61 protein-coding genes, 6 tRNA genes, 3 rRNA genes and 3 pseudogenes (2 of these 73 cut by a window edge) are annotated in these 56928 nt (G+C 41.5%); 66 read left to right on the top strand and 7 right to left on the bottom strand.

The window, feature by feature from the left end; translation table 11 throughout:
* From gspC to GNP35_RS13570, 15 genes and pseudogenes are all read left to right on the top strand, one after another.
* Positions 1 to 900 carry the 3' portion of a type II secretion system protein GspC gene (gspC, locus tag GNP35_RS13640; RefSeq protein ID WP_155696707.1) on the top strand. It extends 126 nt beyond the left edge of the window, so only the last 900 of its 1026 coding nucleotides appear in the window; its start codon lies beyond the left edge, outside the window; it ends in the stop codon at positions 898 to 900.
* An 18-nt stretch (positions 901 to 918) separates the two neighbouring features.
* On the top strand, positions 919 to 3066 hold the full coding sequence (gene gspD / locus GNP35_RS13635; RefSeq protein WP_155696705.1) for a type II secretion system secretin GspD: 2148 nt from the start codon (positions 919 to 921) through the stop codon (positions 3064 to 3066).
* 4 nt (positions 3067 to 3070) lie between these two features.
* Complete coding sequence (gene gspE, locus GNP35_RS13630) at positions 3071 to 4603, top strand: type II secretion system ATPase GspE (protein WP_196492528.1); 1533 nt, start codon at positions 3071 to 3073, stop codon at positions 4601 to 4603.
* Positions 4603 to 5824: pseudogene (gene gspF / locus GNP35_RS13625) on the top strand (type II secretion system inner membrane protein GspF). Before gspE ends, gspF begins: the two are co-directional and overlap by 1 nt.
* A 63-nt stretch (positions 5825 to 5887) precedes the next feature.
* Positions 5888 to 6319, top strand: a complete 432-nt coding sequence (gspG, locus tag GNP35_RS13620; RefSeq protein ID WP_330997857.1) for a type II secretion system major pseudopilin GspG — start codon at positions 5888 to 5890, stop codon at positions 6317 to 6319.
* Between the two features lie 43 nt (positions 6320 to 6362).
* Complete coding sequence (gene gspH / locus GNP35_RS13615; RefSeq protein ID WP_155696702.1) at positions 6363 to 6959, top strand: type II secretion system minor pseudopilin GspH; 597 nt, start codon at positions 6363 to 6365, stop codon at positions 6957 to 6959.
* A complete protein-coding gene (gene gspI, locus GNP35_RS13610) occupies positions 6959 to 7414 on the top strand; it encodes a type II secretion system minor pseudopilin GspI (protein ID WP_155696700.1) in 456 nt (151 codons plus the stop codon). Before gspH ends, gspI begins: the two co-directional genes overlap by 1 nt.
* Positions 7407 to 8039: a type II secretion system minor pseudopilin GspJ gene (gspJ, locus tag GNP35_RS13605; RefSeq protein WP_196492527.1), complete on the top strand. Its 633-nt coding sequence runs from the start codon at positions 7407 to 7409 to the stop codon at positions 8037 to 8039. Before gspI ends, gspJ begins: the two co-directional genes overlap by 8 nt.
* Positions 8026 to 9048: a type II secretion system minor pseudopilin GspK gene (gspK, locus tag GNP35_RS13600; protein WP_155696696.1), complete on the top strand. Its 1023-nt coding sequence runs from the start codon at positions 8026 to 8028 to the stop codon at positions 9046 to 9048. The genes gspJ and gspK overlap by 14 nt, the downstream gene beginning before the upstream one ends.
* A complete protein-coding gene (gspL, locus tag GNP35_RS13595) occupies positions 9029 to 10252 on the top strand; it encodes a type II secretion system protein GspL (RefSeq protein WP_196492526.1) in 1224 nt (407 codons plus the stop codon). The genes gspK and gspL overlap by 20 nt, the downstream gene beginning before the upstream one ends.
* Entirely contained in the window at positions 10252 to 10752 is a 501-nt protein-coding gene (gene gspM, locus GNP35_RS13590; protein ID WP_155696692.1) for a type II secretion system protein GspM, read from the top strand. Before gspL ends, gspM begins: the two co-directional genes overlap by 1 nt.
* Positions 10752 to 11513: a type II secretion system protein N gene (locus tag GNP35_RS13585; protein ID WP_155696690.1), complete on the top strand. Its 762-nt coding sequence runs from the start codon at positions 10752 to 10754 to the stop codon at positions 11511 to 11513. The genes gspM and GNP35_RS13585 overlap by 1 nt, the downstream gene beginning before the upstream one ends.
* 109 nt (positions 11514 to 11622) lie before the next feature.
* Positions 11623 to 12183, top strand: coding sequence for a DUF2878 domain-containing protein (locus tag GNP35_RS13580; RefSeq protein ID WP_196492525.1), 561 nt, complete (start codon positions 11623 to 11625; stop codon positions 12181 to 12183).
* On the top strand, positions 12180 to 12800 hold the full coding sequence (locus tag GNP35_RS13575) for a chalcone isomerase family protein (protein ID WP_155696686.1): 621 nt from the start codon (positions 12180 to 12182) through the stop codon (positions 12798 to 12800). The genes GNP35_RS13580 and GNP35_RS13575 overlap by 4 nt, the downstream gene beginning before the upstream one ends.
* A 14-nt stretch (positions 12801 to 12814) precedes the next feature.
* On the top strand, positions 12815 to 13372 hold the full coding sequence (locus GNP35_RS13570; protein WP_155696684.1) for a DUF3833 domain-containing protein: 558 nt from the start codon (positions 12815 to 12817) through the stop codon (positions 13370 to 13372).
* Between the two features lie 58 nt (positions 13373 to 13430).
* On the opposite strand, the gene yrfG is transcribed toward GNP35_RS13570, so the two are convergent.
* Positions 13431 to 14090, bottom strand: coding sequence for a GMP/IMP nucleotidase (yrfG, locus tag GNP35_RS13565; RefSeq protein ID WP_155696682.1), 660 nt, complete (start codon positions 14088 to 14090; stop codon positions 13431 to 13433).
* Positions 14091 to 14150: 60 nt separating this feature from the next.
* Here yrfG and nudE point away from each other — a divergent pair, with 60 nt between their 5' ends.
* Both nudE and cysQ read left to right on the top strand, forming a co-directional pair.
* Positions 14151 to 14744 (top strand): ADP compounds hydrolase NudE, encoded by a 594-nt coding sequence (gene nudE, locus GNP35_RS13560; protein WP_155696680.1) that lies wholly within the window; start codon positions 14151 to 14153, stop codon positions 14742 to 14744.
* Between the two features lie 172 nt (positions 14745 to 14916).
* The gene (cysQ, locus tag GNP35_RS13555) at positions 14917 to 15750 is read left to right on the top strand and encodes a 3'(2'),5'-bisphosphate nucleotidase CysQ (RefSeq protein ID WP_155696678.1); all 834 of its coding nucleotides are present in this window, start codon (positions 14917 to 14919) and stop codon (positions 15748 to 15750) included.
* Here the strand turns inward: cysQ and GNP35_RS13550 are convergent.
* The 4 genes from GNP35_RS13550 to GNP35_RS13535 form a co-directional block, all read right to left on the bottom strand.
* Positions 15722 to 15958: a YheU family protein gene (locus GNP35_RS13550; protein WP_155696676.1), complete on the bottom strand. Its 237-nt coding sequence runs from the start codon at positions 15956 to 15958 to the stop codon at positions 15722 to 15724. The genes cysQ and GNP35_RS13550 overlap by 29 nt on opposite strands.
* Positions 15955 to 16968 (bottom strand): hydrolase, encoded by a 1014-nt coding sequence (locus tag GNP35_RS13545; protein ID WP_155696674.1) that lies wholly within the window; start codon positions 16966 to 16968, stop codon positions 15955 to 15957. The genes GNP35_RS13550 and GNP35_RS13545 overlap by 4 nt, the downstream gene beginning before the upstream one ends.
* A gap of 97 nt (positions 16969 to 17065) precedes the next feature.
* On the bottom strand, positions 17066 to 17974 hold the full coding sequence (ctlX, locus tag GNP35_RS13540; protein ID WP_155696672.1) for a citrulline utilization hydrolase CtlX: 909 nt from the start codon (positions 17972 to 17974) through the stop codon (positions 17066 to 17068).
* A 93-nt stretch (positions 17975 to 18067) separates the two neighbouring features.
* A complete protein-coding gene (locus GNP35_RS13535) occupies positions 18068 to 19048 on the bottom strand; it encodes a glutathione S-transferase family protein (RefSeq protein ID WP_155696670.1) in 981 nt (326 codons plus the stop codon).
* Positions 19049 to 19259: 211 nt separating this feature from the next.
* On the opposite strand from GNP35_RS13535, the gene GNP35_RS13530 reads away from it, so the two are divergent.
* Positions 19260 to 20579, top strand: a complete 1320-nt coding sequence (locus GNP35_RS13530; protein WP_155696668.1) for a DUF5610 domain-containing protein — start codon at positions 19260 to 19262, stop codon at positions 20577 to 20579.
* Between the two features lie 45 nt (positions 20580 to 20624).
* On the opposite strand, the gene rluF is transcribed toward GNP35_RS13530, so the two are convergent.
* Complete coding sequence (gene rluF, locus GNP35_RS13525) at positions 20625 to 21365, bottom strand: 23S rRNA pseudouridine(2604) synthase RluF (RefSeq protein ID WP_330997822.1); 741 nt, start codon at positions 21363 to 21365, stop codon at positions 20625 to 20627.
* 157 nt (positions 21366 to 21522) lie between these two features.
* Positions 21523 to 23610, bottom strand: coding sequence for an elongation factor G (gene fusA / locus GNP35_RS13520; RefSeq protein ID WP_155696666.1), 2088 nt, complete (start codon positions 23608 to 23610; stop codon positions 21523 to 21525).
* Between the two features lie 195 nt (positions 23611 to 23805).
* Between fusA and cobO the strand changes: the two genes are divergently transcribed.
* The 48 genes and pseudogenes from cobO to tuf all read left to right on the top strand — a co-directional run.
* Positions 23806 to 24417 (top strand): cob(I)yrinic acid a,c-diamide adenosyltransferase, encoded by a 612-nt coding sequence (cobO, locus tag GNP35_RS13515; protein WP_155697144.1) that lies wholly within the window; start codon positions 23806 to 23808, stop codon positions 24415 to 24417.
* A 165-nt stretch (positions 24418 to 24582) separates the two neighbouring features.
* A complete protein-coding gene (gene imuA, locus GNP35_RS13510; protein ID WP_155696664.1) occupies positions 24583 to 25299 on the top strand; it encodes a translesion DNA synthesis-associated protein ImuA in 717 nt (238 codons plus the stop codon).
* A 14-nt stretch (positions 25300 to 25313) separates the two neighbouring features.
* A pseudogene (locus GNP35_RS16405) lies at positions 25314 to 25733 on the top strand (Y-family DNA polymerase); the annotation flags it as partial.
* A gap of 984 nt (positions 25734 to 26717) precedes the next feature.
* A pseudogene (locus tag GNP35_RS13500) lies at positions 26718 to 29872 on the top strand (error-prone DNA polymerase).
* Between the two features lie 125 nt (positions 29873 to 29997).
* Positions 29998 to 31770, top strand: a complete 1773-nt coding sequence (locus GNP35_RS13495) for an acyl-CoA dehydrogenase C-terminal domain-containing protein (RefSeq protein WP_155696662.1) — start codon at positions 29998 to 30000, stop codon at positions 31768 to 31770.
* 322 nt (positions 31771 to 32092) lie between these two features.
* Entirely contained in the window at positions 32093 to 32404 is a 312-nt protein-coding gene (gene rpsJ, locus GNP35_RS13490; RefSeq protein ID WP_105051487.1) for a 30S ribosomal protein S10, read from the top strand.
* Positions 32405 to 32428: 24 nt separating this feature from the next.
* On the top strand, positions 32429 to 33067 hold the full coding sequence (gene rplC / locus GNP35_RS13485) for a 50S ribosomal protein L3 (protein ID WP_155696660.1): 639 nt from the start codon (positions 32429 to 32431) through the stop codon (positions 33065 to 33067).
* A gap of 14 nt (positions 33068 to 33081) precedes the next feature.
* Entirely contained in the window at positions 33082 to 33687 is a 606-nt protein-coding gene (rplD, locus tag GNP35_RS13480) for a 50S ribosomal protein L4 (protein WP_155696658.1), read from the top strand.
* Complete coding sequence (gene rplW / locus GNP35_RS13475; RefSeq protein WP_155696657.1) at positions 33684 to 33989, top strand: 50S ribosomal protein L23; 306 nt, start codon at positions 33684 to 33686, stop codon at positions 33987 to 33989. Before rplD ends, rplW begins: the two co-directional genes overlap by 4 nt.
* Positions 33990 to 34003: 14 nt before the next feature.
* Positions 34004 to 34828: a 50S ribosomal protein L2 gene (gene rplB, locus GNP35_RS13470; protein WP_155696655.1), complete on the top strand. Its 825-nt coding sequence runs from the start codon at positions 34004 to 34006 to the stop codon at positions 34826 to 34828.
* A gap of 16 nt (positions 34829 to 34844) precedes the next feature.
* Complete coding sequence (gene rpsS, locus GNP35_RS13465) at positions 34845 to 35123, top strand: 30S ribosomal protein S19 (RefSeq protein WP_155696653.1); 279 nt, start codon at positions 34845 to 34847, stop codon at positions 35121 to 35123.
* Between the two features lie 10 nt (positions 35124 to 35133).
* A complete protein-coding gene (gene rplV, locus GNP35_RS13460; protein WP_155696651.1) occupies positions 35134 to 35463 on the top strand; it encodes a 50S ribosomal protein L22 in 330 nt (109 codons plus the stop codon).
* 11 nt (positions 35464 to 35474) lie between these two features.
* A complete protein-coding gene (gene rpsC / locus GNP35_RS13455) occupies positions 35475 to 36179 on the top strand; it encodes a 30S ribosomal protein S3 (RefSeq protein ID WP_155696649.1) in 705 nt (234 codons plus the stop codon).
* A gap of 9 nt (positions 36180 to 36188) precedes the next feature.
* Positions 36189 to 36602: a 50S ribosomal protein L16 gene (gene rplP, locus GNP35_RS13450; RefSeq protein ID WP_155696648.1), complete on the top strand. Its 414-nt coding sequence runs from the start codon at positions 36189 to 36191 to the stop codon at positions 36600 to 36602.
* Positions 36602 to 36796, top strand: coding sequence for a 50S ribosomal protein L29 (rpmC, locus tag GNP35_RS13445; RefSeq protein ID WP_155696646.1), 195 nt, complete (start codon positions 36602 to 36604; stop codon positions 36794 to 36796). Before rplP ends, rpmC begins: the two co-directional genes overlap by 1 nt.
* Entirely contained in the window at positions 36796 to 37053 is a 258-nt protein-coding gene (rpsQ, locus tag GNP35_RS13440; RefSeq protein ID WP_155696644.1) for a 30S ribosomal protein S17, read from the top strand. Before rpmC ends, rpsQ begins: the two co-directional genes overlap by 1 nt.
* Positions 37054 to 37318: 265 nt before the next feature.
* A complete protein-coding gene (gene rplN, locus GNP35_RS13435; protein WP_155696642.1) occupies positions 37319 to 37687 on the top strand; it encodes a 50S ribosomal protein L14 in 369 nt (122 codons plus the stop codon).
* 10 nt (positions 37688 to 37697) lie between these two features.
* The gene (rplX, locus tag GNP35_RS13430) at positions 37698 to 38012 is read left to right on the top strand and encodes a 50S ribosomal protein L24 (protein ID WP_155696640.1); all 315 of its coding nucleotides are present in this window, start codon (positions 37698 to 37700) and stop codon (positions 38010 to 38012) included.
* Positions 38013 to 38026: 14 nt separating this feature from the next.
* Entirely contained in the window at positions 38027 to 38566 is a 540-nt protein-coding gene (gene rplE, locus GNP35_RS13425) for a 50S ribosomal protein L5 (protein ID WP_155696638.1), read from the top strand.
* 11 nt (positions 38567 to 38577) lie between these two features.
* Positions 38578 to 38883 (top strand): 30S ribosomal protein S14, encoded by a 306-nt coding sequence (rpsN, locus tag GNP35_RS13420; RefSeq protein WP_155696637.1) that lies wholly within the window; start codon positions 38578 to 38580, stop codon positions 38881 to 38883.
* A gap of 20 nt (positions 38884 to 38903) precedes the next feature.
* Positions 38904 to 39296: a 30S ribosomal protein S8 gene (gene rpsH / locus GNP35_RS13415; RefSeq protein WP_155696635.1), complete on the top strand. Its 393-nt coding sequence runs from the start codon at positions 38904 to 38906 to the stop codon at positions 39294 to 39296.
* A 13-nt stretch (positions 39297 to 39309) separates the two neighbouring features.
* Complete coding sequence (rplF, locus tag GNP35_RS13410; protein ID WP_155696633.1) at positions 39310 to 39843, top strand: 50S ribosomal protein L6; 534 nt, start codon at positions 39310 to 39312, stop codon at positions 39841 to 39843.
* A 9-nt stretch (positions 39844 to 39852) separates the two neighbouring features.
* Positions 39853 to 40203 carry a 50S ribosomal protein L18 gene (rplR, locus tag GNP35_RS13405; protein WP_155696631.1) on the top strand — a complete coding sequence of 117 codons (351 nt, stop codon included), beginning with the start codon at positions 39853 to 39855 and terminating at the stop codon, positions 40201 to 40203.
* A gap of 9 nt (positions 40204 to 40212) precedes the next feature.
* Positions 40213 to 40713: a 30S ribosomal protein S5 gene (gene rpsE / locus GNP35_RS13400; RefSeq protein WP_155696629.1), complete on the top strand. Its 501-nt coding sequence runs from the start codon at positions 40213 to 40215 to the stop codon at positions 40711 to 40713.
* 6 nt (positions 40714 to 40719) lie between these two features.
* On the top strand, positions 40720 to 40902 hold the full coding sequence (rpmD, locus tag GNP35_RS13395; RefSeq protein WP_155696627.1) for a 50S ribosomal protein L30: 183 nt from the start codon (positions 40720 to 40722) through the stop codon (positions 40900 to 40902).
* Positions 40903 to 40905: 3 nt separating this feature from the next.
* Positions 40906 to 41337 (top strand): 50S ribosomal protein L15, encoded by a 432-nt coding sequence (rplO, locus tag GNP35_RS13390; protein ID WP_155696625.1) that lies wholly within the window; start codon positions 40906 to 40908, stop codon positions 41335 to 41337.
* A 13-nt stretch (positions 41338 to 41350) separates the two neighbouring features.
* Complete coding sequence (gene secY, locus GNP35_RS13385) at positions 41351 to 42709, top strand: preprotein translocase subunit SecY (RefSeq protein ID WP_155696623.1); 1359 nt, start codon at positions 41351 to 41353, stop codon at positions 42707 to 42709.
* Positions 42710 to 42726: 17 nt separating this feature from the next.
* The gene (gene rpmJ, locus GNP35_RS13380; protein WP_105051509.1) at positions 42727 to 42840 is read left to right on the top strand and encodes a 50S ribosomal protein L36; all 114 of its coding nucleotides are present in this window, start codon (positions 42727 to 42729) and stop codon (positions 42838 to 42840) included.
* A 112-nt stretch (positions 42841 to 42952) separates the two neighbouring features.
* A complete protein-coding gene (gene rpsM, locus GNP35_RS13375; protein ID WP_330997821.1) occupies positions 42953 to 43309 on the top strand; it encodes a 30S ribosomal protein S13 in 357 nt (118 codons plus the stop codon).
* A gap of 16 nt (positions 43310 to 43325) precedes the next feature.
* Complete coding sequence (gene rpsK, locus GNP35_RS13370) at positions 43326 to 43715, top strand: 30S ribosomal protein S11 (protein WP_155696621.1); 390 nt, start codon at positions 43326 to 43328, stop codon at positions 43713 to 43715.
* A gap of 22 nt (positions 43716 to 43737) precedes the next feature.
* Positions 43738 to 44358: a 30S ribosomal protein S4 gene (rpsD, locus tag GNP35_RS13365; RefSeq protein ID WP_155696619.1), complete on the top strand. Its 621-nt coding sequence runs from the start codon at positions 43738 to 43740 to the stop codon at positions 44356 to 44358.
* Between the two features lie 24 nt (positions 44359 to 44382).
* Positions 44383 to 45375, top strand: a complete 993-nt coding sequence (locus GNP35_RS13360) for a DNA-directed RNA polymerase subunit alpha (protein WP_155696618.1) — start codon at positions 44383 to 44385, stop codon at positions 45373 to 45375.
* Positions 45376 to 45408: 33 nt separating this feature from the next.
* The gene (rplQ, locus tag GNP35_RS13355; protein WP_155696616.1) at positions 45409 to 45810 is read left to right on the top strand and encodes a 50S ribosomal protein L17; all 402 of its coding nucleotides are present in this window, start codon (positions 45409 to 45411) and stop codon (positions 45808 to 45810) included.
* 765 nt (positions 45811 to 46575) lie between these two features.
* A 16S ribosomal RNA gene (locus GNP35_RS13350) occupies positions 46576 to 48109 on the top strand.
* Positions 48110 to 48217: 108 nt separating this feature from the next.
* Positions 48218 to 48294, top strand: a tRNA-Ile gene (locus GNP35_RS13345).
* A gap of 113 nt (positions 48295 to 48407) precedes the next feature.
* A tRNA-Ala gene (locus GNP35_RS13340) sits at positions 48408 to 48483 on the top strand.
* A 299-nt stretch (positions 48484 to 48782) separates the two neighbouring features.
* A 23S ribosomal RNA gene (locus GNP35_RS13335) occupies positions 48783 to 51661 on the top strand.
* Between the two features lie 131 nt (positions 51662 to 51792).
* A 5S ribosomal RNA gene (gene rrf / locus GNP35_RS13330) occupies positions 51793 to 51907 on the top strand.
* The 16S, 23S and 5S rRNA genes sit together here with 2 tRNA genes alongside, the layout of an rRNA operon.
* A 503-nt stretch (positions 51908 to 52410) precedes the next feature.
* On the top strand, positions 52411 to 52917 hold the full coding sequence (locus tag GNP35_RS13325; protein WP_196492524.1) for an FAD-binding protein: 507 nt from the start codon (positions 52411 to 52413) through the stop codon (positions 52915 to 52917).
* Entirely contained in the window at positions 52899 to 53429 is a 531-nt protein-coding gene (locus GNP35_RS13320) for a UDP-N-acetylmuramate dehydrogenase (RefSeq protein ID WP_155696612.1), read from the top strand. Before GNP35_RS13325 ends, GNP35_RS13320 begins: the two co-directional genes overlap by 19 nt.
* Positions 53419 to 53712, top strand: a complete 294-nt coding sequence (locus GNP35_RS13315; RefSeq protein ID WP_155696610.1) for an HTH domain-containing protein — start codon at positions 53419 to 53421, stop codon at positions 53710 to 53712. Before GNP35_RS13320 ends, GNP35_RS13315 begins: the two co-directional genes overlap by 11 nt.
* A complete protein-coding gene (locus GNP35_RS13310; RefSeq protein ID WP_155696608.1) occupies positions 53672 to 54409 on the top strand; it encodes a biotin--[acetyl-CoA-carboxylase] ligase in 738 nt (245 codons plus the stop codon). The genes GNP35_RS13315 and GNP35_RS13310 overlap by 41 nt, the downstream gene beginning before the upstream one ends.
* Positions 54406 to 55107: a type III pantothenate kinase gene (locus GNP35_RS13305; protein WP_155696606.1), complete on the top strand. Its 702-nt coding sequence runs from the start codon at positions 54406 to 54408 to the stop codon at positions 55105 to 55107. Before GNP35_RS13310 ends, GNP35_RS13305 begins: the two co-directional genes overlap by 4 nt.
* Before the next feature lie 140 nt (positions 55108 to 55247).
* Positions 55248 to 55323, top strand: a tRNA-Thr gene (locus tag GNP35_RS13300).
* Positions 55324 to 55339: 16 nt separating this feature from the next.
* Positions 55340 to 55424 (top strand) — tRNA-Tyr (locus GNP35_RS13295).
* Between the two features lie 82 nt (positions 55425 to 55506).
* A tRNA-Gly gene (locus GNP35_RS13290) sits at positions 55507 to 55580 on the top strand.
* Positions 55581 to 55590: 10 nt separating this feature from the next.
* Positions 55591 to 55666 (top strand) — tRNA-Thr (locus tag GNP35_RS13285).
* An 85-nt stretch (positions 55667 to 55751) separates the two neighbouring features.
* Positions 55752 to 56928, top strand: the 5' portion of a protein-coding gene (gene tuf / locus GNP35_RS13280) for an elongation factor Tu (RefSeq protein ID WP_155696579.1). It continues 8 nt past the right edge of the window; 1177 of the gene's 1185 nt are visible here — the first part of the coding sequence; the start codon lies at positions 55752 to 55754; its stop codon lies beyond the right edge, outside the window.

Below are 56928 nucleotides of genomic sequence, written 5' to 3'. Positions count from 1 at the left end.
TGGAAATTCATTGATGAACCTGCCAGTTCAGGTCGCATTTCTGCTGCTCAGCCATTAACTACATCCTCTTCATCAAACACTTCAAGTATAAATATTAGCCAGTTAGTAAGCCTTAACTTATTTGGTAAGGAAGAAGCTAAAAAAGCACCAACAAAGCCTAAGCCAACAACCTCAGTGGCTCCTAAAACGCGATTGAATTTAACTTTAACGGGAATTGTTGCTGACAGCTCCAGTGAAGTATCTGAAACATCCGTTGCCATTATTGAGTCATCAGGTAGTCAAGATACTTATGGAATTGGGCAAAAAATTGAGGGTACCTCAGCGTCAGTGAGTCAAATCTTATTAGACAGAGTTATATTGTCCGTTGGCGTTGGTTACGAGACGTTAATGTTAGAGGGAATTGAATATTCCACATCAATTCCTGGTTCTGCCTCTGAACTTAATGACAATATTGATGTCGATGCTGTGGACGTTGGTCCAACGAGACCACCGCGTAATACAAAAGCAAGAAAGCCAAACAACAAGTTTGGAAAGCCAGCGGCTTACGATAGAGAGCCAGAAAGAATTGATAATCGTGATGATACTGAATTAGCAGATTCATTACGTGAACAACGAGAGCAACTGTTTGAAGATCCTAAACAGTTGATGGATATTATAAAAATTACACCGCATAGAGAAAAAGGTGAATTATTGGGGTATAAATTGTCTCCTGGTAATGACCCAACGCTTTTTAACCAAGCCGGTTTAAAGCAAAACGACTTAGCGGTGAATATTAACGGTTATGACTTAACGGACATGCAACAAGCATTGTCGTTGATGAGTGAATTAAAAGAACTAACGGAAGCAGATATTACTGTTTTACGCGATGATTCACCGGTTCAAATAATTTTGGCATTATAAGCCCTGGAGTTTATTTAAATGGGATTTTTCAGTAAATCTAAGAACATACAAGCAAAAGTTACTCGTTCGGCCAAGGTGTCGGCTTTTTCCGCTATTCTGACTTTAGGTTTGTTATCGACAGCGTGGGTTTCCCCGGTTGCTAATGCAACGCAATATTCACCTAATTTTAAAGGCACTGATATTAATGAATTTATTAATATTGTGGGCAAGATATTACAGAAAACCATCATTATTGATCCCGCCGTACGAGGCAAAGTTAACGTTCGTTCTTACGATCTATTAACTAAAGAGCAGTATTATCACTTTTTCTTAAATGTACTTCAGGTTTACGGTTATGGCGTTATTGATATGGGCAATGGCATATTAAAAGTCATTCGTGCCAAAGACGTAAAAAGCTCGCCTACTCCTGTCGTGGGTGAAGGCTATTTAGGCGAAGGTGACGAAATGGTCACTCGTGTTGTTGAAGTTAAAAATGTATCAGTAAGAGAACTATCTCCACTATTGCGTCAACTTAGCGATCAATCAGGCAGCGGACATGTGGTGCATTACGAGCCTTCAAATGTAGTAATGGTTGTAGGCTCTGTCGCTATGGTTAATCGAATGGTTGAAATCATTAACCGCGTCGACCGCGCTGGCGATCAAAAAGTGGTTATTGTTAAGCTAGAATATGCGTCAGCGAGTGAAATGGTGCGCATTGTTGAAAGTATTAATAAGTCTTCAGCTGGAAATAAAGGGCAACCTGACTTTTTGGTGCCAAAAATTGTGGCTGATGACCGAACAAATAGCGTGATTGTTACAGGTGAGCAAGAAGCGCGTGACAAAGTCATTGAGTTAATAAAGCGTCTAGATTCTGAGCTTGAAAGCACAGGTAATACAAAAGTTTACTTCTTAAATTATGCAAACTCTGAAGAAGTCGTAAAAGTTTTAACGGGCGTATCGGATTCTATTGCAGCCGATGCTCAAGGTGGAACGCCAACAACAAATAAACGCGCAAGAACGTCATCTACACGAGACTATTCTATTCAAGCTCACACTGACTCTAATTCATTAGTTATTAACGCAGAGCCAGACATGATGCGTTCACTAGAGCAAATTATTCGTCAGTTAGATGTCCGACGTCAGCAGGTTTTGGTTGAAGCAATTATTGTTGAAGTATTTGAAAGCGATGGTATTAACCTTGGCATTCAGTGGGGCAGCACGGACATTGGGTTTACTCAATATAATAATGGCGTGACGCCAATTTCTACCATTGCGGGTGCTGCATATCAGGCTCGTGACCAGGAAACAGAAAGCATAGTTAATGGCTTTGATGAAAATGGGAATACTACTCAAAACAAGGTAACCACTAAAGAACGTGGTGACTATTCAGGTTTAGCGCAAGTACTTGGCGGTATCTCTGGTTTCGCAACGGGCGTGGTAAATGGCGGCTGGGGTGCAGTTTTACAAGCGGTTCGCAACGACACCAATACCAACATTCTTGCTACGCCATCCATAACAACTATTGATAACGAAGAAGCTTCAATATTGGTGGGCTCAGAAATTGCTATTCTTACTGGCTCTACAGCAAGCTCTGCAAATTCAAACCCATTCCAAAAAGTTGACCGCAAAGAAGTGGGTATTAAGTTAAAAGTAACGCCACAAATTAACGAAGGTTCAGCAGTACAATTATTAATTGAGCAAGAAGTATCAAGTGTTAGTGGTGCGGTAGGTGTGGACGTTGGCATTAACAAACGTTCAATTAAAACCAATGTATTAGCCGAAGATGGCGGCACGATTGTTATCGGCGGCCTGATTGACGAAGACGTTCAAGAGAGTATTTCTAAAGTACCATTACTTGGCGACTTACCTATTTTAGGGCATTTATTCCGTTCTACAGGTACAACAAAACGTAAACGTAATTTGATGGTCTTTATTCGCCCGAGAATTTTACGTGACGGTGCTTCAGCGCTTGATGTGAGTAAGCAAAAATATAACTACATTCGTGCCGAGCAAATTAAGAAAGACCAAGACGGTATTTCATTAATGCCACTAACGGACCAACCTGTTTTAAAAGAGTGGGATGACAGCCTAGCGTTGCCGCCTCGTTTTGAAGACTATCTTGAAAGCCAAGAAAAAGGTGTAAAACCACCAACCGTATCTAAAGATAGCCCTAAAAAAGATGGGTAAGATAATGGAACTTGAACCAGAGATAGAACAAGAGCTTGAGAGCGAAGCAATACCAGCGAATCAACGTTTGCCTTTTGGTTTTGCGCAGCGCTTTGGCGTGATGATTTCTTACAACAACGACGAAAAAGAGTTGTTAATTAAGTCTGACACGCCGATGTCAGCATTGTTAGAAACACGTCGTTTGATTGGGCATCCACTGCCATACAGAGTAATTACAAATAACGAATTTGAAATTGCGATTGAGCAGGCTTACCAGCGTAATGCCTCTGAAACTCAGCAGCTGATGGAAGATATTGGTAACGAAGTGGACTTGTTTTCTATTGCCGATGAGTTACCAGGCACTGAAGATTTATTAGAAAGCGAAGACGACGCACCAATTATCAAATTAATTAACGCTACCTTATCCGAAGCGATTAAAGAAGGCGCGTCCGATATCCACATTGAAACCTTTGAAAAAGAATTAGTTATTCGTTTCAGAGTCGATGGTGTTTTACGTGAAGTATTAAGCCCGAACCGCAAACTAGCCTCACTTTTAGTTTCAAGAATTAAAGTAATGGCGCAGTTAGACATTGCTGAAAAGCGTATTCCTCAAGATGGTCGTATTTCTTTGCGTATTGCTGGTCGAGCAATTGATGTTCGTGTGTCTACTATGCCTTCGTCATACGGCGAGCGAGTAGTAATGCGACTATTAGATAAAAACAATGCTCGTTTAAACCTTGCCGACTTAGGTATGGCATCAGCCAACGAATTACAGTTTGGTCAATTGTTACGTAAACCGCATGGAATTATATTGGTTACCGGACCTACAGGTTCAGGTAAAAGTACCACCTTGTATGCGGGTTTATCTGATATTAATAGTAAAGATCGCAATATTCTTACGGTGGAAGATCCCGTGGAATATGAATTACCAGGTATTGGTCAAACGCAAGTTAACCCAAAAGTAGACATGACGTTTGCACGTGGTTTACGAGCAATACTACGTCAAGATCCAGATGTGGTCATGATAGGTGAAATACGAGACTTAGAAACCGCTGAAATAGCCGTGCAAGCCAGTTTAACCGGTCACATGGTAATTTCCACGTTACACACAAATACTGCTGCTGGCGCAATTACGCGTATGGAAGACATGGGCATTGAGCCATTCTTGTTGTCATCGAGTTTGTTAGCTGTGTTATCTCAACGACTTGTAAGAACCTTGTGTAAAGAATGTAAAGTTGAGGTGCAACCTGACAACTCTGAGTTGGAACTGTTAGGACTTACTGCAGAACAAGCGAGCGCTAAAAACGTCACGATTTACCATCCAAAAGGGTGCGATAAATGTAACTTTAGTGGTTACCGTGGTCGAGTTGGTATACATGAGTTATTAGTGGTTGATGAGCAGGTGCGTGAATTAATTCACAATGGCCACGGTGAACAAGCAATTGAAAAGTACGTTCGCCAAAATATCCCAGGCATTCGTGACGATGGAATGAGTAAAGTATTACAAGGTGTCACTACATTAGAAGAAGTTCTAAGAGTGACACGCGAGGATACATAATGGCGGCTTTTGAATATAAAGCGCTTGATGCGAAGGGAAAATCTAAAAAAGGCATACTTGAAGCGGACACATCAAAACAAATTCGCCAACAGCTTCGAGACAAAGGTCTTATTCCGCTTGAGATAAACAAAGCAAGCCAAAAAGAACAGCAAGAAAGTACAGGTTTTACTTTGTTTCAACCTACGGTTTCTGCCTCTGACTTAGCATTAATTACGCGTCAGTTAGCGACGCTAGTTGGTTCAGCATTAACTATTGAAGCGGCGCTGTTAGCCGTTGCTGAACAGTGTGAAAAACCGCGTTTAAAAAGAACCATCATGTCTATCCGTTCAAAGGTGGTTGAAGGTTATACTCTTGCCGACGGCATGAAAGAGTTTCCAACAATATTCGATCATTTGTTTCGTTCAATGGTGGCCGCAGGCGAAAAGTCTGGCCATTTGGATGAAGTATTAAATCGCTTGGCCGATTACACAGAAAAACGTCAAGCCACCAAAAGTCAGCTTACTCAAGCTATGATTTACCCAATTATGCTGACGCTATTTGCCATTGGTATCGTTGCGTTTCTGTTGGCATCGGTGGTGCCACAAATAGTAGGTCAGTTTGTTGAGTCCGGCGCGACACTGCCTGGTACCACACAGTTTTTATTAACGCTCAGTGATTTCATTATTGATTATGGTGTGTTTGTGTTGATTGGTATTTTAGGCATTAGCGTGATCATGCAACGAATGCTTAAGCAGCCAGCTATTCGACTTAAGTTTGATCGCTGGTTGTTAAGTCTACCTTTGATAGGTCGAGTTATATTGGGCGCAAATACGGCTCGTTTTGCGAGAAACCTTGAGCATTCTAGCATCAAGTGCAGTGCCGATATTAGACGGAATGAAAATAGCGGGACAAGTATTAACCAACAAATATATTCAGAAGTGTGTAAAAGACGCCTCAGATGCAGTTCGTGAAGGTAGTTCTTTAAAAAACTCGTTACAGCAAAGTAAAACGTTTCCTCCCATGATGATCCATATGATTGGCAGTGGTGAGAAGTCAGGTGAACTAGAACAAATGTTAGGCCGCGCTGCTGATAACCAAGACAATGAAATGGATGCAACGTTAAAAATAAGCTTAGGCTTGTTAACGCCTTTAATTGTATTGGTGATGGCCGGTATGGTGATGTTTATATTAATGGCAATTTTGCAGCCCATAATGCAAATGAACACTTTAGTAGGAATGTAACCTGAATCGGTTACTATAAAAAAAAGAAAACGATTGGAGTATCCAGTGAAAAAGTTTCAAACAATAAAAACAAATAAACAAACAGGTTTCACTTTATTAGAAGTGATGATCGTTATTGCTATTTTAGGCATGATTGCTGGTTTGGTTGTGCCAAACTTAATGGGCCAATCTGACGAAGCAAAATTGCAGAGTACAGCGATAGAAATTCGTAACTTAGAATCTACGTTAGACATGTATAAGTTAAAGGGTGGAATGTACCCAACAACAGAACAAGGTTTAGAAGCCTTGGTTAACATGCCTGAAATGGAGCCAGTACCGCGTAATTATCCACAAAAAGGCTATTTGAAAAAGGTGCCTGTGGATAAGTGGGGCAATGAATATCAATTAGTAAGCCCAGGTGAAATGGCACAATACGACTTATTTTCAATGGGCCCTGATGGTGTTGCCGGTACTGATGATGATATTGGTAACTGGAACGCAGACGAATATTTATAAGCGTTAAGGTATTCAATAGAAGTACACAAAAGTGAAAGCGACGATGGCACGATGTTCAAAACATCAAGGCTTTACGCTAATAGAGTTGATGTTGGTGATTGTCATCATCGGCTACTTAGTGTCGCTTGTACGCTTTCCTAGCTTTGCGCCTAATGCCTATGACTTAGTTGAAGAAGAATCGCAAAAGCTAACGGCGCTAATTAACCTAGCGTCGGAATATGCCACAGTAAAAAACAAACAGCTTGGTTTGTCGGTATCGGAACAACAGTATGTTTTTTTGATACTCGAGGACGAAGAATGGGTTCGTTTTACAGACCGTCCTTTTGAAACAGAGCCTTTAAACGAAAACTTAACGTTAACACTCAAGCTTGATGGTTTGCCTTGGCAAGAACAGAGTTTGTTAAGTGCGGTACAGTTTATTGATGATGAAACAATGGAAGATCAGTCAGGACTTTCTAATGAAGAAAAACTGTTAGCTTTCCCACAGGTGTTTTTATTATCTTCTGGTGAAATATCCCCTTTTGAAATTGAGTTAGAGTTCCAAGACTTTGATGATGTTGTCATGTTTGTGATCCAAGGTTTGTTTACTGCGCCCGTAAAACATTACAACCCAGCTGAACAAGAGGAGCTTGATAGATAATGAAGCTTCTTACTCCACCTAATACTGTTCCTACAGCTCCACTTAATAGGCTACCTATTACAACACGTAAAAAAGTTAACGGTTTTACATTGGTAGAAATGCTATTGGCGTTAGCTATTTTTGCTTATGCCAGCGCCTCAATTTTAAATGTTGTTAGTCAAAGTGCGAGTAATATTGGTTTGCTGCAACAAATGACCTTTGCATCTTGGGTAGCTCAAAACCGTTTAACGGAGCTTCAAGTCGAAACAACCTGGCCGCCAAAACAAAATCACAAAGGTGAAGCTGAAATGGCAGGTTTAAAATGGTTTTGGCGACAGCAAGTTGTGGAAACTGCTGATCCTAGAATGCGCGCCGTGACAGTTTCCGTTTATGAATTTGAAGACAGCAAAAGCAGTATTTACGATTTAGAAACCTACGTTGTTCAATATGAGCCGCGAGGCAAAAGTGATGATTAACCAGCGCTCACAAAGTTCACAGCAAGGTTTCACACTTATAGAAATGCTTTTGTCTTTGGCGATTTTTGCCATGTTAGGCGTTGCTACTTATTCAGTACTCAATAATACAATATCAAACAAAGAACAGATTGAAGCTCAATCAGCGCAGTTAACACACTTGCAACGGGCCATGATGTTTATCGAGAATGACTTTCAGCAGGTGGTACAGCGCAAAATAAGACTTAATGGTGAACCGCCAATTGATAAATACTTTGTTGCCGAACCTTATTTATTAGACTCCGAAGACATAGGTTTTGCCTTTATCCGTGATGGTTGGATTAACCCGGTTATGATATTGCCTAGAAGCGAATTGCAAGCCGTTGGTTATCGTGTGGTAGAAGGTGTTTTACAAAGGCTTTATTTTAATTATGTTGACTCTGACCGAGGTGAAGAGCCTAGAATTCAAGATTTAATCGAAGGTGTATCTGAGCTAAAACTACAGTATTTTTATGATAACGAATGGCAAGAGGATTTGCCTGACGATGGTTTACCATTATTGGTGAGACTAACGTTTTTAACAGAGGCATTTGGAGAAATTGAGCGGGTATTTGCGTTCATAGAGGAAACCGAAGTTGATCAAGGTTAAACAACAGCGAGGTATCGCCTTAATTTCAGTAATGCTTATTGTCGCACTTTGTGTTGTATTGGCCTCGCAGTTATTAAAAACGCAACGTTTAGGTATAAGCCGAGCACATAATATGTTTGAGCGGCAACAAGCGTTTCAGTACGCAAAAGGCTCAGAGTCGTTTGTAAAAATGTTATTAACAGAAACGTTAAAAGAAGATAATGGCGTAACACATTTAGAGCAAACCTGGGCAGCAGAGGGCATGGCGTTTCCGGTTAGCAATGGCTTAATTGAAGGTCGTATTATTGATTTACATAGCTGTTTTAATCTTAATGGCTTGTGGAAACCTAATCTTGATAAAGCCAAACAAAAAGCGCTTCGTGATATGTTTGTGCGTTTATTAGAATCTTTGGAAGTGGAGTCTGAAGTAAGCCTAGAAGACCTTGCCAATAACGTTTACGATTGGATTGACCCAGATGATTACGCTACTGAAGCGGGCGGCTACGATGGCGATATGTACTCATCAATGGAGTTTCCGTACTTAAGTGGTAATAGTGCGTTGGCTCATGAAAACGAACTTCGAGTAATATACGGGTTTGACCCACTGACACTGAATAAAATTAAAAAGTTTGTGTGTGTTATTCCGCAATATCACGAACTTATGATTAACGTAAATACTGTTAAAGAGAATGAGCCTGAAGTGCTAATGGCCGTGCTTAATATTGATGAGTCCACCGCACAAAAAGTGATTGGTGACCGTCCTGAAAAAGGTTTTCAAGACATTAATGAATTCTGGGACTTACCGTCAGTAAAAGCAATTAGCGGAATCGCCAATGTCGACAGAAAGGCTTTTACGGTATCGAGTAAATTTTTTAAACTAATTACAAATGCAACTTATAACGACGCCAAATTTGCATTAACCAGCTTGATTCAGTTAGATGAACAGTATCGAGCTTGGATTATTGGGCGTCGATTTGGAGGGGAAGTTGAGCGAAAAGCTAATCCTGAGGATGAGCAGCCAAAAAGCTAGTCCAGTATCTTGGCTAGTATGGTCTGATGTAACGAACGAAGTCATTGTTTCTGGTGAACTGCAAGATCAGTCTGAACTGTCTTCGTTAAGCCGTTATGCACAAGGCCGTCCAGTGACTGTACTGGCAAATAGTGGTGATGTTCGACTTATCAAGCACATGAGTGCAATAAAACCGACGCGTCAGGTGCTTAAGGCCTTGCCGTATATGCTCGAAGATGAATTAGCCGATGATATTGAGAAGTTGCACTTCGCGATTCAAGACGTAGGTTTTGACAAAGAGTTAGAACAGCACTTTATTAATATTGCAGTGGTCAATAAAGTCAGTTTAGCTGGCTGGGTTAGTTTATTGGCGGATCACGATATTCGGGTGAATCATATTCTTCCTGAAGTATTGTGTATACCGCTGGACGAAAAACCAGAACACATAAGCTTAATTGAAATAGCCAATGGCTATCTTATACGTGAAGGTGAGTGGCAAGGCTGCTTTATTGAAAAAGACTGGCTGCCTTTGTATGCCCAGCAGATGTCTAACAAAACCATTAATTTTTATAGTCCTTTGCCAAAAGAAGTCATTGATGCGGCGGAAGATGAAGAAAAATCGATCACCTTAATAGCAGAAGATCCTGAGCTACCAATGTTGTTATTAGCGCAACAAGCGGCTAAGCAAAAGTGGAACTTACTTCAAGGTGAATTCGCTCCTAAAAAGCCTGTCAGCAAAGCATGGCAAACATGGCGACCGGTAGCAATATTAGGCGGATTATTACTTGTTATACAGTTTGTGATGATGACAGCGCAGTGGCAACAACAGAAGTCTCGTTTAGCGTCAGCACAGCAAGAGCTCGCGAATACTTATCAGCAAGCATTCCCTAAAGAAAAGCTGCGTATAAACCTATTAAAAAGACAGTTACAGTCAAAAGTGAAAGCCATTTCTGGTGGCGGGACCACAACATCATCGTTTGATTACTTATCAGTAATGCAGCAGCTAAGTTCGGTATTCAAAAGCTTTTCAGCGGTGAAAATTGAAAACTTAAGATTTGATGGCAAACGAAATGAACTCCGAATAAGTGCAGTGGCACCGTCTTTTCAAGAGTTTGAGAAGTTCCGCGTGGCCATTGTCGACTTAGGGTTAGAAGTGAATCCGGGTGCTGTAAACAATGACGGCTCTGTGGTTACAGGCTCACTAAGTATTAAGGAGTCTAGATAATGTCAGCAATAGCTAACTTTAAACAAAAGACGATAGCGTTATATCAGTCAAAAACAGAGAGTGAGCAAAAATTAATACTTATATTAGGTGTTTGTTTTAGCCTGTTTATTCTTATTTCAGTGTATAGCTCTGTGGCCAATGGTTTATCAGAGACATCAAAGAAACTGATACAACAACAAGAGTTAAATACTTGGGCTGAACAGCAAATCGCTTTGATCAAGCGTTCAGGTAAAACTTCTAGTGCTTCAGGTAGTAATAGCTCTATGGCACAGGTAATTAATACAACGGCCAGAAGAAATGGTATTACGTTAGCTAGGTTGCAACCGCAAACAGCGGACTTAGTAAAGGTTGGACTTGAAGACATGAACTTCAATCAATTAACAAAGTGGTTAGCAGACTTACGTAACCAACATGGTATTTATGTGAGCAACTTAGACTTATCTAAGACTGACGAGACAGGTATTGTACGAGTTCGACGTTTAGACTTGGAGCGTAATTAATGTCTTTTAAAAAACTCTTTTCTCTATTTATTGTCATGCTCATTGTTTTTAGTGTGCTGTTAACGCCTGTAAGCTTTATTGCAAAGTATGTAGATACACCTAAAAATGTCGCTTATCAGTCGTTATCGGGCACACTTTGGTCTGGACGAGCGAATGTTATTCAAGTTGATAAGTGGCAGTTCAATAGCTTAACTTGGGATATGAATATCGCTGCTTTGTTTACAGGAAAACTGTCGTTCGACATTAAATTTGGACAGGCAAGGGACGCAAATCAATTAAGCGGAAAGGGAACAATTGGATTAGGTTTCAATACTTTGTCATTATCGGAATTCACTTTTAGAGCACCAGCAAGTGCAATCCGTTCGGAACTACCTATTCCGACTAGTGAGCTTAATGGTCGTGTCATTTTAGACATAGATGAGTTTCATATGACTTCCGTTACTGACCCAAATGAGCAAATGCAAATGTGTGATGTTTTACAGGGTGAGCTTTTATGGACAAAAGCGGAAGTCGTTTTTGGTCAAGCAATGGAGTTAGGGACAATTGCCTCAAAGTTGTCTTGTAATGAAGGTGATGTTGTTGCCACATTTGACGGTTCAAACAAGTTAGGCTTAGAAGGTAATGCTCGCATTGAATCACCGGATTCGTTTGGCTTTCAAGGGTTTGTGAAACCAGATCCAAGTTTGCCTAGAGATATTCACAACGGTATTAAAATGTTTTCTCAGCTAGATGGGCAAGGTCGTTACCCAATAAAGCTCTAGTAATTCAAAAGCACATTCTGTTGTAAATAAAGGCTACCTCTGCGGTGGCCTTTTTTATGAACTAAACTAACGTTCGTTTCGTATAAAAAGCAAACAGGGGATGTTACCTATGCTTATTAATTTTATACTTTTTCAATCCATTTGGTTTGGGTGCATTTTACTTGGCAATACATTTTTGCCAGTTGCGATAGCCCTAGTGGCGTTTCATTTATATTACACAAAGTGCAGTAAACCTGACGTCGTTATTATTACCGCGAGTGTAGTCATTGGCCTGTTCGTTGACTCGATGCTGATGGCGTTTGGGGTGTTTGAATTTAACCACGGTTTAGTCGTTCCTTTTTTAATTCCTCCTTGGCTAGTATTAATTTGGGCTGGTTTTGCCATGACGTTAAATCATAGCTTAAGGTATTTTCAGCAAAAACCTTGGTTAGCGTTTGTTGGTGGCAGTATTAGTGGGCCATTGTCTTACCTGGCAGGAGCGAGGCTTGGCGCGATTGAGATACCACTTGGACTATGGCAAACCGCTATTATATTTGCGGTCATCTGGGGGCCTTTATTTTTATTATTAACTCAATGGGCAAAACGAATGAATCAATCAATCTACATTCAGGTCAAAGACGTGCAGCCCAATGAAGTTCAGGTTAAACAACCTCAGGAGCAAAAATCATGAACTATATACAGCGAGAGTTATTAACCCTCAAACACGAAGCGTCACGCTACTGTGTTATTAGCTTTGCAATGTTAACGATGGTTTTATGCAGCCTGCCAGCTTTTGCACAATTTAAAGATGAGCCTGAAAATTTAAGTTATTCAGTCCAAAATCAAAACCTGTTGTTATCGAACGGAAAAAGCTTCAAGGCAACCGGCCAAGCGGAATTTAGTTATCTATTTTGGGATGTATATAACAGTACTTTGTTTAACGCTAAAGGTGAGTTTAATAAAGACTCTGTGTGGCACGAACAGGGGCCCGTTGTACTAGAGATACATTATAAAAGAGATATAAAGGCTAAAGATTTAATAGATAGCACAGTTGAACAGTGGCAGCATTTAAAGATAAGTAGTGCAGACTACGAAGCCTATGTTACCTGGTTAAGTGAAACCTGGCCTAACTTAAAAAAGGGCGACAAACTAGCCTTATTAATGTACCCAGATCACAGTGTGTTTTTTTACAACAACCAGTTTCTGTCAAAACAAGACAACCCTGCCTTTGGAAAAACATTTTTAGATATTTGGCTGTCAGTTGATACTTCCGAGCCTAAATTGCGTAAGCAGTTATTGTCATTATAGATAGGACTTATTTTATGAAAACGATGTTCGCTGCGTTGGCTTTTAGTTTGCTACTTGTAGGTTGCAGTACTCAAGTTGACGATTATAAAGAGACAAGCCCAAAGTTTGAGTTAGATCGATACTTTGATGGAAAAGTAATTGCTTGGGGAATGATTCAAGATTACAGCGATAAAGTGACTCGACGTTTTTGTGTAGAAATGACGGGCAGTTGGCAAGACGGAGAAGCGGGTAAAACTGGCGTTTTGGATGAGTTTTTCTATTATGACGACGGCGAGCAAGACCGACGTATATGGAAACTCAACAAGTCAGCAGACGGAATTTATACTGGCTCAGCAGGCGATGTAAATGGAGAGGCCAGCGGCGAAGCGATTGGTTTTGCGTTTAACTGGAAGTACAACTTAGAAGTGAGTATTGATGATAGCGAGTATACTTTCGCGCTAGATGACTGGATGTATCAACTTGATGAATATCGATTGATGAACAAAACAGCGATGAAGAAGTTTGGTGTTACTGTCGCAGAAATTACTATTTTCTTTGATAAAGAACAGCCACTGAGAAGTTGTAAAAAGTAACAAGGGTTTAGTGGCTGTCAGTTGATCTGTTCACTACAAGTTGAGCAAACGACAAGGTTTATTTGATGTCGTTTAAAAGAGTGCGATAGTCGGTAACATTAACAAAGCCATTAATAGGCACCGCGACTTTTTTACTGTCTGGATTTGCTACCGCAAGAAGGTGTTTTATTCCAAACTCTTTTGCTGAGTGGAGAATACGCTCTGAGTCATCAACGAATAGGGTTTTGGCAGGGTCAAAGTCTAAATGGCTTTGTAATTGTGTCCAGAGTGATTGGCTTTCTTTGCTGGCACCAAATTGATGGCATGAGATTAGATCATCGATATGCAAATCCAGCTGAGTTCTTTCAACTTTTAAGCTTAATGAATCTGGGTGTGCATTTGTTACCAATACTACCTTTTTTCCAGCAGACTTAAGCGCATCTAAAAAGGGAATAGTATCTTCACGTAGCTGAATCAAATGTTGTATTTCTCTTTTTAACTCAACAATTGGGAGTTTTAGTTCACGTTGCCAGTAATCTAAACAATACCATTCCAATTGTCCGTATACGGCATCATTTTGTTGCTTTAATAAAACCTTTGCTTCATCTAGTGGCATATCATGTACTTTAGAATACGCCTGCGGTGTATGTTCCATCCAAAAATGATTGTCGAAATGCAGATCTAATAGAGTGCCGTCCATATCAAGTAATACGGTTTCAATGTCGTGCCAATTAAGCATAGATTTCTTATTTTTAGTCGTTATAGTTAGATGATGAATCGATTCTAGCAGAAGGTAGTTATGTCGGGGAAAAAAATAAGCGCTTATCCTGCCGCGCCAACTTTACCAACAATCCATAATAGTAAATTGGTTGCGCAGAGTAATTTATTTAAAATTGAACAACTGGATTTAGAGTTCAACAATGGTGAAAAGCGACAATACGAACGCATGAAAGGTTCTGGTCGCGGCGCAGTAATGGTTGTGCCTTGTATTAGTGCTAACGAGTTTATTTTAGTAAGAGAATACGCTGCTGGAATACACGGTTATGAAGTGGGTTTTCCAAAAGGGTTAATTGACCCTGGTGAAACACCGGAAGAAGCGGCAAACCGTGAATTAAAAGAAGAAATTGGGTTCGGTGCAAAACGATTCCTAAAGCTAAAGACGGTATCAATGGCCCCGAGTTACTTTAGTGCTCAAATGCACATTTACATTGCGTTAGATTTATATGAAGAGTCATTAGAGGGCGATGAGCCTGAGCCGCTAGAAAAAATCACCTGGCGATGGAGTGATGCAAGTAGTTTACTAGATCAAGAAGACTTTAATGAAGCACGCTCGGTTGCAGCCTTGTTCTTGGCTCAGCAAAAAATAGATTCGCAACCAGATTTATTCAAGTAAACATTTTTGATTACTGATTACTGATTACTGATTACTGATTACTGATTACTGATTACTGATTACTGATTATGCCTAAAATACCATCAACTGGCGCACTCAGGGTTGTTTTATTGAGCAGTGACAGATAAATTCGTCTATTCTTTCAAAATGTACGAGTGTATTTGGAACTGCTATGGAAACGAGTCTTGATAAGTTAGTCGAAGAAGTAAAACTAATCGCGGTGAAAGCCGGCGGAGCAATTTTAGAATACTTTGATGACGGTGACTTTGAGCAGTTTAATAAATCAGACCAGTCGCCAGTCACAAGTGCAGATTATGCTGCAAACGATATAGTTCTTTCCTGTTTGCAGTCACTTACGCCTAATATTCCTATTATGTCGGAAGAAGTTGAAGGATTAGTGCTCAGTGACAGAGTAAAGTGGTCAGAATATTGGCTGGTAGATCCTCTAGATGGTACGCAAGAGTTTGTTGCTGGTCGCCCTGACTTTGCAGTTAATATAGCCCTCATTCAAAACAACAAACCTGTTTTAGGTGTTATATACGCACCTGTAACAGAAGATATTTATTGGGCTGTAAAGGAGGGTGGCGCGTTTAAAAAGAATCGCCAAGAGCAAGTTACAAAATTAGCTGCCAATAAAATTGATGTAAACAAGCACTCACTTACACTTGCCATAAGTCGCGTTCAAAAATTAGATTCAATTACTAAATATATAAGTGACTCTGTAGATTTAGGTTTTATATCCCTTGGCAGTTGTGCTCTAAAATCATGTTTAGTGGCGGAAGGTAAAGCTGACTTATATATTCGCGTTGGCCCAACGGGCGAATGGGATACAGGTGCGCCTCAAATAATTGTGGAAGAGGCTGGTGGTTGTATTATTGATTCTGAGTTTGTTCCGCTAACTTATAATCAAAGAGAGTCATTCTTAAATCCTGACTTTATTGTTGCCGCAGATAATAACCTAGACTGGACAACAATGATTATTCCGCATGGTTCTCGTCGTGATTAAACGTAGCGGCTGGCATTAAGTTAACGGTTTCGTGCAGCTCTGAAAATACCAAGACGATTTCGCCCAATTTTAACTGATTTAAAACTTGCTCTTTTTTATCAGTGAAAGACACTTCATGCTCACCGTAGTCAGTACCTTCACGCATGATGAACTCTTCGATAATGCCTTCTAAAGCATCAGCGCTAATATTTTTCCAAGGTATGATCATGACTTTTTACTACCAAACTTATTGAGTTGCAGTTGTTGTATAAACTCTATGGTTCTATTTTCAGCCCAGAATTTAGGTTTAAATGGATTTAAGCCCGAAATAAATCCAACATGCCCGCCTGCTTTGCTTAATTCGAATCGAACGGATGACGAGAGTTTATCTTTGGTTGGGATGACGGCTTCCGACATGAATGGGTCGTCTTTGGCATGAATAATTAAAGTAGGCGTTGAGATAGAAGCTAAAAATTTATTCGCACTGCTCTTTTCATAATATTCTGCGGCACTTTTAAATTCGTTAATAGGTGCTGTAACAGCATCATCAAATTCTGTCAGGACTTTAATTTCGTCCAGTTCATTTGCGGTCACTTTAATAGGGAAGCGCTCATTCATCAAAGCGAGTTTATCTTTAGTCTTGTTTCTAAGTTTATCCACTAAATATTTTTGGTAAATAGCTGAAAAGCCCTGTCCAATTGCGTGTGCGCAGATAGATAAATCAAGTGGCGCTGAAATAACAATACCGCCAGATAAAACAGAGTGACTGCTTTCTTCACCTAGGTATTTGGCAAGCATGTTGCCGCCTAATGAAAAACCCACGCTGTATTTAGGGTTGTTAGGAAATTTTTTATGCACGTATTTAACTAGCTCAGCAACATCTTCTGTTTGACCAGAATGATAGGTTTTAGCCAGTCTGTTTTGCTTTTTGCCGCAGCCCCTAAATTGCATTAATAAACCAACCCAACCTTTTTGATGAATAGCATTCATCATGCGTTTAGCATAAAAGCTATCAAACGAACCTTCTAATCCGTGGAGCACAATTACAATAGGGGTTTGCTCATTAATATAGGCAGGAGAACGGCTCCAAATAAGCTCGAGAAAATCACCATCGGATAGGTTGAACTCTTGCTCAAAAGGTCTAAAGCTATTCTTTACAGAATAGAACCTAGGAACAATCGTTTGTAGATGGCGGTTGTTAAGCCACCAAGCGGGTTTAAAAGTTGACTCAAATATCATGCAATCCTCATTTACTACCTCACCATGAGGGCGAACAATTTTATTGTATTGTACCAGTACAGTTCAAGTGAATAACGGGTTTACTTGTTCATATTATTTATCTTTTTGGTAAATGGATACCAGCCAACATACATCTAACCGAGCCACCTGCATATTCAATGGCCTCGACGTCAAATGGCAGCAAGGTTACTTCGCTGTTTAATAAATGCTTTTGTTCATCCGTTAATGCATTAAAGGCTGTTTGAGAAAGCGCTAAATAAAGCGTATCACCATTTGTTAGCTCTAACGCATTGCCACAGTATTGCTCAATTTGCTGCTCCGTTAGGTGAATGATGGTTTTGCCCGTTCTTTCAATAGCTTCAATGACGAAGCGTTGTTGAGAGGCATCTTTAATCATTTCAGTAGCTAACAATACGTAACTAGATCCTACGGTCATTATGACATTGGTATGATAAACCGCGGTACCTTGTTTATTCACTGCATCGAATAATACCGGGCGATAAGAGAACTGCTGACAAAACTCATAGAATAGTTGCTCAGAACAACGATTTGATCGAACGGCATAAGCTACGCGAGCATCGTGATCTAAAACAAGAGCGCCCGTTCCTTCTAAAAACTTACTCGAATGCTCATAAGGAGAATAATCAATTATTTGATTTACTTGATACTGACTCACAAGCTTATCAATAATATCTGAACGCCTTTCTAAGCGGCGGTTTTCAGGGTACATGGCATAAATTGCTAACTTGCCATCATGGTGTGTTGAAAACCAATTATTGGGAAATACGGAGTCTGGAGTTGCTTTACTGACGTCTTCAAATAAATGAACGGTTATACCGTTGTCCTCTAACTTCTTTGTCATGTTAGACACTTGTTCGTAAGCCAGTGTTGTTAGCGACCTATTATTATCGGCTTCACTTTGAAAGGTATTATCGGCAGACGTTTGTGGATTTGGTAAAAAGTGATGTGGGCGGATCATAACCACAGCTTTAGGTGCCTGACTCATGATATTTCCTTTTATGTTGTGGGGAACAAGATAATAATAAGGCCGCATTGTACGGCCTTTTATTCTGTTTAAACAATACAGAAAGTATTTATATTAACCTATTTCATGCCGGTTGTGAGGGCGGTTGTAGTCGATTTCTGGGCCCGCAGGGACAACTTGCGTTGGGTTTATCATAGTATGGCTGAAGTAGTAGTGCCTTTTAATATGATAGAAGTCGACCGTTTCCGCAATACCTGGCCATTGATATAGCTCTCTTAAATAAGAAGATAAATGTGGATAACTCTCAATAGTTCTTTGGTTACATTTAAAGTGACCCACATAAACGGCATCAAAACGAATCAAGGTTGTGAATAAACGCCAATCCGCCTCAGTGATTGTATTACCGACTAAATAACGATTTGTTGTTAGTCTGTCTTCAATCTCATCTAATGCATTAAATAGCGTTGTAAACTCTTTTTCATAAGCGGCTTGCTTGGTGGCAAAACCACACTTATAAACACCATTGTTGATGTTGTGGTAAACAAAGTCATTAACGTCATCAATGTCGGACTTTAATTCGCTTGGATATAAGTCTAGTGAATTGTTCGTCAAATGATTAAAGGCGTTATTAAACATTCGAATTATTTCTGATGATTCATTACTTACAATTTGGTTAGTTTTTTTATCCCAAAGTACAGGAACCGTCACGCGGCCTGAGTAGTCGCTTTTATTTCGAGTATATACTTGGTGCATATACTTAACATCAAATAGCGCATCGCCAGTGCTGTGATTTGATTTATCAAATTCCCAACCATTGTTTAACATGTCTGGGCTAACAATAGACACGTCGATGTAATCCTCTAAAGATTTTAGCTTTCTAAAAATTAACGTTCTGTGTGCCCAAGGACAGGCAAGGGAAACATACAAGTGATATCGACCTTTTTCTGCGATAAAGCCTTTACTACCTGTTGCTCCAGCTTCTCCGTCTGCGGTAACCCAGTTTCTTAACTGTGCGCTTTCACGCTCAAATTTACCGTCACTTTTGTCAGTGTCGTACCACTTATCTTGCCAATTACCATTTACGAGTAATCCCATTATGTCCTCTCTATTTTAATCTCTTATTTATATTTTATGAGTCTAGCAGAGGCTTGGATTCTCTATAATTAGTAAAACTTGCCTATTCCTTTCGAATAAATGCAATTATTGATCAACAGGTTAAGAGAAAAGAGTTATATTTGTATATAATTCACTCAATTTTACAGTGTGTCAGCCGATATTAATGCTAGGCAACCATAGGTATATTAAAATGATTAAATTCGACCCCACTCAATTACAAAATTGGCTGAGCAAACCCAGCAGTAAGGGCGAACTAAATTCTCAAAATGGCCAACAGCAAATTCAAAAGTCAGCGCCAGCGTCATTAGTGACCTTGTCTGGCGCAACATCTAGCACCAGTTTTTCGTATTTTCATCAAACGGTGCAAAAGCGAGTGCAGCAATCAATTGCGGTTCCACAAGATCCAAAGCCTAATAAGTTAGAGCAGGCAGCAATTGAACAAAGGGATAAACGCTCAGACGCGTCATCTAGCGCAATTCTCGGGTTTATAACTAACCGCTTAAAAATGGATAAAGCCGATGGTGCAACACAAGAGCAATTGCAAAGCCGAATAGAAGCTGGTCTTAAAGGTTTTGAACAAGGTTATGAAGAAGCCAGTGGTATCCTGTCTGATATGGGGTTGTTAGAAGGCGATGTTGAAAGTGATATTTCACTTACCGCCCAAAAGGTAAAAGAAGGGTTATTTGAACTTGCGAATGAGTATTTAGGTGAAAGCCAGAGTGTTATTGAAAAACCAGCCAGTTTAAATCAATCGGATGATTCTGCAGAAGAGTCCGTTCCACCAGCGCGTATTGGTGAAGCTTTATTTCAGTCTTTACAGTCAAAGGAGTCTCGCTCGTTTGAATTTGAACTTGAAACACGAGATGGCGACAGGATTAAGATTAATGCCAGTGCCTTTTTAGGTGCGTCGGTTGAGTCTGGTAGTGGTCGTTTTTCTAGCCAGGGCCAAGGCAATGGTAATTCATATAGTGGTAGCTATGCTTACTCTTACAGCGAAGTAGTCAGTCAGCAGCAGTTTTCATTAAGCATTGATGGTGATTTAGATGAAGACGAGCTAGAAGCGATAAATGCATTGTTGGAAAAAATTAATAGTTTGTCGGCGGACTTTTATGACGGTGACATGCAAGAAGCTATTAACAAAGCAATGGAACTGGAATACGACTCATCTGAGATCAGTGGTTTTGCACTGGATTTAAGCCAAAGCACAAGCGTCAAAGCTGTGGAGGCTTATCAATCTGAACAAGCTTCTCTAAATCCTGGTGCAGCCGCACTAAGAGAGTTAGAGCCATTAGGGAACTTTGCCGCTGATTTGAAAGGTGAATTTGCGAAGACGGAAGACTTGTTTGCTCATCCAAGAGATTTGTTATCGGACTTGTTCCAAAAAATGGACTTATTGAATAAGCCTGAAGAGCAAGACTATTCGATAGATTTTTCTTCTTTTTCAACTTCCATTATTGAACAATGGTCAAGTCGTCTGGAGTTAATTCGCGGTCCTAAGGTTGATGACTAAGCGCTAATTGAGCAAGTCACCCCTTTGTAATTTAAATGGCAGATTTTATTCTGCCGTTTTTTTAGAACCAGCAACGGCTTGATTAATTTGGTTCATTTCTTTGCTGGTTAACTCACGCCATTGCCCAGGCTTTAGGCCTTTTAAGTCGACGTTCATAATTCGAGTTCGTTGTAGCTTAGTAACTTCAAAGCCTAAATATTCACACATACGACGAATTTGTCGGTTTAATCCTTGAGTAAGAATGATAGAGAATTTCTTAGGTCCAAGTAATTTAACTCGGCATGGTTTTGTCACTGTTCCAAGTATTGGAATGCCTTTTTCCATACGACTTTTAAATCGTTCGTTTAGAGGCTTATCCACAACCACAACGTATTCTTTTTCGTGCGCATTCTCTGCGCGTAAAATTTTATTAACAATGTCACCGTCACTAGTTAAAAAAATTAGACCATCTGATGGTTTATCTAGACGTCCAATCGGGAAAATTCGTTTAGGGTGATTGATGGCATCTATGATGTTGCCTCGAACGTGACGTTCTGTAGTACACGTAATACCAATCGGCTTGTTATAGGCAATGTAAACACGGTCAGATTTATTTTCGGCACTGGCATTTATAGTTTTACCATTAACTGTGACATTATCACCATCAAGTACTTTGGTGCCGAGCTCAGGGAGTTTCCCGTTTATCTTAACGCGCTTTTGCTCAATAAGTTTATCCGCTTCGCGTCGAGAGCAATATCCCGATTCGCTAATGAATTTATTGAGCCGTTTGCCTTGTTGTTCAGTCACGTAAGCGCCTTTAGAAATAAGTTGAATTTGAATCGGAATTACATCAGGGATTGTAGCACAGGTGAAGATTAGCCGACTACAGTCATGGTTAAATGGCAGACACAAAAAAAGCCTGCACAAGGCAGGCTTCTTAATACTAAATTGAAATAAAGGCTAATTACTTAGCGTTTTTCTCTTCTTTAGCTTTTGCAATTACTTCGTCAGAAACACTGCTTGGACAAGGCATGTAGTTTTTGAACTCCATAGAGAACTGACCACGGCCTGAAGTCATTGTACGTAGTGAACCGATGTAACCAAACATTTCTGAAAGTGGTACGTCAGCTTTAATACGAACACCAGTAGCGCCTGCTTCTTGACCAGCGATCATGCCACGACGACGGCTAAGGTCACCGATAACATCACCAACGTGATCTTCAGGAGTGAACACGTCTACTAACATTACTGGTTCAAGTAGTTGTGCACCTGCTTTAGGAATTGATTGACGGAACGCGCCACGTGCTGCTAATTCAAATGCTACTGCAGATGAATCGACTGCGTGGAAACCACCATCGTAAAGTTCGATTTCAACGTCAAGAACAGGGAATCCAGCTAGAACACCAGTTTCCATCATGCCAGCAAAACCTTTTTCGATAGCAGGGAAGAATTCTTTAGGTACGTTACCACCAACAACTGTTGATGTGAACGTGAAACCAGAACCAGCTTCGCCAGGCTTGATACGGTAATCGATTTTACCGAATTGACCAGAACCACCAGACTGTTTCTTATGCGTGTATGAATCTTCAACTGGCTGCGTGATAGTTTCACGGTATGCAACTTGAGGTTCACCTACTTCTAGCTCAACGCCGTAAGTACGCTTAAGGATGTCAACTTTGATGTCTAAGTGAAGCTCACCCATACCAGATAGGATTGTTTCACCTGAATCTTGGTCAGTTTCAACGCGGAATGTTGGATCTTCAGCAACCATTTTACCGATAGCAATACCCATTTTCTCAGTTGAACCTTTATCTTTAGGCTTAACAGAGATTGAGATTACTGGCTCAGGGAATACCATTGCTTCTAGAATAATTGGATCTTTAGGATCACATAATGTGTGACCTGTTTGAACGTTACTCTTCATGCCTACGATTGCGATGATGTCACCAGCTTGTGCGCTTGTTAACTCATTACGGTCATCGGCTTGCATTTCACACATACGACCGATACGTTCAGTTTTACCTGTCGCAGCGTTCATGATGGTGTCGCCTTTCTTCAGCATACCAGAGTAAATACGTACGAACGTAAGTGCACCGAAACGGTCATCAGAGATTTTAAATGCTAACGCTTTAAATGACTCGTCTGCAGAAACGATTGCGTGACGGCCAGTAGGCTCACCTTCTTCATCTGTAAGAGGTTGAGGATCAACTTCTGTAGGAGATGGTAAGTAATCAACAACAGCGTCAAGAATTAACTGCATACCTTTGTTTTTGAAAGCAGAACCACAGTACGTAGGGAAGAAGTCCATTGTACGAGTACCTTTACGGATACAACGCTTGATGTCTTCGATTGAAGGCTCTTCACCTTCCATGTACGCTTCCATAAGGTCGTCGTCTTGCTCAACAGCAGTTTCAACTAGCATTTCACGATATTCTTCTACTTTATCAACCATGTCCGCAGGAACATCAGTGATTTCGTAGTTTTCAGGAAGACCAGTCTCATCCCAAACGTATGCTTTACGAGATAGTAGGTCAACAACACCAACGAAGTCATCTTCTATACCAATTGGTAGAACCATAACTAGTGGGTTTGCACCTAGAACGTCTTTAGTTTGCTTAACTACGCGGTAAAAATCAGCACCTAAACGGTCTAATTTGTTAACGAAGATAATACGTGCAACTTCTGAGTCATTCGCATAACGCCAGTTAGTTTCTGATTGTGGTTCAACACCACCAGAACCACAGAATACACCAATACCACCGTCTAATACTTTAAGAGAACGGTAAACTTCAACTGTGAAGTCAACGTGTCCAGGAGTATCGATAACGTTAAAACGGTGATCTTTCCAGAAACAAGTTACAGCAGCAGACTGGATAGTAATTCCGCGCTCAGCTTCTTGTTCCATGAAGTCAGTTGTTGACTCACCGTCGTGTACTTCACCAGTCTTGTGGATTTGACCAGTTAATTTCAAAATACGCTCAGTTGTTGTGGTTTTACCAGCATCTACGTGAGCGAAGATACCTATATTTCTATACTTCGATAAGTCAGCCATTGTCTTACTCTATCTTCTCAATAAGTTGGTTAAAAAAAGCCGCCGGATTCTATCATTAATTAACCAAAACGGCACACTTTTCCTAAAAAAATAATGAAATATCTGAAAAGTCATTAAATATAGATAGTTGTACTAACCTATATTTTTGCTTTATCTTGCCAAGCACAATGAGTGTAGAAGAGTTTTTAGAAAATGATGAACGATGAAAACGATCAAAATAAAGATCAAAAACACAAAGAACGCCAACAGCGTTTAAAAGAACAAGTTGATCAAAGAGTTGAGTCTGCTCAAGTTGAGAAAGGTATTTTTCAAGTTATTACAGGAAATGGAAAAGGAAAATCTACCTCGGGTTTTGGTGTTGTGACGCGCTGTGTTGGTTATGATAAAAAAGCCGCTGTTGCGCAATTCATTAAAGGTGAGTGGGAGTGTGGTGAGCGTAACCTACTAGAGAAGCATGGAGTCCCCTTTGTGGTGATGAAAACCGGGTTTACGTGGGACACTCAAAATAGAGAGTCAGATACCAAAGCGGCTCTTGAAACTTGGTCTAAAGCTAAGTTGTTTTTGCAGGACCCTAGTATTGATGTTGTCTTATTAGATGAGCTTACCTATATGGTGACTTATCAATATATACCTTTAGAGGAAGTTATTGATGCCATTAACAATAGACCAAAAATGCAGTCAGTTATTATAACGGGCCGCGCTGCACATCGAGAGTTAATAGAAGCCGCAGATACCGTGAGTGAAGTTAAAAATATTAAGCATGCTTTTGACTCTGGAGTAAAAGCATTACAAGGTTTTGACTACTGATCTTATTTTTACAGTAATAGGCAATATAGGTATACCTTTACAATGCATCTAAAATAACCTCATATAATTCAGATAGAAAGCTGCCAATTGGTGGCTTTTTTTATTTATAGCTTTGCATAAATTTTAACTGTTATTATACTGTATAAATAAACAGTGGGTGGTGTTATGTTAGAGCTAAATGAATATCAAAATAAAGGCCTGGTTTGGTACGGCTGTAAAAACAATGACCATATCGCTAAGGCTAAAACTCATTATGATGAGCTAGACAACCGACTTCACGGTGGCTTTCCAACGTCCGGAATTATAGAAGTTAAGTCGATGTTAGGCATAGGGGAGTTAAGGTTAATACTGCCATTCCTCGCGGATCAACAAGGCAATCAAAAAGCGGAATGTGTCTTTATTGCTCCTCCAATTCAGCTCAATGCCGAATTTTTAATAGCAAATGGATTAGAACTGTCACAAACACTTATTATACCTGCTTATGATCCAGTGGAAGCTTTATGGGCTGCAGAGCAGTGTCTTAATAGCGGTTGTTGTAGCACAGTCGTACTTTGGCAAGCAGAGCTTAGTATCAAACAGGTTCGACGCTTAATGTTAGCTTGTGAGCAAGGTGCGAGTAGCTTAATACTTATCAGAAATAGCCAAGCAAAATCAAAAGGCACTCGCTTTTTATCGTTACCGAGCGCTTTAAGCCTGTCATTACATGCACACCCTATGGGGATAAAAGTCAAAATAGATAAGCAAAAAGGGGGAATAGGATCATCTCCATTTATTATTAATATGACAGAGAGGTGGCAAGACTTCACCATTACTAATTCAGAGCAGGCTACAAGCAGAGAGCCTAGTAATGTTTTAGCGTTTCCTAATATCGTGAACCACTAGTGACGTTATAACTTATGTTATGGCTATATTTGAATTTTGACTCTCTGCAATTAGAAGCTTTAGAGACTTCTAAAGACACAGCCGTCATTATCGTTGACCCTTTTTCTAACCAAGTTACTCAAGCAAATCAGGTAGCACTGACAGCAGGTATAAAGCTGAATATGGGCTTAGCGATGGCTATTTCAATAACCTCAGATATTGAGGTTGTAGAGTATAAGGAAAAGATAGAACAGGAAAGTTTAACGAACATTGCGAATATGCTCTACCGGTATACTGCAGATATAAGTTTAGATGCTCCGCAAGGTATGTTCCTTAGGATTGATAACATGCTTAGACTGTATGAAAGCTTAAGTACTTATTGGTCTACCATAACTGCTCAACTAAATAATTTAGGCTTTAGTTACTCATATGGGGCGGCTCCTATAGCATTGAGTGCCAAATTGATAGCCTTATCCAAACATAATACGTTATATGACCAAAGTGTATTGGCTCAGCAATATATCAATAGTCTACCAACTGACTACTTAGAATTAACCAAAGCACAAAAAGAGCAATTTCACCGAGTTGGATTTAAGCGAATAGGGGATGTATTAGCGATTCCATTAAAGTCTTTATCAAAGCGTTTCGACTTGTCGGTATTCACTTACTTAGGGCAATTGTCTGGTCAAATTAAGTTTCCAATGAGTTTGTTCAGTCCAACACTCCATTATAAACGCACACTGGAGTTACTGTTTGAAATCTCCAATGCAAATATACTAATTAACCCAATAAATAAGTTACTAAAAGAGTTAGAGCTATTTTTTAGAAATAGAAACTTATTATCTAGCCAATTGAAGTTCACATTTTTATACAGACATAACAGTGGGCTAACCATTAACGTCATCGCTGCTGGAGGGGAATATAAAGCTAGCGTTTGGTTACGACTAATTAAGTTGCAATTAGAGTCCGTTAAATTATTGGAGCCAGCCGTTACTATTTCTTTAGAATGTGTAGGGCTAGAACCTCAACAAAGCCGGACCAAAGATATTTTCAGCGACAAAATGAGTCAACTCGAATCCACTCAATTACATAACAAACTGATAGCAAAGCTCTCTACGGGAAAGGTAACTCGGCCAACATTCATCGATTCGATTAATCCAGAGTTAGTAACGAAACTAAACACGGATCTGTGCACAAAAAACAGTAACCTACTTGTTAACCACGAAACCGCTATGCAAAGACCTAGTTTTATACAAGCAAAGGCATCAAAGTTAGTAGAGCCAGTAAAGGCGTTACATGGACCTGAGCGTATATTAACGGGCTGGTGGGATGGTAAATCTATTTATCGAGATTACTTCATTGCACAAAACTCCCAAGGGCAATGGTTATGGATTTATCGCACACCTAAACAAGAGTGGTTTGTGCAAGGTTGGTTTCGCATGAGCCAACAACAAGCCTGCCAAGAGGGTGGTTATGCGGAACTAAGCTGTTTCTCCAACTTCACTTTTTTAAAAGGAGCCTCTTCTCCTGAGGAGTTGATAGAGCAATCGTGTCAGTTAGGTTATAGCGCTTTGGCAATAACCGATGAATGCTCTGTTGCTGGAGTGGTTAGAGCTTATTCGCATGTAAAAAAAGAAGGTTTAAACATAAAGCTAATAGTAGGGAGTCAGTTTGAATATCAAAATAACATTCAACTCACGCTATTGTGCCCAAATAGAAAAGCCTATGCTGAGCTCTGCCGAATCATTACGAATGCTAGGCGTCGATGTGATAAAGGCGAGTATGAGCTTAACCTTTGGGATCTAAAGTCAATTCGTGAGTGCATCATTCTTTGGCATGCTAGCGGTGACCTTAACAAAGACGAAACTAACTTAACTTGGTTAAAAGGACTTAATAAGTTTATTCCTAAAAAGTTATATATAGGAATGACCAGAAAGCTAACAAACAGAGAGCATTGTTATATTCACAACTGTGAAGAGATTGCTAAACGCCATCAGTTACCAATCGTTGCTTGTGGGCAAGTACTAATGCATTGCATCACCAGGCTTCCTTTACAACATGTATTAACAGCGATTAAGCAAGGCACGCAAGTTAACAACATTGGTAGAAAAGCACTCACTAATGCCGAGCAATCGTTAAGGCCTATCTCTAAGTTACAAACACTATATAAAAAACAATACTTAGATATATCTTTGGAAATAGCGGATCTCTGTACATTTGATTTAGGCGAACTGAGGTATGAATATCCATCGGAGTTAATACCGTCTCAGTCATCACCTTCGGAATATCTAAAAGAACTAGTTAACGAAGGTAAAAAGTATCGATTTCCTCAAGGCGTACCAGTTGATATAGAAGTGTTAATAGAGAAGGAGCTAAAGCTTATTCATGAAATGGAATACGAACACTTTTTTATTACGATTTACGATATTGTTCAGTATGCCAAAACGCAGAATATTCTTTATCAAGGGCGAGGTTCAGCGGCAAATTCAGTGGTTTGTTTTTGTTTAGAGATCACGGCGGTAGATCCATCACAAATTAATGTCTTATTTGAACGGTTTATATCAAAAGAACGAAATGAGCCACCAGACATTGATGTTGATTTTGAGCATCAGCGCCGAGAAGAAATTTATCAGTACATATATGAAAAGTATGGCCGGAAACACGCAGCACTAGCAGCAACGGTAGTGACCTATAGGACAAAGAGTGCCATAAGAGAGGTGGGTAAAGCATTAGGTTATGAAGAGCTTCAACTAGACTTTTTTATAAAGAATATAAATAGAAGAGATGCGGCGGAACCATGGTTTTCTCAAATTTCTACTTTAAGTTTATCCATAGACTCTAGTAAGGCTCAGCAACTTATTTCATTAGTAGAGCAAATTAAAGGTTTTCCTCGGCATTTATCCCAACATGTCGGTGGGTTTATTATCTCCTCTGGCCCTTTACATGAATTAGTGCCGGTAGAAAATGCAGCTATGGATAACCGAACCGTTATTCAATGGGATAAGGATGATTTAGAAACGTTAGCACTGCTGAAAGTTGATGTACTGGCTTTAGGTATGTTGAGTGCGATTCGAAAGTCTTTTGAGTATATTGAAAGCTTCTATAATACAAAACTAAGTATTGCTGATATTACCGCTGGTGGTGATGATCAGGATGTATACCAGATGATATCAGCCGCGGATACAGTTGGGGTGTTTCAAATTGAATCAAGAGCCCAGATGAGCATGTTACCTCGGTTAAAACCAGCTACCTATTACGACTTGGTTATACAGATAGCCATTGTAAGGCCTGGTCCTATACAAGGTGGAATGGTTCACCCTTACTTGCGTAGACGTGATGGTTTAGAGCCAATAACTTACCCTTCAGAAGACGTTGAGTCGGTACTCTCGAGAACTTTAGGTGTACCAATATTTCAAGAGCAGGTCATTAAGCTTGCGATGGTTGCAGCGGGCTTTTCTGGTGGAGAAGCAGATCAGTTACGACGCGCCATGGGTAAGTGGAAAAAGAATGGAGAGATAGAAAAGTTTCGCATCAAACTCATTAACGGTATGTCAAAAAGAGGGTATACACAGGAGTATGCTGAACGTATCTTTCAACAAATCTGTGGGTTTGGAGAATATGGTTTTCCAGAGTCGCATTCTGCAAGTTTTGCTGTGTTGGCCTATGTTTCATCTTGGCTAAAGCACTATTACCCTGCTGCATTTTATTGTGGTCTTTTGAATAGCTTACCAATGGGTTTTTATGGCCCATCTCAGTTACTACAAGATGCTAGCAGACACGGTGTAGACATACTCCCTATTTGTATTAATGCTTCTTGTTGGGATCATCAATTGGTAATAACCGAAGGTGAAGTAAAGCTAAGGCTAGGTTTCCGACTTATTAAAGGTTTTTCTGAGAGTTCGGTTGATTTGATAATGACCTCTAAAGCAAAACATGAGAAAACGGTTTTACACACTTAAACCAAATAACAAGTAGTGGTTTAAATAAACGAGACTTACAACTATTAGCTAGTGCTAATGCGTTTGCCATGATTAGTGGAGACCGTTACACAACGAGGTGGTCATTAATGAATATGGAAGCCGAATTACCGCTATTTAAAAATATTGATGAGGGCTCAACACCCCATCAGGAATTAGACTTAGACAGTTACACGAAACACATTGTTAAAACACCAACAAAAGTTGAATCAATGCTAGAAGACTATGCCGCTACTAATATTAGTATTCACTCCCATCCAATCCAGCTATTAAGAGAAAAAGGGTTACTTGGAAAGTATACAGCAGCTGAGGATCTAATATCATGTAGGCATAAATCTGTTGTAACTGTAGTAGGCCTGGTTACTGGAAGGCAAAGTCCCGGAACTGCTGGTGGTGTCACATTTGTTACATTAGAAGATGATACTGGCAGTTCTAATGTTGTTATTTGGGTCGCTACTGCTCGAGCACAGAAAAAGTCGTTTCTAACGTCTAAACTACTCAAAGTAAAAGGCGTTGTGGAGCGTGAAGGGAGAGTCATTCATGTAATAGCGGGAAAGCTAATAGACTTGAGTGATGAGCTTCAGGAACTTGAAATAAAAAGTAGAGACTTTCATTAATGCTCACAATTAAAACCATTTATAAACAATTAACGTATGTTCGATGGATATTAGGTAGTTTGAACCCTGTTTTATCGGGATTAATGTTGTATAGTTCAGCACAGGTAAATGAATAAGAGAGAATTATGAGTCAGTATAATGCACCACTAAATGATATGAACTTTTTGTTATTTAACACTTTTAAAGTTCAAGACTTTTGGCAAGACACACCAGAATTAGCAGAGTCGATAGATGTAGAAACGGCTAGCGCGATATTAGCAGAAAGCGCAAAAGTAACAGAAGAAGCAATAGCGCCGTTTAGTAGAGCTGCGGATGAAGTAGGCGTGTTATTTTCTGAAGGTAATGTAACGACTCCTGATTCGTATAAAAATGCATATAACGTTGTAGCTGAAGGTGGTTGGATTGGCCTAGCTGGTAATCCTGACTTTGGTGGTATGGGAATGCCAAAAACTATCACTGCTATGCACGAAGAGATGATGTGTTCAGCTGACCTTGCTTTTGCTTTGTATCCAGGTTTAACCGCTGGTGCTTGTTTAGCTATTAATGCACATGCATCTGAAGAGCTTAAAGAGCTTTATCTTCCAAATATGTATTCTGGTCAGTGGACTGGCTCTATGTGTTTAACAGAAGCACACGCTGGTACTGATCTCGGCTTAATCAAGACAAAAGCAATACCACAAGAAGATGGCAGCTACGACATAACGGGTAGCAAGATATTTATTTCTGGCGGCGAGCATGACTTAACCGAAAATATTGTCCACCTAGTGCTAGCTAAATTACCGGATGCACCTGCTGGTTCTCGTGGTATATCGTTATTTTTAGTGCCTAAAATTAATATCGATTCTCAAGGCGCTTTAACGACTCCGAATGCAGTTTCTTGCGGTTCTATTGAACACAAGATGGGCATTCATACTAGTGCTACTTGTGTTATTAACTTTGATGGCGCAAAAGGCTATTTAGTTGGTGAAGTAAACAAGGGCTTAGCTGCTATGTTTACCATGATGAATTACGAAAGACTTTTAGTTGGTCTTCAAGGATTAGGAGCCGCAGAACGCTCTTATCAAAATGCAAAACTTTACGCCATGGATAGAGGTCAAGGTAAAGGTGCAGAAAGAATGACGGACAAAGAGTGCGATCCTATAATTGTTCACCCGGATGTACGACGCATGCTACTTAATATGCGAGCTATGAATGAAGCAGCTCGAGCTTTTGGTACTTACGTATCTGTGCAACTAGATATTTCTAAGTTCAGCCAAGATAAAGAAACAGCGAAACTCGCCAATGCTAAGGCTCAATTATTGACTCCAATAGCAAAAGCATTTGTTACCGACACTAGCCTAGATGGCTGTGTAGCAGGACAGCAAGTTCTCGGTGGGCACGGCTATGTTCGTGAGTGGGGACAAGAGCAACTAGTAAGAGATTGTCGCATTACACAGATATACGAGGGCACTAACGGAGTCCAAGCTCTTGACTTGATGGGTCGTAAAGTTGCAATGGATGGCGGTCAAACACTTAACCTGTTAATTGATGAAATTCTAGAATTCAGCCTTGAAAACCAAAGCGTAAATGGCTCAATGATGAAGCAGCTAAACGATAGCGCTTTACTATTAAGAGAAGTTACAGCAACTGTATTGGAAGAAGCTAAAGGTGACAAAAACGCGATAGGTGCAGCATCAGTAGATTTCTTACATTTATGCGGGTATGTATTTTATGCTTATATGTGGGCGAAAATGGTTGTGGCTGTTGAAGATGAAAGTATTGATGAAGTAACGACAACGAGTAAACAGAAAACAGCGACTTACTTCTTTGCTAGAGTATTACCTAGAATACATTCACTTAAGCTACAAATTGAGTCTGGTGCAGAGTTATTATTCGACTTCACCGCTGACGAAGTTTAATTAGTACATATATTAAACACTTAGCGGCATGTCCATACAGACAGCCGCTTTGGCTTAATTTATTCAGAAATAAGTGTTGTATTTATACTCAATTTATATATAATGCGCTCTCTCATTTTTCCGTAAGGATTCTTTTGAGACAAACCGAAATATTTAAGATGCTCTTTTATCGGTTTGAAAGCTAACAATTAGTTAGCAGATATACAGGGGCTCCAATTGTGAGTCCAATTAATAGATAAGAAAGCTTCGCTTATGTCCAATAAAATGGGGGTAGTGCGATGTTTTTTTATGCTCTTTCTAAAATGCTCTTTTGAGGTATAAAATGAACAGTCAACGTATTCGTATCCGATTGAAAGCGTTCGACCATCGTCTAATCGATGCGTCAACACAAGAGATCGTTGAAACGGCAAAGCGTACAGGCGCGCAGGTTCGTGGTCCTATTCCACTACCTACTCGCAAAGAACGCTTCACTATATTGGTATCTCCACACGTAAATAAAGATGCGCGTGACCAATATGAAATTCGTACGCACAAGCGTTTAATCGACATTGTTGAGCCAACAGAAAAAACTGTTGATGCTCTTATGCGTTTAGATCTTGCCGCTGGTGTAGATGTTCAGATCAGTCTGGGTTAATCGAGAGATTAAAGGGGTTTCAAAATGACTATTGGTCTAGTCGGACGTAAAGTGGGAATGACACGTATCTTCACAGAAGATGGTGTATCAATTCCAGTTACAGTGATTGAAGCGACACCTAACCGTGTTACTCAAATCCGTAACGAAGAAACCGACGGTTACCGCGCACTTCAAGTGACTGCAGGCACTAAGAAAGCGAACCGCGTTACTAAGGCAGAAGCTGGACACTTTGCGAAAGCAGGTGTTGAAGCTGGTCGTGGTATGTGGGAATTTCGCTTAGCTGCAAATGAAGGCGAAGGTATCGAAGTTGGTAGCGATATTACTGTAGAAGTATTTAATGACGCTAAATTGGTTGACGTAACTGGTACGTCAAAAGGTAAAGGTTTCCAAGGTGGTGTTAAGCGCTGGAATTTCAGCATGCAAGACGCAACTCATGGTAACTCTCTTTCTCACCGTGCTCCTGGTTCTATTGGTCAAAACCAAACACCAGGTCGTGTATTTAAAGGTAAGAAGATGGCCGGCCAAATGGGTAACGTACGTACTACAACTCAAAACCTTGAGTTAGTGCGCGTTGACGCAGAGCGTAATTTACTTCTAGTTAAAGGCGCGGTACCAGGTTCAATTGGCGGTGACGTCATCATTAAACCTGCTATTAAAGCGTAATCCGGAGAATAGTGATGAAATTAGATTTTACAGGCGCAACAGGCGCTGTTGAAGTTTCAGAAGCTACTTTCGGACGTGAGTTCAATGAAGCATTAGTTCACCAGGTAGTTACTGCATACGCTGCAGGCGCTCGCCAGGGTTCTAGAGCTCAAAAAACTCGCTCAGAAGTTAGCGGTGGTGGTAAGAAGCCATGGCGTCAAAAGGGCACTGGTCGTGCTCGTGCCGGTACTATTCGTAGTCCTATCTGGCGTTCTGGTGGCGTAACATTCGCTGCTAAGCCACAGGATCATTCACAAAAAGTGAATAAGAAAATGTACCGTGGTGCTATTCAAAGCATTCTTTCTGAGTTAGTTCGTCAAGAGCGTTTCGTGGTAGTTGACAACTTTGAAGTTGAAACTCCAAAAACTAAAGCACTAGCTGCTAAGTTAAATGAAATGAGCTTAAAAGACGTATTGATCATTACTGAAGAAGTATCTGAGAACTTGTTCTTATCAGCTCGCAACTTATATAAAGTTGACGTTCGTGATGCGGCAACAATCGACCCAGTTAGTTTAATTGCGTTCGATAAAGTATTGGTAACTGCTGGTGCAGTTAAACAAATTGAGGAGATGCTAGCATGATAAGCGAAGAACGTTTGTTAAAAGTATTAGTAGCTCCACATGTTTCTGAAAAGACCACTTTAGCATCTGAAGCTAACAACACGTTAGTATTCAAAGTTGCTGTTGACGCTACTAAAGAAGAAATTAAAGCTGCTGTTGAAAAACTTTTCGAAGTTGAAGTTAAGCGAGTTAACTCTCTTAACGTTAAAGGTAAGGCAAAACGTACTGGTGCTCGCATGGGTCGTCGTAAGAATTGGAAAAAAGCTTACGTAACTCTTGCAGACGGTCAAAGCCTTGATCTTGAAGACGGCGCAGCAGAGTAATTGGAGAGTAAAAAATGGCTCTAGTAAAATGTAAACCAACATCTGCTGGTCGTCGTCATATGACGAAAGTAGTTAACACTGACTTGCATAAAGGCGCACCATACGCACCACTTTTAGAGAAAAAATCTAAATCTGGCGGTCGTAATAACAATGGTCGCATTACTGTTCGTCACATCGGTGGTGGTCACAAGCAACACTATCGTTTGGTTGACTTCAAACGTAATAAAGACGGTATTCCGGCAACAGTTGAACGTTTGGAATATGATCCAAACCGAAGCGCAAACATCGCGTTAGTTCTTTATGCAGACGGTGAACGTAAGTACATCATTGCACCTAAAGGCCTAAAAGCTGGTGATCAGATTATGTCTGGTATCAATGCACCTATCAAAGCTGGTAATGCTATGCCTATGCGTAACATGCCTGTAGGTAGTACTGTACACAATGTTGAGCTTAAGCCTGGTAAAGGCGCTCAGATTGCTCGTTCAGCTGGTGCATATGTGCAAATATTAGCACGTGACGGTCAATACGTTACTCTACGTCTTCGCTCTGGCGAAATGCGTAAAGTTCTTTCTGATTGTCGTGCGACTTTAGGTGAAGTAGGTAATGCTGAACATATGCTTCGTCAGCTTGGTAAAGCTGGTGCAAGCAGATGGCGTGGTGTTCGTCCGACTGTCCGTGGTGTTGTAATGAACCCGGTTGATCACCCGCACGGTGGTGGTGAAGGTCGTACTTCTGGTGGTCGTCACCCGGTTACTCCTTGGGGTAAACCGACTAAGGGTGCTAAGACTCGTAAGAACAAACGTACTGATAAGTACATTGTTCGTCGTCGTAATAAATAATTAGTGAGGTAATACCATGCCACGTTCTCTCAAGAAAGGTCCTTTTATTGACCTACACTTGCTGAAGAAGGTTGAAGCAGCCTTGGAAAGCGGGAACAAGAAACCAATTAAAACTTGGTCTCGTCGCTCAATGATCATTCCTGATATGATTGGATTGACCATCGCTGTCCATAATGGTCGTCAACACGTTCCTGTGTTTGTATCTGACGAAATGGTTGGCCATAAGTTAGGTGAATTTGCACCTACTCGTACGTACCGCGGTCACGCGGCTGACAAGAAAGCTAAGAAGAAGTAAGGAGTAAATAATGGAAGCAATAGCTAAACATCGTTTCGCCCGCACTTCTCCACAGAAGGCTCGCTTGGTAGCTGACCAGATTCGTGGTCTACCAGTCGACAAGGCGTTAGACGTATTAAATTTCAGCAATAAAAAAGCTGCTGTTTTGGTGAAGAAAGTTCTTGAGTCTGCAATTGCAAATGCTGAGCATAATGAAGGCGCAGACATCGACGAACTTAAAGTTGCGACAATCATGATAGACGCAGGTCCAACCATGAAACGTATTAAGACTCGTGCAAAAGGCCGCGCAGATCGCGTTCTTAAGCGCTCTTCACACATTACTGTTGTAGTAGCGGACTAGGAGATTTACTAATGGGTCAAAAAGTACATCCTACGGGGATTCGCCTAGGTATCACTAAACCATGGGTTGCTACCTGGTACGCGAATACAAAAGATTACGCAAGTCACTTAAATGGCGATATCAAAGTTCGTCAATACTTGACTAAAGAATTAAAAAACGCTTCAGTTTCAAAGATTACGATTGAACGTCCAGCTAAATCTATCAAAGTTACTATTCACACGGCTCGTCCGGGTGTTGTAATTGGTAAGAAAGGCGCAGACGTTGAAAAACTTCGTAACGTTGTAGCGAAATTGACAGGCGTACCTGCTCAAATCAACATCGCAGAGATTCGCAAGCCTGAGTTAGATGCACAGCTAGTAGCTGAAAGCATTTCTAGCCAGCTTGAGCGTCGTGTTATGTTCCGTCGTGCTATGAAGCGCGCGGTACAAAACGCAATGCGTGTTGGTGCAAAGGGTATCAAAGTTGAAGTAAGCGGTCGTTTGGGCGGAGCAGAAATTGCACGTTCAGAATGGTATCGTGAAGGTCGTGTACCACTACACACTTTACGTGCAGATATCGACTATGCAACTTCTGAAGCATTAACTACTTACGGCATCATCGGTGTGAAAGTATGGATCTTTAAAGGTGAAGTACTTGGTGGTTTCGGTTCTATCTCTCAAGAGGAACCAAAACAACCTAAACCAGCGAAGAAGCGTCGTAGCAAAAGCGCTAAGTAGGAGTAGACGATGTTACAACCAAAACGTACAAAATTCCGTAAGCAGCATAAAGGCCGCAACCGTGGTCTAGCTCAGAACGGTAACAAGGTTAGCTTTGGTACTTTCGGCCTTAAGGCTACTGGCCGTGGTCGTATGACTGCACGTCAAATCGAAGCAGCTCGTCGTGCAATGACACGTCACGTAAAACGTCAAGGTCAAATTTGGATCCGTGTGTTCCCTGACAAACCAATTACGGCTAAGCCGTTAGAAGTTCGTCAAGGTAAAGGTAAAGGTAATGTTGAATATTGGGTTGCTGAAATTCAACCTGGTAAAGTACTTTACGAAATGGACGGTGTAGCAGAAGAATTGGCACGTGAAGCGTTCCGCCTAGCGGCTCGTAAACTGCCATTCAAAACCACTTTTGTAACTAGAACGGTGATGTAATGAAAGCTAGCGATCTTAAAGATAAAACTGTAGAAGAGCTAAGAGCTGAACTACTAGGTTTGTTACGTGAGCAATTTAACTTGCGCATGCAACAATCTTCTGGCCAACTAGCTCAAACACATTTACTGCGTCAAGTACGTCGCAATATTGCGCGTGTTAAAACAGTAATTGCACAAAACAAGGCAGGTGCGTAATGAGCGAAAATATCCGTACATTACAAGGCCGCGTAGTTAGTGACAAGATGGAGAAATCTATCGTTGTTACTATCGAACGCAAGGTAAAACACCCTATCTACGGTAAGTTCGTTAAGCGTACAACTAAGTTGCACGCTCACGACGAAACTAACCAATGTGGTATCGGTGACACGGTTTTAATCCGTGAATGCGCTCCAATTTCTAAGAATAAAACTTGGACTTTGGTAGACGTAATCGAAAAAGCTAAATCTCTTTAATTTATTGAAGTAATTAGCTTAAAAAACCGGAGCGAAAGCTCCGGTTTTTTATTTTTAGTTTTGTTCTTTTAGAAGATAACTATGCTGAGCAATGACTTACAATTTAATAACCGATTATTAATTAATCAGGTGTTTAATTAGGTTGTATTTCAACCATCACTTAGTTATACTTGCGCGCCCTTTTGTAGGGGGTAGTCAATAATGACTAGAAGCGGCAAGTCCGAAAGGACATTGAAGTATAAATTTAATTAGCGGAGCACTAAACATGATCCAAATGCAAACTACGTTAGATGTGGCTGATAACTCAGGCGCGCGTCGCGTACAGTGTATTAAGGTTCTTGGTGGCTCTCACCGTCGTTACGCCGGCATCGGCGACATCATTAAAGTTACTGTAAAGGAAGCAATTCCACGCGGTAAAGTTAAAAAAGGTGATGTACTTAACGCGGTGGTAGTTCGCACTAAAGCAGCGGTTCGTCGTCCAGATGGTCAAGCCATCCGTTTCGACAGTAATGCAGCTGTTATTTTGAACGCCAACTTGCAGCCAATCGGAACTCGTATTTTTGGACCTGTTACTCGCGAACTTCGCGGTGATAAGTTCATGAAGATCGTGTCATTGGCACCTGAAGTAATTTAAGGAGCTGAAAATGGCAAGCAAAATTCGTCGTGAAGATGAAATAATCGTTATTGCTGGTAAAGATAAAGGCAAAACTGGTAAAGTTTTAAAAGTTATCACTGGTACTGACAGATTAATCGTAGAAGGCGTGAACCTTATCAAGAAACACCAAAAACCTGTACCACAACTACAGCAGCCTGGTGGCATTGTTGAAAAAGAAGCGTCAATCAACGTATCAAACGTTGCGATCCTTAACCCAGAAACGGGTAAAGCTGATCGTGTAGGTTTTAAATTTGAAGACGGCAAAAAAGTTCGTATCTTCAAATCTAATGGTAAAACTATCTAATCTTGGAGTATATGATGGCGAAACTGCATGATACTTATAAAGACAGCGTAGTGCCTGAACTAGTTAAACAGTTCGGCTACACATCTGTCATGCAAGTCCCACGACTTGAAAAGATTACCCTGAACATGGGTCTGGGTGAAGCTCTAGCGGATAAAAAAGTACTAGAAGCAGCAACTTCTGACATGCAATCTATTGCTGGTCAAAAGCCTGTTGTTACTCGTGCACGTAAGTCAGTTGCTGGCTTTAAAATTCGTGAAGGCTACCCAATCGGTGCCAAGGTAACTCTACGCGGCGAGCGTATGTGGGACTTTTTAGAGCGTTTAATTACAATCGCTCTACCTCGTGTTCGTGACTTCCGTGGCTTAAATCCTAAGTCATTTGACGGTCGCGGTAACTATAGCATGGGTGTACGCGAGCAAATTATCTTCCCTGAAATCGATTTCGATAAAGTAGACAAAGTACGTGGTTTAGATATCACAATTACTACCTCTGCAAAATCGAACGAGGAAGGTCACGCTCTGTTAGCTGCTTTCAACTTCCCATTTAAAGGATAAGGTGTAGAGTTATGGCTAAGCAATCAATGAAAGCACGTGATGTAAAACGTGCCAAATTAGTTGAAAAATTCGCTGCAAAACGTGCCGATCTAAAGGCTACTATCAAAGACGTTAACACGTCTGATGATGATCGTTGGGCAGCTGTGCTTAAACTTCAAGAGCTTCCTCGTGATTCAAGCCCTGCACGTCAACGTAACCGTTGTAATGTGACAGGTCGTCCACATGGCTATTTACGTAAGTTCGGCTTAAGCCGTATTAAACTTCGTGAAGCAGCGATGCGTGGTGAAGTTCCAGGCCTTAAAAAGGCTTCTTGGTAAGAATCTGGGAGTATTGAAAGATGAGCATGCAAGATCCTATCGCGGATATGTTCACCCGCGTACGTAACGGTCAAATGTCAAACAAAGTAACCGTTGCAATGCCTTCATCAAAGTTAAAAACAGCTTTGGCTGAACTTTTGAAGAGCGAAGGTTTTATTGCTGGCTACGAAGTGTCAGGTGACGTTAAGAAAGAATTAAACGTTACACTTAAGTACTTCGAAGACAAACCAGTAATCGAAACTATCAAACGCGTTAGCCGTCCTGGTCTTCGTATATATAAGAAGACTTCAGACCTACCTAAAGTTATGGGTGGTCTAGGTATAGCTATCGTTTCTACATCAAAAGGTTTGATGACTGACCGTGCTGCACGCAAAGCGGGCATTGGCGGCGAGATCATCGGCTACGTAGCTTAATAGGAGAGTCATAATGTCTCGTGTAGCAAAAGCACCTATTAATGTTCCTGCCGGTGTTGAAATCGCCGTAAATGGTCAGGAAGTAAAAGTTAAAGGTAAAGTAGGCGAGTTAACTTTAAACGTTAACCCTGCTGTTGAAGTTGTTTTAGAAGACAACGTAGTTCGCACACTTCCTCGTGACGGTTTTGCCGACGCGTGGGCACAGGCAGGTACTGCTCGTGCAAACATTAACAACCAAGTTGTTGGTGTGAGTGCTGGTTTTGAGAAGAAGTTAGTTCTTAATGGTGTTGGTTACCGTGCTGCGGTAAAAGGCAAAGTATTAAGTCTATCTCTAGGTTTCTCTCACCCAGTAGACTTTGAAGTGCCAGCTGGTGTGACTATCGAAGCTCCATCACAAACAGAAGTTGTTGTGAAGGGTGCAAGTAAACATTTAGTTGGTCAAGTTGCAGCGAATATTCGCGCTTATCGTGAGCCAGAGCCTTATAAAGGCAAAGGTATCCGTTATAGCGATGAAATCGTTCGTCGCAAAGAGGCGAAGAAAAAGTAAGGTAAGACGATGGATAAGAAAACAGCTCGTTTACGTCGTGCCAAGCGCGCTCGCAGAACGTTTATTGAAAACGGTGTTACTCGTTTAGTAATGCACCGTACGCCTCGTCACGCTTACGCTCAGGTAATTTCTCCTGAAGGTAAGGTGTTAGCGGCGGCGTCAACTGTAGAAAAAGATATCCGCTCTGCGGTAGCTTCTACAGGTAACGTTGAAGCTGCAACTGCGGTTGGTAAAGCAGTAGCAGAACGTGCGGTAAAGAATGGCGTTGAAAAAGTGTCATTCGACCGTAGCGGTTTTAAATATCACGGCCGTGTGAAAGCGTTAGCAGACGCTGCTCGCGAAGCCGGTCTTCAGTTCTAGGAGTAGCTCATGTCTAACGTAGAAGCAAAGCAAACAGAATTCGAAGAAAAGCTTATCGCGGTAAATCGTGTATCAAAAGTAGTTAAGGGTGGTCGTATATTCTCGTTCACTGCTTTAACTGTTGTTGGTGACAAGAATGGCCGTGTAGGTTTTGGTTATGGTAAAGCGCGTGAAGTTCCAGCTGCTATTCAAAAAGCAATGGAAAAAGCGCGTCGTAACATGGTTAGTGTAGAATTAACTAATGGAACATTGCAGCACCCTATTAAGGGTCGCCACTCTGGTTCAAAAGTTTACATGCAACCAGCTTCAGAAGGTACGGGTATCATCGCAGGTGGTGCAATGCGTGCAGTATTAGAAGTAGCAGGTGTACAAAACGTACTATCTAAATGTTACGGTTCGACTAACCCAATTAACGTAGTTCGCGCTACAGTTGACGCTTTGGCAGGAATGAATTCTCCTGAACAAATCGCAGCTAAACGTGGCCTTAACGTTTCTGAAATTTTGGGGTAATAGACCATGGCTAAGAAGACGATTAAAGTAACACAAATACGTAGCTCTATCGGTCGTTTACCGAAGCATAAAGCTACATTACGTGGCTTGGGTTTACGCCGTATCAATCACACTGTTGAGTTGGAAGACACAGCATGTGTACGTGGTATGGTAAACCAAGTTCAATACATGGTTAAAGTGGAGGGGTAATCGATGCGTTTGAATACTCTATCTCCAGCACCAGGCGCTAAAACGGATAAGAAACGCGTTGGACGCGGTATCGGTTCTGGTTTAGGTAAAACTGGTGGTCGTGGACACAAAGGTCAGAAATCACGCTCAGGCGGAAGTGTTAAGCCAGGTTTTGAAGGCGGTCAAATGCCTTTACAACGTCGCTTACCGAAATTCGGATTCACTTCTCGTAAATCGTTGGTAACTGATGAAGTAACATTGTCAGAAATTACAAAAGTTGAAGGCGACATCGTTTCTTTAGAAACTTTGAAAGCTGCAGGCCTAGTGAAGAAAGACATACTTTTCGTTAAAGTTGTTAAATCTGGCGACGTTGCACGCCCGGTAACTGTAGCTGGTCTACGTGTTACTAAAGGTGCGCAGGAAGCTATTGTTGCAGCCGGCGGAAAAGTAGAATAAGGACAAGTACATTATGGCTAAACCAGGATTAGACCTACAAAGCGGACAGACAGGCTTTGCCGAGTTAAAACAACGATTATTATTTGTTTTTTTAGCTATTGTTGTGTTTCGATTGGGTTCTTTTGTTCCAATTCCTGGGATAGATGCTGCAGTACTAGCTGAATTATTCGAACAGCAAAAGGGTACCATCGTAGAAATGTTTAACATGTTCTCCGGTGGTGCACTTGAGCGTGCTTCGGTATTAGCGTTAGGTATCATGCCATATATAACCGCATCAATTATTATGCAGTTATTGACGGTGATGCACCCTTCTTTAGCAGAGCTAAAGAAAGAAGGTGAGGCTGGTCGTAAGAAAATCAGTCAATACACTCGTTATTTCACGCTTGTATTAGCGACATTCCAGTCGTTTGGTATTGCTACTAGCTTACCGAATATGATGCCGGGATTGGTGTTAAACCCAGGACCAGGTTTCTATTTTACAGCAGTAGTAAGTTTAGTAACCGGTACCATGTTCTTAATGTGGTTAGGTGAACAAATTACTGAACGAGGTATTGGTAACGGTATTTCGATACTGATTTTTACCGGTATCGTAGCAGGGTTGCCATCTGCAATCGGTTCAACAGCAGAGCAAGCTCGTCAAGGCGAATTGCATATGTTGTTACTATTGTTGATTGCAGTTATTGTTTTCGCGGTTACATACTTTGTTGTATTCGTAGAACGTGGACAACGACGAATAGTTGTTAACTACGCTAAACGACAACAGGGTCGCCAAGTGTTTCAAGCACAAAGCTCTCATTTACCTTTAAAAGTAAATATGGCTGGCGTAATACCACCAATTTTTGCTGGTAGTATTATTATGTTCCCAAGCACTATTGCTGCTTGGTTTGGTACTGGAGAAGGTGCCGTTGCAGAATTTCTGCAACAAGTGTCTTTGACATTATCACCGGGACAACCCCTATATGTTATGTTGTACGCAGCTGCTATAATATTCTTCTGTTTTTTCTACACCGCGTTGGTTTTCAACCCGAGAGAAACAGCGGATAACTTGAAGCGCTCAGGTGCATTCATTCCAGGTATCAGACCTGGTGAGCAAACGTCGAAATACATCGATAAGGTGATGACGCGTTTGACACTGGCAGGAGCCATGTACATTACATTTGTTTGTCTTGTACCTGAGTTCATGATGATCGCTTGGAACGTCCAATTTTATTTTGGTGGCACATCGTTGTTAATCATCGTTGTTGTTGTCATGGATTTTATGGCGCAGATTCAAACACTGTTGATGTCTCATCAGTATGATTCTGTTCTTAAGAAGGCAAACCTTGCAGGAAAAGCTTTAGATAAAGCGAACCTGAAAGGCTATAGCCGTTAGATTGCGGAGTAAAAGCAATGAAAGTACGTGCTTCCGTTAAGAAGATATGTCGTAACTGTAAAGTAATTAAGCGTTCAGGTGTTGTTCGCGTAATCTGTACAGACCCTAAGCACAAGCAGCGTCAGGGTTAATACGACGTAAGTTGGGGGTGAGGAAGTTTTCCTCACCCATATTTACAAATGGTCAAAGGTCGAGTATCCTAACGGGCTTTTCGATTGACCCAAAACTATAGGAGATGTGTTAGTGGCCCGTATCGCTGGCATTAACATTTCCGATCGTAAACACTCAGTAATCGCTCTTACAGCGATTTTCGGTATCGGTAAAACACGTTCAAAAGCAATTTTAGCGTCTACTGGTATCGCGGAAGATACGAAAATCGGAACATTATCTGAACAAGATTTAGATAAATTACGTGAAGAAGTTGGCAAGTACACTGTAGAAGGTGACCTTCGCCGTGAAGTAACTTTAAATATTAAACGTTTAATGGATTTAGGTTGTAACCGTGGCATGCGCCACCGTCGCAGTCTTCCTCTACGTGGTCAGCGCACTAAAACTAATGCGCGTACCCGTAAAGGTCCACGTAAACCTATTACTAAATAAGGCGAGGTAGCAAGAAATGGCAAAAGCTCCAACTCGTTCACGTAAAAAAGTAAAAAAGCAGGTTGCTGATGGTATGGCTCATATCCATGCGTCTTTCAACAACACAATCGTTACATTAACCGACCGTCAAGGCAATGCATTGTCTTGGGCTACTGCAGGTGGTTCTGGTTTCCGTGGTTCACGTAAATCAACACCATTCGCTGCACAGGTAGCGGCTGAACGCGCAGGCGAAGCAGCAAAAGAGTACGGTTTGAAGAATATTGAAGTGTTCGTCAAGGGACCTGGTCCTGGTCGTGAATCTGCAATCCGCGCATTAAATGCTGTGGGTTACAAGATCACTAACATTACTGACGTTACACCTATTCCTCATAACGGTTGTCGTCCGCCTAAGAAACGTCGTGTATAACGACTGTTAGTGGAGAAAGAACATGGCTAGATATTTGGGTCCAAAGCTAAAGCTTAGTCGTCGCGAAGGAACAGATTTGTTCCTTAAGAGTGGCGTACGTGCTATAGATACTAAATGTAAAATCGATACTGCACCAGGTCAACACGGCGCGCGTAAGCCGCGTTTGTCTGACTATGGTTTACAGCTTCGTGAGAAACAAAAAGTTCGTCGTATTTACGGTGTTTTAGAAAAACAATTCCGTAACTACTACAAAGAAGCGGCACGTCTTAAAGGTAATACTGGTGAAAACCTATTACAACTTTTAGAAAGCCGTTTAGATAACGTTGTTTATCGTATGGGTTACGCAAGTACTCGTGCGGAAGCTCGTCAGCTAGTTAGCCACAAGTCAATTGTTGTTAACGGTAGCGTAGTGAACATTCCTTCCTACAAAGTGTCTGCAGAAGACGTTGTTGCTATTCGTGAAAAATCGAAAAAGCAAGGACGTATTGTTGCAGCTCTTGAGTTAGCTGAACAACGTGAAAAACCGACTTGGATTGACGTAGATGCGAAAGCGATGACAGGTGTTTATAAATCACACCCTGAACGCTCTGAGTTGTCTGCAGAGATTAATGAACAGTTAATTGTTGAACTTTACTCTAAGTAAAGTTGAAACATAAGAGGATATAAAATGCAGGGGTCTGTAACTGAATTCCTTAAGCCTAGGCTTGTAGACATTGAACAAGTTAGTGCAACTCGAGCAAAAGTAACGCTTGAACCTTTAGAGCGTGGCTTTGGTCACACTTTAGGTAATGCGTTACGCAGAATCTTGTTGTCATCTATGCCTGGTTGTGCGGTAACCGAAGTAGAAATCGACGGTGTCCAGCACGAATACAGTGCAAAAGAAGGTGTACAGGAAGATGTGATCGAAATATTGTTAAACCTAAAAGGTTTAGCAGTTAGCGTAGAGGGAAAGGACGAAGTAACCTTGACTTTAACTAAGTCGGGTATTGGCCCTGTTACAGCTGCTGATTTTCAGCACGATGGTGATGTAGAAATCATCAACCCTGAACACGTTATTTGTAACTTAACGAGTGAAAGCTCTGAAATTTCAATGCGTGTAAACGTGCAGCGTGGCCGTGGTTATGTTCCTGCTTCTGCGCGTGTGTCCTCAGACGAAGAAGATCGTCCAATTGGTCGCTTACTTCTAGACGCGTCTTTCAGCCCTGTTGAGCGTATTGCTTATAATGTTGAAAGTGCTCGTGTTGAACAGCGTACTGATTTAGACAAATTGATCATTGATATGGAAACGAACGGCACTTTAGATCCTGAAGAAGCTATTCGTCGCTCTTCTACAATTCTTGCTGAGCAACTGGAAGCATTCGTAGATTTACGTGATGTTACAGAAGTAGCGCAAGAAGAAGAGAAACCAGAATTTGATCCAATTCTATTACGTCCAGTAGACGATCTAGAATTGACTGTTCGCTCAGCCAACTGTTTGAAGGCTGAACAAGTACAATATATCGGTGATTTAGTACAGCGTACTGAGGTTGAGTTATTAAAAACTCCTAACCTTGGTAAGAAGTCTCTAACGGAAATCAAAGACGTTTTAGCGTCTCGTGGTTTATCACTAGGCATGCGCCTAGAGAACTGGCCACCGGCTAGTCTGTTAGATAACGACTAAATTTTTAAACGAATTAGTTAGAAGGAAAAGCTCATGCGCCATCGTAAGAGTGGTCGTCAATTAAACCGCAACAGCAGTCATCGTCAAGCGATGTTCCGTAATATGGCGGGTTCATTGGTGAAGCATGAAATCATCAAGACAACTTTGCCTAAGGCGAAAGAATTACGTCGTGTTATTGAACCATTGATCACAATGGCTAAATCTGACAGCGTAGCAAATCGTCGTTTAGCATTCGCTCGTACGAGAGATGCTGAAGTAGTTGGTAAATTATTTACTGACTTAGGTCAACGTTACAATGAACGTCCAGGTGGATACACTAGAATTATCAAGTGTGGATACCGTACTGGTGATAAAGCACCAATGGCGTACATTGAACTGGTTGGTAGACCAGAACTTGATGCAGATGCTGAAGTAGTTGAAGCTACTGAAGAGTAATTGAAAAGGCCGGGTTTACCCGGCTTTTTTACTTTATTAAGAAAAGAAGGTTGTTTTTAGCAATCTTCTTTTTTTATACTTTTATACTTATCTACTTATCTACTTATCTACTTATCTACTTATCTACTTATCTACTTATCTACTTATCTACTTATCTACTTATCTACTTATCTACTTATCTACTTATCTACTTATCTACTTATCTACTTATCTACTTATCTACTTATCCAATGACTATTAGTATCGCAGCTGGTACTTATTAACATTAAGTAGAGTGATTTTTAACCAAAATTGACAGTTGTCGTATGAAAACAACCCATATCGATACATATTTGGCCGAACAACAAGAAAAACACACTTTTTTAATAAAAGCGCTTGCGCAACGTAATTAGATCTCTATAATGCGTCCTCGTTGTCAGGGAGACATCAAACGGCTTGAAACGTTAAGTGAAGGTGGTTTGGATTGACTCAAAACGGTTTAGAAAACTTCTTCAAAATAACGAAAAGGATTTACTAAAAACGTTGACAACGAATTAGGGAAGTGTAGAATGCGCATCCCGGTTGAGACAGAGTCGAGACCAAGAGCAGAAAGGCTCTAAACGTTCTTTAACAATTTGTAATTAATTATTTGTGTGGGCACTCCGATGAGTAGTAACAAACACACTAAGGTTCTTCTTCGGAAGGCAGCTTAGTACTTGTAACTATCAATTGAGTGTCTGAACGAAATTTATTTGAACAGAATTCAATGGGTAGCGATTAAACTTTTAAGTGAAGAGTTTGATCATGGCTCAGATTGAACGCTGGCGGCAGGCCTAACACATGCAAGTCGAACGGTAACAGAACTAGCTTGCTAGTTGCTGACGAGTGGCGGACGGGTGAGTAATGCTTGGGAATTTGCCTTTAGGTGGGGGACAACAGTTGGAAACGACTGCTAATACCGCATGATAGCTACGGCTCAAAGGGGGCTTCGGCTCCCGCCTTTAGAGAAGCCCAAGTGGGATTAGGTAGTTGGTGAGGTAAAGGCTCACCAAGCCCACGATCCCTAGCTGGTCTGAGAGGATGATCAGCCACACTGGAACTGAGACACGGTCCAGACTCCTACGGGAGGCAGCAGTGGGGAATATTGCACAATGGGCGAAAGCCTGATGCAGCCATGCCGCGTGTGTGAAGAAGGCCTTCGGGTTGTAAAGCACTTTCAGCGAGGAGGAAAGCTTAGTCGTTAATACCGGCTAGGTGTGACGTTACTCGCAGAAGAAGCACCGGCTAACTCCGTGCCAGCAGCCGCGGTAATACGGAGGGTGCGAGCGTTAATCGGAATTACTGGGCGTAAAGCGTACGCAGGCGGCCATTTAAGTCAGATGTGAAAGCCCCGGGCTCAACCTGGGAACTGCATTTGAAACTGGATGGCTAGAGTGCGACAGAGGGTGGTAGAATTTCAGGTGTAGCGGTGAAATGCGTAGAGATCTGAAGGAATACCAATGGCGAAGGCAGCCACCTGGGTCGACACTGACGCTCATGTACGAAAGCGTGGGTAGCAAACAGGATTAGATACCCTGGTAGTCCACGCCGTAAACGATGTCTACTAGCAGTTTGGAGCTTAAGCTCTGTCTTGCGCAGCTAACGCATTAAGTAGACCGCCTGGGGAGTACGGCCGCAAGGTTAAAACTCAAATGAATTGACGGGGGCCCGCACAAGCGGTGGAGCATGTGGTTTAATTCGATGCAACGCGAAGAACCTTACCATCTCTTGACATCCAGAGAATTTAGCAGAGACGCTTTAGTGCCTTCGGGAACTCTGAGACAGGTGCTGCATGGCTGTCGTCAGCTCGTGTTGTGAAATGTTGGGTTAAGTCCCGCAACGAGCGCAACCCTTATCCTTAGTTGCCAGCACGTAATGGTGGGAACTCTAAGGAGACTGCCGGTGACAAACCGGAGGAAGGTGGGGACGACGTCAAGTCATCATGGCCCTTACGAGATGGGCTACACACGTGCTACAATGGCAAGTACAAAGGGTTGCAAACTCGCGAGAGTAAGCGGATCCCATAAAGCTTGTCGTAGTCCGGATTGGAGTCTGCAACTCGACTCCATGAAGTCGGAATCGCTAGTAATCGTGGATCAGAATGCCACGGTGAATACGTTCCCGGGCCTTGTACACACCGCCCGTCACACCATGGGAGTGGGCTGCAAAAGAAGTGGATAGCTTAACCTTCGGGAGGGCGTTCACCACTTTGTGGTTCATGACTGGGGTGAAGTCGTAACAAGGTAGCCGTAGGGGAACCTGCGGCTGGATCACCTCCTTATATACGAAGTTACACCTTCGAAGTGTTCACACAAATAATTAATTACGAATAATGAGCGAGAAAGCTGCAAGCTGTTAGCTGCATTCGAGAGTTTGTAGCATAAACGATAGGCCTGTAGCTCAGCTGGTTAGAGCGCACCCCTGATAAGGGTGAGGTCGGCAGTTCAAGTCTGCCCAGGCCTACCAAAATCTCACCTGACTGCGTTATTTCGTTACTTGTTTAGATAGTCTAAACCGCGTAACAAAATGCCTTGTCAAATGTGATTTGGACAATCGTTTTAATGACGTGACTTCAGTATGGGGCTATAGCTCAGCTGGGAGAGCGCTTGATTTGCATTCAAGAGGTCCGCGGTTCGATCCCGCGTAGCTCCACCATACTGACACTCAGTTTCTCGATTCAAAACCCTAAACCATACACATTAGTTAGTGTGCATCGTTTAGAGTTTTTTATAAACTCATGCTCTTTAACAATTTGGAAAGCTGATAAAAAAATAAGGTAAACATTATTGTTTATTTATTTGTTATTCAACAACTAAAAAAATAATTTTGATTATCACTGTAAGAGAAAACTCAAGCGTTATTTATGTCAGGTTCTTGGCCTTATACAAGTCAAGTAACCAATAAATATGACACATAATATACTACTGAATCTGCGAGAGCATTTAAGGTTGTATGGTTAAGTGAATAAGCGTATACGGTGGATGCCTTGGCAATTGGAGGCGATGAAGGACGTGTTAATCTGCGATAAGTCTGGTTAAGGTGATAAAAACCGTTATAAACCAGAATTTCCGAATGGGGAAACCCACCCTTTTTAGGGTATCGTATAGTGAATACATAGCTATACGAAGCGAACCCGGAGAACTGAAACATCTAAGTACCCGGAGGAAAAGAAATCAACCGAGATTTCCTAAGTAGCGGCGAGCGAACGGGAAACAGCCGAATCAGCATGGTTTAGTGGAATGCTCTGGAAAGTGCAACGATAGTGGGTGATAGTCCCGTACACGACAAGCCATGTTGGACATATTAAGTAGGTCGGAGCACGAGAAACTTTGACTGAAGATAGGGGGACCATCCTCTAAGGCTAAATACTCCCAATTGACCGATAGTGAACCAGTACCGTGAGGGAAAGGCGAAAAGAACCCCTGTGAGGGGAGTGAAATAGAACCTGAAACCGTATACGTACAAGCAGTAGGAGCAGACTTGTTCTGTGACTGCGTACCTTTTGTATAATGGGTCAACGACTTATATTTTGTAGCAAGGTTAACCGAATAGGGGAGCCGTAGGGAAACCGAGTCTTAACTGGGCGAATAAGTTGCAAGGTATAGACCCGAAACCCGGTGATCTAGCCATGGGCAGGTTGAAGGTTGAGTAACATCAACTGGAGGACCGAACCCACTAACGTTGAAAAGTTAGGGGATGACCTGTGGCTAGGAGTGAAAGGCTAATCAAACCGGGAGATAGCTGGTTCTCCCCGAAATCTATTTAGGTAGAGCCTCGGACGAATACTTACGGGGGTAGAGCACTGTTTGGGCTAGGGGGCCATCCCGGCTTACCAACCCCATGCAAACTCCGAATACCGTAAAGTAATATCCGGGAGACACACGGCGGGTGCTAACGTTCGTCGTGGAGAGGGAAACAACCCAGACCGCCAGCTAAGGTCCCAAAGTTTATGCTAAGTGGGAAACGATGTGGGAAGGCTTAGACAGCTAGGAGGTTGGCTTAGAAGCAGCCACCCTTTAAAGAAAGCGTAATAGCTCACTAGTCGAGTCGGCCTGCGCGGAAGATGTAACGGGGCTAAGCATAACACCGAAGCTGCGGTAGCGAATTTATTCGCTAGGTAGGGGAGCGTTCTGTAAGTGGTTGAAGGTGGATTGAGAAGTCTGCTGGACATATCAGAAGTGCGAATGTTGACATGAGTAACGATAATGGGGGTGAAAAACCCCCACGCCGAAAGACCAAGGGTTCCTATCCCATGCTAATCAGGGTAGGGTAAGTCGGCCCCTAAGGCGAGGCAGAAATGCGTAGTCGATGGGAAACAGATTAATATTTCTGTACTTTTAATCATTGCGATGGGGGGACGGAGAAGGCTAGGTGAGCACGGCGATGGTTGTCCGTGTGAAAGTGTGTAGGTAGGCTGCTTAGGTAAATCCGGGCGGCTAATACTGAGACACGAGACGAGTCACTAAGGTGATGAAGTCATTGATGCCATACTTCCAGGAAAAGCCTCTAAGCTTCAGATGATTAAGAACCGTACCCCAAACCGACACAGGTGGTCAGGTAGAGAATACTAAGGCGCTTGAGAGAACTCGGGTGAAGGAACTAGGCAAAATGGTACCGTAACTTCGGGAGAAGGTACGCCCACGTTAGGTGAAGACACTTGCTGTCGGAGCTGAAGTGGGTCGCAGTGACCTGGTGGCTGCAACTGTTTATTAAAAACACAGCACTGTGCTAAATCGAAAGATGACGTATACGGTGTGACACCTGCCCGGTGCCGGAAGGTTAATTGATTGGGTTATCTTCGGAGAAGCTCATGATCGAAGCCCCGGTAAACGGCGGCCGTAACTATAACGGTCCTAAGGTAGCGAAATTCCTTGTCGGGTAAGTTCCGACCTGCACGAATGGTGTAATGATGGCCACGCTGTCTCCACCCGAGACTCAGTGAAATTGAAATCGCAGTGAAGATGCTGTGTACCCGCGGCTAGACGGAAAGACCCCGTGAACCTTTACTACAGCTTGACACTGAACATTGAACCTACATGTGTAGGATAGGTGGGAGGCTATGAAACTTGGACGCCAGTTCAGGTGGAGCCATCCTTGAAATACCACCCTTGTATGTTTGATGTTCTAACATTGGCCCCTTATCGGGGTTGTGGACAGTGTCTGGTGGGTAGTTTGACTGGGGCGGTCTCCTCCCAAAGAGTAACGGAGGAGCACGAAGGTTTGCTAAGTACGGTCGGACATCGTACGGTTAGTGTAATGGTAGAAGCAAGCTTAACTGCGAGACGGACATGTCGAGCAGGTACGAAAGTAGGTCATAGTGATCCGGTGGCTCTGTATGGAAGGGCCATCGCTCAACGGATAAAAGGTACTCCGGGGATAACAGGCTGATACCGCCCAAGAGTTCATATCGACGGCGGTGTTTGGCACCTCGATGTCGGCTCATCACATCCTGGGGCTGAAGTCGGTCCCAAGGGTATGGCTGTTCGCCATTTAAAGTGGTACGCGAGCTGGGTTTAGAACGTCGTGAGACAGTTCGGTCCCTATCTGCCGTGGGCGTTGGATGATTGAGAGGGGCTGCTCCTAGTACGAGAGGACCGGAGTGGACGAACCGCTGGTGTTCGGGTTGTCATGCCAATGGCATTGCCCGGTAGCTACGTTCGGAATCGATAACCGCTGAAAGCATCTAAGCGGGAAGCGAGCCTCGAGATGAGTCATCCCTGACAGTTTAACTGTCCTAAAGGGTCGTTGAAGACTACAACGTTGATAGGTAAGGTGTGGAAGTGCTGTGAGGCATTAAGCTAACTTATACTAATTGCCCGTGAGGCTTAACCATACAACGCTTAAGTGTTCTTGAGCACTGATGGTCAGAATTATTACAAACAATATTACCTTATTTCAGTTTTCTAATTGTTAAGACAATTTAAGTAAGCGGTGTTTATAAAACATCGATTACAAACAGCTTTGCCTGGTGGCAATAGCGCTGTGGACCCACCTGACTCCATTTCGAACTCAGAAGTGAAACGCAGCTGCGGCGATGGTAGTGTAGCATTTGCTATGCGAGAGTAGCTCACCGCCAGGCTCCCAATTGAATAATCCCTCGTACATATGTGCGGGGGATTTTTTCGTTCTAGGCGTTAAGCAATTAAGGCGGCTCGCTAACGCTCTAGATTGCTCGTTCCCGACGCAATCAACCGACTGCATCCATGCAGTCGACCGGCAGGCTCCCATTCGAAGAAGCCCGTTATCGTATGATAGCGGGCTTTTTTACGTTTGGAATTCAGAAAAATCAATGACAACGCATACTAATGTGGCCGGTCCTAGGCATTCCAGCCTTCGCCGCACTTTAGCATACTGCTCTGGGTCATGCGGTTCATCAGTCGTTCATAACCATCTATGCGGTCTGACACTTGGACTTCTATCCATCGCAACTCCTTGAGGGGTAATTAAGTAGTTATTTCAGATAAATTTAATCTTTAAATAAAACCTTTTGAGATCTAATTCTAATTTCTACACCTCATTTTTAGTGAGTAAATCAATCTATAATGTTAAATTATATAAAATTATCACTACCTGGTTTTTAGATTGAGTTCACTTAAACCCCTACATACTTTTGGCTTGAATCATACAGCCGAATCTATTTCCTATCTTGCAACACCTTCTGATTTTCAAGAACTGGTGGGTTTAGCATTAAATACTGATTTCATCCTATTGGGTTCTGGCAGTAATGTAGTTTTTTTAGAAGACATCAGTATTCCAGTTTTTATTAATCGTTTTTATGGTAAAACACTAGAAGAAACAAATGACGCTTATATAGTCAAAGTCAATTCCGGTGAAAATTGGCACGAGTTTGTTGTATGGTGTCTTGATCACAATATTAATGGATTTGAAAATCTTGGTTTAATACCAGGAACAGTAGGAGCATCACCAGTTCAAAATATTGGTGCTTACGGTGTCGAAGTAGAAAGGTTTATAAAGGAAGTTGAATATCTAAATTTAAAAACAGGTAATTTTGAAACCCTTTTAAAAAACAAATGTAACTTTGGTTATAGAGATAGTATTTTTAAAATGAGTTGTCTAAAAGTAGCATAATAACCAGGGTAACTTTTGAGGTTCCAAAAAAGTGGACACCTGTTACTACTTATGGAGAATTAAACTCGATAATTAATCCCAACCCTTTAGATATATTCAATAAAGTATGTGAAGTTAGAACAAATAAATTACCTGATCCAACCAAGCTTGGTAACGCTGGCAGCTTCTTTAAAAACCCTATAATTGACAAAGAACGGGTAGAAATATTAAAACAAGAGTTTCCTGAATTACCTTCTTATCCCATTGATAAAAATAGTGTAAAAATTGCGGCAGGTTGGCTTATCGACAAAGCAGGATTAAAAGGAACATCGTTTGGAGAAGTTGGTGTCAACCCAGCACAAGCGTTAGTACTCACAAACCTAAATGGCAAGGCGAAAGGTCACGACCTAATACAAGCAACACAAGCCATAATAAAGACAGTTTTTAAAAAGTTTGGGATTCAGCTTGAACCAGAAGTAAGAATGTTTGAGCGTTCAGGCGAAACGACCATAAGTGCACAACATGACACCTGAGTCCGATATTAAGCTACATATCATAAATGAACTATCAGCAGGCCAATTCGTATCAGGACAAGAACTTGCTGACTCAATGAGTGTAACTCGCAGTGCTATAGCTAAGCACATTAAAGTTATCAGAGAGCTAGGTTTAGATATCTACTCTGTAAAAGGCAAAGGTTATCGTCTATCGGAGAAACTATCACTGCTCAATCTTGAAACTATTAAAGAGGGTTACACAGCTAATAACCCCATAGAAACTGCATCATGTTATCGATTCCACAAACGCCTATTTAATTAGATCATTACGCGAAAATAAGAACTTGATTAATGGCCATACGGTAGTTGCTGAATGCCAGACAGATGGGAGAGGCCGAAGAGGTCGTGCGTGGGTAAGTCCTTTTGGTAGTCATATTTATATGTCTCGTTATTACCAAACGAGTTTGGGGCTTTCCGAGGCTTCTGGTTTAAGTTTGGCAATTGGTATTGCAGTAGCAAACTCCATCAATCGATTTGTGGGTAATAAAGCTCAGTTAAAATGGCCGAATGATGTACTTGTAGATAATAAAAAAATTGCCGGTGTGTTAATAGAAGCCGAAGGGCAGAGTGATGGAATGTGTCATTTGATAATTGGAATAGGCATTAACATACAAATGCCAAAAGACTCCTCCCTCAAAATTGATCAGCCTTGGACAGATATAAACTCAAATGTTGACAAACCGATGGATAGAAACCTCTTCCTTACTTACTTGCTGGCAGAAATTGACGTTATCATGTCTACTTTTAGAGAGACTCGATTAGATGCTTTATATGATACGTGGAATAAAATGAATGCATATAAAGATAAAGGCGTAAAAGTAATCAGTGGACGAAATGTTCGTGAAGGGACATGCCTAGGCATAGACTCCACCGGAGCATTGCTTGTTAACGATAATTTAACTAACACAGTATTCAAAGCTATCGGCGGAGAAGTAAGTTTACGAGCGGCCAATCAATGAATTTATTAGTAGATGCTGGAAATACTTCCATTAAGTTTGCTTTAGAAAGCCAACAAAAGATTTTAAGGGTCTCTGAAGAAGACGCTTTATCCCAGTTAGCTAACATAGAGGCGGTTATTGTATCTAAAGTTAAAGAATATGATGTTCTTGATAATATAAAAACTAACTTTATAAACTTTGGTAAGCCATTTATTGTTGCGTCAGTTAGTAAAAAACACAGCGGTGTAACTTGTGGTTATAATAATATAAAAAACTTAGGAATAGATAGATGGGTAGCTGTAATAGGTGCATGTCGTTTATACCCTAACCGCAATTTAGTAGTTGTTGATGCTGGTACCGCGATGACGATAGACGCTATAGTAGACAGTCAGAACCATTTAGGTGGTTGGATTGTGCCAGGTCTATCATTAATGAAGCAGTCAATTGAACAAAAGGCTCCTCTAGTATTTTCTAGCAATGAGAGCGCAATCGAAGAATTTGGCACCGATACTCCATCGGCGTTGGAAAACGGTTGTATTTTGACATTAATTGGAAGTATAGAAAAAGCGGTCAATTTACTTAAATCGGATTACAACAGTCAAAATATTATGGTGTTGCTTACAGGTGGAGATGCACAAACCTTGTCTAAAAGGTTGTTAATTGAACATGCGTTAGAGCCTGATTTAATTTTTCATGGATTGTCGGAATACACAAAGTAACAAACAAAAGTATACTAAATAAACGATAAGTATCCTTTTTGTTTAAAACATAATCAAACAAACAAAAAACTTAAAAAAAAGCGTTTTTAGGCTTGCACAATCAAACCTCATGCCATAGAATTCGCACCACTTGATGCAGTGCCGGCTTAGCTCAGTTGGTAGAGCAACTGACTTGTAATCAGTAGGTCGCCAGTTCGATTCCGGCAGCCGGCACCATCAAATAAAAAAGTGTGGAGGGGTTCCCGAGTGGCCAAAGGGATCAGACTGTAAATCTGACGGTTCTACCTTCGGTGGTTCGAATCCACCTCCCTCCACCATCTAATTCTCTTATTAAGGTTTAACCTTGATATTTAAGGTCGGCTCGCGACCTTTTGTGCTTTGTGCGGGAAATTGAACAAAGCGGACGTCGTATAATGGTATTACTCTAGCCTTCCAAGCTAATAACGCGGGTTCGATTCCCGCCGTCCGCTCCAATTATTTTTTGCTGATATAGCTCAGTTGGTAGAGCGCACCCTTGGTAAGGGTGAGGTCGGCAGTTCAAATCTGCCTATCAGCACCATATCTATAATTCCCTGCCCAAACTTTTTAAATTTAGAAACCACGCGTATTGCGTATTATTTTAATAAACTCAAGTAGGTCTGAAAATGGCAAGAGAAAAGTTTGAACGTACTAAACCGCACGTTAACGTTGGTACAATTGGTCACGTTGACCACGGTAAAACTACATTAACAGCTGCAATCTCTGCAGTTCTTTCTAAAACTTACGGTGGTGAGTCTCGCGATTTCGCACAAATCGATAATGCTCCAGAAGAGCGTGAGCGTGGTATTACAATCAATACTTCTCACATCGAGTACGATACTCCAACTCGTCACTACGCACACGTAGATTGTCCAGGACACGCCGATTATGTTAAAAACATGATCACTGGTGCTGCTCAAATGGACGGCGCGATCTTAGTTGTTGCTGCAACTGACGGCCCTATGCCTCAGACTCGTGAGCACATCCTACTTTCACGTCAGGTTGGTGTACCTTTCATCATCGTATTCATGAACAAATGTGACATGGTTGATGACGAAGAGTTACTAGAATTAGTAGAGATGGAAGTTCGTGAACTTCTTTCAGAATACGAATTCCCAGGTGACGACCTTCCACTAATCGCTGGTTCAGCTCTTAAAGCTCTTGAAGGCGAAGCAGAGTGGGAAGCGAAGATCATCGAACTAGCTGAAGCACTAGATACTTACATTCCAGAGCCAGAGCGTGACATCGATAAGCCATTCATCATGCCTATCGAAGACGTATTCTCAATTTCTGGTCGTGGTACAGTTGTAACAGGTCGTGTTGAGCAAGGTATCGTTAACACTGGTGACTCAGTAGAGATCGTTGGTATTAAAGACACAGTAACTACTACTTGTACTGGTGTTGAAATGTTCCGTAAATTGCTTGACGAAGGTCGTGCAGGTGAGAACATTGGTGCACTATTACGTGGTACTAAGCGTGAAGACGTAGAACGTGGTCAAGTATTAGCGAAGCCTGGTTCAATCCAGCCTCACACTAAATTTGAATCAGAAGTTTACGTACTTTCTAAAGAAGAAGGCGGACGTCACACTCCATTCTTCAAAGGTTACCGTCCACAGTTCTACTTCCGTACAACTGACGTAACTGGTGCTGTTGAGCTTCCAGAAGGCGTAGAAATGGTAATGCCTGGTGATAACATCAAGATGGTTGTTGAGCTAATCGCACCTATCGCGATGGACGAAGGTCTACGTTTCGCGATCCGTGAAGGCGGTCGTACAGTTGGTGCTGGTGTTGTAGCAACAGTAA

The sequence above is a fragment of the Psychrosphaera haliotis genome, assembly GCF_009728465.1.
In the GTDB taxonomy this organism is placed as follows: Bacteria; Pseudomonadota; Gammaproteobacteria; order Enterobacterales; family Alteromonadaceae; genus Psychrosphaera; species Psychrosphaera haliotis.
The sequence above is the reverse complement of the archived record's forward strand: the minus strand, read 5'-3'. Positions and strand labels throughout refer to the sequence as shown.

Bases quoted from the DNA above. Each gene is read 5' to 3' on its own strand.
- gspD (WP_155696705.1), top strand. From the start codon at position 919: ATGGGATTTTTCAGTAAATCTAAGAACATACAAGCAAAAGTTACTCGT.
- gspE (WP_196492528.1), top strand. From the start codon at position 3,071: ATGGAACTTGAACCAGAGATAGAACAAGAGCTTGAGAGCGAAGCAATA.
- gspH (WP_155696702.1), top strand. From the start codon at position 6,363: ATGGCACGATGTTCAAAACATCAAGGCTTTACGCTAATAGAGTTGATG.
- gspI (WP_155696700.1), top strand. From the start codon at position 6,959: ATGAAGCTTCTTACTCCACCTAATACTGTTCCTACAGCTCCACTTAAT.
- gspJ (WP_196492527.1), top strand. From the start codon at position 7,407: ATGATTAACCAGCGCTCACAAAGTTCACAGCAAGGTTTCACACTTATA.
- gspL (WP_196492526.1), top strand. From the start codon at position 9,029: ATGAGCAGCCAAAAAGCTAGTCCAGTATCTTGGCTAGTATGGTCTGAT.
- gspM (WP_155696692.1), top strand. From the start codon at position 10,252: ATGTCAGCAATAGCTAACTTTAAACAAAAGACGATAGCGTTATATCAG.
- GNP35_RS13585 (WP_155696690.1), top strand. From the start codon at position 10,752: ATGTCTTTTAAAAAACTCTTTTCTCTATTTATTGTCATGCTCATTGTT.
- GNP35_RS13580 (WP_196492525.1), top strand. From the start codon at position 11,623: ATGCTTATTAATTTTATACTTTTTCAATCCATTTGGTTTGGGTGCATT.
- GNP35_RS13575 (WP_155696686.1), top strand. From the start codon at position 12,180: ATGAACTATATACAGCGAGAGTTATTAACCCTCAAACACGAAGCGTCA.
- GNP35_RS13570 (WP_155696684.1), top strand. From the start codon at position 12,815: ATGAAAACGATGTTCGCTGCGTTGGCTTTTAGTTTGCTACTTGTAGGT.
- yrfG (WP_155696682.1), bottom strand. From the start codon at position 14,090: ATGCTTAATTGGCACGACATTGAAACCGTATTACTTGATATGGACGGC.
- nudE (WP_155696680.1), top strand. From the start codon at position 14,151: ATGTCGGGGAAAAAAATAAGCGCTTATCCTGCCGCGCCAACTTTACCA.
- cysQ (WP_155696678.1), top strand. From the start codon at position 14,917: ATGGAAACGAGTCTTGATAAGTTAGTCGAAGAAGTAAAACTAATCGCG.
- GNP35_RS13550 (WP_155696676.1), bottom strand. From the start codon at position 15,958: ATGATCATACCTTGGAAAAATATTAGCGCTGATGCTTTAGAAGGCATT.
- GNP35_RS13545 (WP_155696674.1), bottom strand. From the start codon at position 16,968: ATGATATTTGAGTCAACTTTTAAACCCGCTTGGTGGCTTAACAACCGC.
- ctlX (WP_155696672.1), bottom strand. From the start codon at position 17,974: ATGAGTCAGGCACCTAAAGCTGTGGTTATGATCCGCCCACATCACTTT.
- GNP35_RS13535 (WP_155696670.1), bottom strand. From the start codon at position 19,048: ATGGGATTACTCGTAAATGGTAATTGGCAAGATAAGTGGTACGACACT.
- GNP35_RS13530 (WP_155696668.1), top strand. From the start codon at position 19,260: ATGATTAAATTCGACCCCACTCAATTACAAAATTGGCTGAGCAAACCC.
- fusA (WP_155696666.1), bottom strand. From the start codon at position 23,610: ATGGCTGACTTATCGAAGTATAGAAATATAGGTATCTTCGCTCACGTA.
- cobO (WP_155697144.1), top strand. From the start codon at position 23,806: ATGAACGATGAAAACGATCAAAATAAAGATCAAAAACACAAAGAACGC.
- imuA (WP_155696664.1), top strand. From the start codon at position 24,583: ATGTTAGAGCTAAATGAATATCAAAATAAAGGCCTGGTTTGGTACGGC.
- GNP35_RS13495 (WP_155696662.1), top strand. From the start codon at position 29,998: ATGAGTCAGTATAATGCACCACTAAATGATATGAACTTTTTGTTATTT.
- rpsJ (WP_105051487.1), top strand. From the start codon at position 32,093: ATGAACAGTCAACGTATTCGTATCCGATTGAAAGCGTTCGACCATCGT.
- rplC (WP_155696660.1), top strand. From the start codon at position 32,429: ATGACTATTGGTCTAGTCGGACGTAAAGTGGGAATGACACGTATCTTC.
- rplD (WP_155696658.1), top strand. From the start codon at position 33,082: ATGAAATTAGATTTTACAGGCGCAACAGGCGCTGTTGAAGTTTCAGAA.
- rplW (WP_155696657.1), top strand. From the start codon at position 33,684: ATGATAAGCGAAGAACGTTTGTTAAAAGTATTAGTAGCTCCACATGTT.
- rplB (WP_155696655.1), top strand. From the start codon at position 34,004: ATGGCTCTAGTAAAATGTAAACCAACATCTGCTGGTCGTCGTCATATG.
- rpsS (WP_155696653.1), top strand. From the start codon at position 34,845: ATGCCACGTTCTCTCAAGAAAGGTCCTTTTATTGACCTACACTTGCTG.
- rplV (WP_155696651.1), top strand. From the start codon at position 35,134: ATGGAAGCAATAGCTAAACATCGTTTCGCCCGCACTTCTCCACAGAAG.
- rpsC (WP_155696649.1), top strand. From the start codon at position 35,475: ATGGGTCAAAAAGTACATCCTACGGGGATTCGCCTAGGTATCACTAAA.
- rplP (WP_155696648.1), top strand. From the start codon at position 36,189: ATGTTACAACCAAAACGTACAAAATTCCGTAAGCAGCATAAAGGCCGC.
- rpmC (WP_155696646.1), top strand. From the start codon at position 36,602: ATGAAAGCTAGCGATCTTAAAGATAAAACTGTAGAAGAGCTAAGAGCT.
- rpsQ (WP_155696644.1), top strand. From the start codon at position 36,796: ATGAGCGAAAATATCCGTACATTACAAGGCCGCGTAGTTAGTGACAAG.
- rplN (WP_155696642.1), top strand. From the start codon at position 37,319: ATGATCCAAATGCAAACTACGTTAGATGTGGCTGATAACTCAGGCGCG.
- rplX (WP_155696640.1), top strand. From the start codon at position 37,698: ATGGCAAGCAAAATTCGTCGTGAAGATGAAATAATCGTTATTGCTGGT.
- rplE (WP_155696638.1), top strand. From the start codon at position 38,027: ATGGCGAAACTGCATGATACTTATAAAGACAGCGTAGTGCCTGAACTA.
- rpsN (WP_155696637.1), top strand. From the start codon at position 38,578: ATGGCTAAGCAATCAATGAAAGCACGTGATGTAAAACGTGCCAAATTA.
- rpsH (WP_155696635.1), top strand. From the start codon at position 38,904: ATGAGCATGCAAGATCCTATCGCGGATATGTTCACCCGCGTACGTAAC.
- rplF (WP_155696633.1), top strand. From the start codon at position 39,310: ATGTCTCGTGTAGCAAAAGCACCTATTAATGTTCCTGCCGGTGTTGAA.
- rplR (WP_155696631.1), top strand. From the start codon at position 39,853: ATGGATAAGAAAACAGCTCGTTTACGTCGTGCCAAGCGCGCTCGCAGA.
- rpsE (WP_155696629.1), top strand. From the start codon at position 40,213: ATGTCTAACGTAGAAGCAAAGCAAACAGAATTCGAAGAAAAGCTTATC.
- rpmD (WP_155696627.1), top strand. From the start codon at position 40,720: ATGGCTAAGAAGACGATTAAAGTAACACAAATACGTAGCTCTATCGGT.
- rplO (WP_155696625.1), top strand. From the start codon at position 40,906: ATGCGTTTGAATACTCTATCTCCAGCACCAGGCGCTAAAACGGATAAG.
- secY (WP_155696623.1), top strand. From the start codon at position 41,351: ATGGCTAAACCAGGATTAGACCTACAAAGCGGACAGACAGGCTTTGCC.
- rpmJ (WP_105051509.1), top strand. From the start codon at position 42,727: ATGAAAGTACGTGCTTCCGTTAAGAAGATATGTCGTAACTGTAAAGTA.
- rpsK (WP_155696621.1), top strand. From the start codon at position 43,326: ATGGCAAAAGCTCCAACTCGTTCACGTAAAAAAGTAAAAAAGCAGGTT.
- rpsD (WP_155696619.1), top strand. From the start codon at position 43,738: ATGGCTAGATATTTGGGTCCAAAGCTAAAGCTTAGTCGTCGCGAAGGA.
- GNP35_RS13360 (WP_155696618.1), top strand. From the start codon at position 44,383: ATGCAGGGGTCTGTAACTGAATTCCTTAAGCCTAGGCTTGTAGACATT.
- rplQ (WP_155696616.1), top strand. From the start codon at position 45,409: ATGCGCCATCGTAAGAGTGGTCGTCAATTAAACCGCAACAGCAGTCAT.
- GNP35_RS13315 (WP_155696610.1), top strand. From the start codon at position 53,419: ATGACACCTGAGTCCGATATTAAGCTACATATCATAAATGAACTATCA.
- GNP35_RS13305 (WP_155696606.1), top strand. From the start codon at position 54,406: ATGAATTTATTAGTAGATGCTGGAAATACTTCCATTAAGTTTGCTTTA.